This is a genomic window from Cryobacterium sp. SO1, assembly GCF_004210215.2.
Taxonomy (GTDB): domain Bacteria; phylum Actinomycetota; class Actinomycetes; order Actinomycetales; family Microbacteriaceae; genus Cryobacterium.
In genome coordinates this window covers 3,686,283-3,742,024 of the sequence record NZ_CP067394.1, presented here as the reverse complement: position 1 = coordinate 3,742,024, position 55,742 = coordinate 3,686,283, and the positions used below count along the sequence as shown (strand labels likewise).

54 protein-coding genes and 1 pseudogene (1 of these 55 only partly in view) are annotated in these 55,742 nt (G+C 69.6%); 33 read left to right on the top strand and 22 right to left on the bottom strand.

What is annotated here, in order from left to right; all coding sequences use genetic code 11:
• Window positions 1-103 precede the first annotated feature (103 nt).
• Window positions 104-1,453, top strand: coding sequence for a hemolysin family protein (locus BJQ95_RS17815; RefSeq protein ID WP_256041453.1), 1,350 nt, complete (start codon window positions 104-106; stop codon window positions 1,451-1,453).
• The gene (locus BJQ95_RS17810; protein WP_130178140.1) at window positions 1,446-2,486 is read left to right on the top strand and encodes a hemolysin family protein; all 1,041 of its coding nucleotides are present in this window, start codon (window positions 1,446-1,448) and stop codon (window positions 2,484-2,486) included. The genes BJQ95_RS17815 and BJQ95_RS17810 overlap by 8 nt, the downstream gene beginning before the upstream one ends.
• A gap of 157 nt (window positions 2,487-2,643) precedes the next feature.
• Here BJQ95_RS17810 and BJQ95_RS17805 read toward each other — a convergent pair whose 3' ends face one another.
• Window positions 2,644-3,909: an MFS transporter gene (locus BJQ95_RS17805; RefSeq protein ID WP_130178139.1), complete on the bottom strand. Its 1,266-nt coding sequence runs from the start codon at window positions 3,907-3,909 to the stop codon at window positions 2,644-2,646.
• A 109-nt stretch (window positions 3,910-4,018) separates the two neighbouring features.
• Here BJQ95_RS17805 and BJQ95_RS17800 point away from each other — a divergent pair, with 109 nt between their 5' ends.
• From BJQ95_RS17800 to BJQ95_RS17780, 5 genes and pseudogenes are all read left to right on the top strand, one after another.
• Complete coding sequence (locus tag BJQ95_RS17800) at window positions 4,019-4,588, top strand: hypothetical protein (RefSeq protein WP_205750141.1); 570 nt, start codon at window positions 4,019-4,021, stop codon at window positions 4,586-4,588.
• Window positions 4,578-5,153: a hypothetical protein gene (locus tag BJQ95_RS17795; RefSeq protein ID WP_256041452.1), complete on the top strand. Its 576-nt coding sequence runs from the start codon at window positions 4,578-4,580 to the stop codon at window positions 5,151-5,153. Before BJQ95_RS17800 ends, BJQ95_RS17795 begins: the two co-directional genes overlap by 11 nt.
• On the top strand, window positions 5,150-5,572 hold the full coding sequence (locus tag BJQ95_RS17790; protein WP_130179273.1) for a rhodanese-like domain-containing protein: 423 nt from the start codon (window positions 5,150-5,152) through the stop codon (window positions 5,570-5,572). Before BJQ95_RS17795 ends, BJQ95_RS17790 begins: the two co-directional genes overlap by 4 nt.
• Window positions 5,573-5,764: 192 nt before the next feature.
• Window positions 5,765-7,022, top strand: a pseudogene (locus BJQ95_RS17785) (IS110 family transposase).
• 132 nt (window positions 7,023-7,154) lie between these two features.
• Window positions 7,155-7,535: a DUF1622 domain-containing protein gene (locus tag BJQ95_RS17780; protein WP_130177060.1), complete on the top strand. Its 381-nt coding sequence runs from the start codon at window positions 7,155-7,157 to the stop codon at window positions 7,533-7,535.
• Between the two features lie 167 nt (window positions 7,536-7,702).
• Here the strand turns inward: BJQ95_RS17780 and BJQ95_RS17775 are convergent, their stop codons facing one another.
• The 3 genes from BJQ95_RS17775 to BJQ95_RS17765 form a co-directional block, all read right to left on the bottom strand.
• Window positions 7,703-8,848 carry a methyltransferase gene (locus BJQ95_RS17775; protein WP_130177059.1) on the bottom strand — a complete coding sequence of 382 codons (1,146 nt, stop codon included), beginning with the start codon at window positions 8,846-8,848 and terminating at the stop codon, window positions 7,703-7,705.
• A 289-nt stretch (window positions 8,849-9,137) separates the two neighbouring features.
• Window positions 9,138-10,130, bottom strand: coding sequence for an LLM class F420-dependent oxidoreductase (locus BJQ95_RS17770; RefSeq protein ID WP_130177058.1), 993 nt, complete (start codon window positions 10,128-10,130; stop codon window positions 9,138-9,140).
• A gap of 54 nt (window positions 10,131-10,184) precedes the next feature.
• Entirely contained in the window at window positions 10,185-10,808 is a 624-nt protein-coding gene (locus tag BJQ95_RS17765; protein ID WP_240694667.1) for a signal peptidase II, read from the bottom strand.
• Window positions 10,809-11,068: 260 nt separating this feature from the next.
• Here BJQ95_RS17765 and BJQ95_RS17760 point away from each other — a divergent pair, with 260 nt between their 5' ends.
• The 9 genes from BJQ95_RS17760 to BJQ95_RS17720 all read left to right on the top strand — a co-directional run bounded on the left by BJQ95_RS17760 (window position 11,069) and on the right by BJQ95_RS17720 (window position 18,583).
• Window positions 11,069-12,073 (top strand): diacylglycerol kinase family protein, encoded by a 1,005-nt coding sequence (locus BJQ95_RS17760; RefSeq protein ID WP_130177057.1) that lies wholly within the window; start codon window positions 11,069-11,071, stop codon window positions 12,071-12,073.
• Window positions 12,070-12,924 carry an alpha/beta fold hydrolase gene (locus BJQ95_RS17755; RefSeq protein WP_130177056.1) on the top strand — a complete coding sequence of 285 codons (855 nt, stop codon included), beginning with the start codon at window positions 12,070-12,072 and terminating at the stop codon, window positions 12,922-12,924. Before BJQ95_RS17760 ends, BJQ95_RS17755 begins: the two co-directional genes overlap by 4 nt.
• Window positions 12,921-13,631 carry a triacylglycerol lipase gene (locus BJQ95_RS17750; protein ID WP_240694666.1) on the top strand — a complete coding sequence of 237 codons (711 nt, stop codon included), beginning with the start codon at window positions 12,921-12,923 and terminating at the stop codon, window positions 13,629-13,631. Before BJQ95_RS17755 ends, BJQ95_RS17750 begins: the two co-directional genes overlap by 4 nt.
• Window positions 13,632-13,756: 125 nt before the next feature.
• Window positions 13,757-14,161: a hypothetical protein gene (locus BJQ95_RS17745; protein WP_130177055.1), complete on the top strand. Its 405-nt coding sequence runs from the start codon at window positions 13,757-13,759 to the stop codon at window positions 14,159-14,161.
• 17 nt (window positions 14,162-14,178) lie between these two features.
• Window positions 14,179-14,661, top strand: a complete 483-nt coding sequence (locus BJQ95_RS17740; RefSeq protein ID WP_256041451.1) for a hypothetical protein — start codon at window positions 14,179-14,181, stop codon at window positions 14,659-14,661.
• Between the two features lie 56 nt (window positions 14,662-14,717).
• Window positions 14,718-15,938 carry a tyrosine-type recombinase/integrase gene (locus BJQ95_RS17735; protein ID WP_130178294.1) on the top strand — a complete coding sequence of 407 codons (1,221 nt, stop codon included), beginning with the start codon at window positions 14,718-14,720 and terminating at the stop codon, window positions 15,936-15,938.
• Entirely contained in the window at window positions 15,935-16,882 is a 948-nt protein-coding gene (locus BJQ95_RS17730) for a tyrosine-type recombinase/integrase (protein WP_130178295.1), read from the top strand. The genes BJQ95_RS17735 and BJQ95_RS17730 overlap by 4 nt, the downstream gene beginning before the upstream one ends.
• Window positions 16,879-17,871 carry a tyrosine-type recombinase/integrase gene (locus BJQ95_RS17725; protein WP_130178296.1) on the top strand — a complete coding sequence of 331 codons (993 nt, stop codon included), beginning with the start codon at window positions 16,879-16,881 and terminating at the stop codon, window positions 17,869-17,871. Before BJQ95_RS17730 ends, BJQ95_RS17725 begins: the two co-directional genes overlap by 4 nt.
• A gap of 118 nt (window positions 17,872-17,989) precedes the next feature.
• On the top strand, window positions 17,990-18,583 hold the full coding sequence (locus BJQ95_RS17720; RefSeq protein WP_370688400.1) for a transposase: 594 nt from the start codon (window positions 17,990-17,992) through the stop codon (window positions 18,581-18,583).
• A 135-nt stretch (window positions 18,584-18,718) separates the two neighbouring features.
• Here the strand turns inward: BJQ95_RS17720 and acs are convergent, their stop codons facing one another.
• The 4 genes from acs to BJQ95_RS17700 all read right to left on the bottom strand — a co-directional run bounded on the left by acs (window position 18,719) and on the right by BJQ95_RS17700 (window position 24,149).
• Entirely contained in the window at window positions 18,719-20,896 is a 2,178-nt protein-coding gene (gene acs, locus BJQ95_RS17715; RefSeq protein WP_256041450.1) for an acetate--CoA ligase, read from the bottom strand.
• Window positions 20,897-21,161: 265 nt separating this feature from the next.
• Window positions 21,162-21,968: an ABC transporter permease gene (locus tag BJQ95_RS17710; protein ID WP_130176778.1), complete on the bottom strand. Its 807-nt coding sequence runs from the start codon at window positions 21,966-21,968 to the stop codon at window positions 21,162-21,164.
• Between the two features lie 97 nt (window positions 21,969-22,065).
• Window positions 22,066-23,112: an aliphatic sulfonate ABC transporter substrate-binding protein gene (locus BJQ95_RS17705; RefSeq protein WP_130176777.1), complete on the bottom strand. Its 1,047-nt coding sequence runs from the start codon at window positions 23,110-23,112 to the stop codon at window positions 22,066-22,068.
• A 107-nt stretch (window positions 23,113-23,219) separates the two neighbouring features.
• Window positions 23,220-24,149 carry an ABC transporter ATP-binding protein gene (locus tag BJQ95_RS17700; protein ID WP_130176776.1) on the bottom strand — a complete coding sequence of 310 codons (930 nt, stop codon included), beginning with the start codon at window positions 24,147-24,149 and terminating at the stop codon, window positions 23,220-23,222.
• A 225-nt stretch (window positions 24,150-24,374) separates the two neighbouring features.
• Between BJQ95_RS17700 and BJQ95_RS17695 the strand changes: the two genes are divergently transcribed.
• From BJQ95_RS17695 to BJQ95_RS17660, 8 genes are all read left to right on the top strand, one after another.
• Window positions 24,375-25,211, top strand: a complete 837-nt coding sequence (locus tag BJQ95_RS17695; RefSeq protein WP_130176775.1) for an SDR family NAD(P)-dependent oxidoreductase — start codon at window positions 24,375-24,377, stop codon at window positions 25,209-25,211.
• 263 nt (window positions 25,212-25,474) lie between these two features.
• Complete coding sequence (locus BJQ95_RS17690; RefSeq protein ID WP_130176774.1) at window positions 25,475-26,521, top strand: LacI family DNA-binding transcriptional regulator; 1,047 nt, start codon at window positions 25,475-25,477, stop codon at window positions 26,519-26,521.
• A complete protein-coding gene (locus BJQ95_RS17685) occupies window positions 26,518-28,023 on the top strand; it encodes a sugar ABC transporter ATP-binding protein (RefSeq protein WP_130176773.1) in 1,506 nt (501 codons plus the stop codon). Before BJQ95_RS17690 ends, BJQ95_RS17685 begins: the two co-directional genes overlap by 4 nt.
• A 20-nt stretch (window positions 28,024-28,043) precedes the next feature.
• Complete coding sequence (locus BJQ95_RS17680; RefSeq protein ID WP_130176772.1) at window positions 28,044-29,030, top strand: ABC transporter permease; 987 nt, start codon at window positions 28,044-28,046, stop codon at window positions 29,028-29,030.
• Window positions 29,031-29,088: 58 nt separating this feature from the next.
• Complete coding sequence (locus BJQ95_RS17675; protein ID WP_130176771.1) at window positions 29,089-30,033, top strand: substrate-binding domain-containing protein; 945 nt, start codon at window positions 29,089-29,091, stop codon at window positions 30,031-30,033.
• A complete protein-coding gene (locus BJQ95_RS17670) occupies window positions 30,030-31,040 on the top strand; it encodes a ribokinase (protein ID WP_240694641.1) in 1,011 nt (336 codons plus the stop codon). Before BJQ95_RS17675 ends, BJQ95_RS17670 begins: the two co-directional genes overlap by 4 nt.
• A complete protein-coding gene (rbsD, locus tag BJQ95_RS17665) occupies window positions 31,037-31,420 on the top strand; it encodes a D-ribose pyranase (protein ID WP_130176770.1) in 384 nt (127 codons plus the stop codon). Before BJQ95_RS17670 ends, rbsD begins: the two co-directional genes overlap by 4 nt.
• A 244-nt stretch (window positions 31,421-31,664) precedes the next feature.
• The gene (locus tag BJQ95_RS17660; protein WP_130179332.1) at window positions 31,665-32,432 is read left to right on the top strand and encodes a VIT1/CCC1 transporter family protein; all 768 of its coding nucleotides are present in this window, start codon (window positions 31,665-31,667) and stop codon (window positions 32,430-32,432) included.
• A 245-nt stretch (window positions 32,433-32,677) separates the two neighbouring features.
• On the opposite strand, the gene BJQ95_RS17655 is transcribed toward BJQ95_RS17660, so the two are convergent.
• Complete coding sequence (locus tag BJQ95_RS17655) at window positions 32,678-33,385, bottom strand: M50 family metallopeptidase (RefSeq protein ID WP_130176196.1); 708 nt, start codon at window positions 33,383-33,385, stop codon at window positions 32,678-32,680.
• Between the two features lies 1 nt (window position 33,386).
• Entirely contained in the window at window positions 33,387-33,965 is a 579-nt protein-coding gene (locus BJQ95_RS17650) for a GNAT family N-acetyltransferase (RefSeq protein ID WP_130176195.1), read from the bottom strand.
• Window positions 33,966-34,094: 129 nt separating this feature from the next.
• Between BJQ95_RS17650 and BJQ95_RS17645 the strand changes: the two genes are divergently transcribed.
• Window positions 34,095-34,988, top strand: a complete 894-nt coding sequence (locus BJQ95_RS17645) for a hypothetical protein (RefSeq protein WP_130176194.1) — start codon at window positions 34,095-34,097, stop codon at window positions 34,986-34,988.
• A gap of 83 nt (window positions 34,989-35,071) precedes the next feature.
• Here the strand turns inward: BJQ95_RS17645 and BJQ95_RS17640 are convergent, their stop codons facing one another.
• The 4 genes from BJQ95_RS17640 to BJQ95_RS17625 all read right to left on the bottom strand — a co-directional run bounded on the left by BJQ95_RS17640 (window position 35,072) and on the right by BJQ95_RS17625 (window position 40,016).
• The gene (locus tag BJQ95_RS17640; RefSeq protein WP_130176193.1) at window positions 35,072-36,553 is read right to left on the bottom strand and encodes a multicopper oxidase family protein; all 1,482 of its coding nucleotides are present in this window, start codon (window positions 36,551-36,553) and stop codon (window positions 35,072-35,074) included.
• Between the two features lie 5 nt (window positions 36,554-36,558).
• Window positions 36,559-37,143 carry a DUF305 domain-containing protein gene (locus BJQ95_RS17635; RefSeq protein ID WP_130176192.1) on the bottom strand — a complete coding sequence of 195 codons (585 nt, stop codon included), beginning with the start codon at window positions 37,141-37,143 and terminating at the stop codon, window positions 36,559-36,561.
• 70 nt (window positions 37,144-37,213) lie between these two features.
• On the bottom strand, window positions 37,214-37,738 hold the full coding sequence (locus tag BJQ95_RS17630) for a hypothetical protein (protein ID WP_130176191.1): 525 nt from the start codon (window positions 37,736-37,738) through the stop codon (window positions 37,214-37,216).
• Between the two features lie 100 nt (window positions 37,739-37,838).
• Window positions 37,839-40,016, bottom strand: a complete 2,178-nt coding sequence (locus BJQ95_RS17625; protein WP_205750017.1) for a heavy metal translocating P-type ATPase — start codon at window positions 40,014-40,016, stop codon at window positions 37,839-37,841.
• A 98-nt stretch (window positions 40,017-40,114) separates the two neighbouring features.
• Between BJQ95_RS17625 and BJQ95_RS17620 the strand changes: the two genes are divergently transcribed.
• Window positions 40,115-40,351, top strand: a complete 237-nt coding sequence (locus tag BJQ95_RS17620; protein ID WP_130176190.1) for an SHOCT domain-containing protein — start codon at window positions 40,115-40,117, stop codon at window positions 40,349-40,351.
• A 144-nt stretch (window positions 40,352-40,495) separates the two neighbouring features.
• On the opposite strand, the gene BJQ95_RS17615 is transcribed toward BJQ95_RS17620, so the two are convergent.
• Window positions 40,496-41,164 (bottom strand): GNAT family N-acetyltransferase, encoded by a 669-nt coding sequence (locus tag BJQ95_RS17615; RefSeq protein ID WP_165384837.1) that lies wholly within the window; start codon window positions 41,162-41,164, stop codon window positions 40,496-40,498.
• A 207-nt stretch (window positions 41,165-41,371) separates the two neighbouring features.
• Here BJQ95_RS17615 and BJQ95_RS17610 point away from each other — a divergent pair, with 207 nt between their 5' ends.
• Together BJQ95_RS17610 and BJQ95_RS17605 are read left to right on the top strand one after the other, a co-directional pair.
• Complete coding sequence (locus BJQ95_RS17610; RefSeq protein WP_130176188.1) at window positions 41,372-41,986, top strand: TetR/AcrR family transcriptional regulator; 615 nt, start codon at window positions 41,372-41,374, stop codon at window positions 41,984-41,986.
• Between the two features lie 59 nt (window positions 41,987-42,045).
• Window positions 42,046-43,017 (top strand): DUF5692 family protein, encoded by a 972-nt coding sequence (locus BJQ95_RS17605; RefSeq protein ID WP_130176187.1) that lies wholly within the window; start codon window positions 42,046-42,048, stop codon window positions 43,015-43,017.
• Between the two features lie 9 nt (window positions 43,018-43,026).
• Here BJQ95_RS17605 and BJQ95_RS17600 read toward each other — a convergent pair whose 3' ends face one another.
• Complete coding sequence (locus BJQ95_RS17600; protein WP_130176186.1) at window positions 43,027-43,842, bottom strand: alpha/beta fold hydrolase; 816 nt, start codon at window positions 43,840-43,842, stop codon at window positions 43,027-43,029.
• Window positions 43,843-43,926: 84 nt separating this feature from the next.
• On the opposite strand from BJQ95_RS17600, the gene BJQ95_RS17595 reads away from it, so the two are divergent.
• Window positions 43,927-44,847 (top strand): AEC family transporter, encoded by a 921-nt coding sequence (locus tag BJQ95_RS17595; protein ID WP_130176185.1) that lies wholly within the window; start codon window positions 43,927-43,929, stop codon window positions 44,845-44,847.
• 43 nt (window positions 44,848-44,890) lie between these two features.
• Here the strand turns inward: BJQ95_RS17595 and BJQ95_RS17590 are convergent, their stop codons facing one another.
• Window positions 44,891-45,508, bottom strand: coding sequence for an antibiotic biosynthesis monooxygenase (locus BJQ95_RS17590; RefSeq protein ID WP_130176184.1), 618 nt, complete (start codon window positions 45,506-45,508; stop codon window positions 44,891-44,893).
• 102 nt (window positions 45,509-45,610) lie between these two features.
• Complete coding sequence (locus BJQ95_RS17585; protein WP_130176183.1) at window positions 45,611-46,447, bottom strand: exodeoxyribonuclease III; 837 nt, start codon at window positions 46,445-46,447, stop codon at window positions 45,611-45,613.
• Between the two features lie 146 nt (window positions 46,448-46,593).
• On the opposite strand from BJQ95_RS17585, the gene BJQ95_RS17580 reads away from it, so the two are divergent.
• From BJQ95_RS17580 to BJQ95_RS17565, 4 genes are all read left to right on the top strand, one after another.
• Complete coding sequence (locus BJQ95_RS17580; RefSeq protein WP_130176182.1) at window positions 46,594-47,595, top strand: TIGR03557 family F420-dependent LLM class oxidoreductase; 1,002 nt, start codon at window positions 46,594-46,596, stop codon at window positions 47,593-47,595.
• A gap of 2 nt (window positions 47,596-47,597) precedes the next feature.
• Window positions 47,598-48,704: a coenzyme F420-0:L-glutamate ligase gene (cofE, locus tag BJQ95_RS17575; RefSeq protein WP_130176181.1), complete on the top strand. Its 1,107-nt coding sequence runs from the start codon at window positions 47,598-47,600 to the stop codon at window positions 48,702-48,704.
• 11 nt (window positions 48,705-48,715) lie between these two features.
• The gene (gene cofC / locus BJQ95_RS17570; protein WP_240694574.1) at window positions 48,716-49,375 is read left to right on the top strand and encodes a 2-phospho-L-lactate guanylyltransferase; all 660 of its coding nucleotides are present in this window, start codon (window positions 48,716-48,718) and stop codon (window positions 49,373-49,375) included.
• Between the two features lie 153 nt (window positions 49,376-49,528).
• Window positions 49,529-50,395 (top strand): hypothetical protein, encoded by an 867-nt coding sequence (locus BJQ95_RS17565; protein WP_130176179.1) that lies wholly within the window; start codon window positions 49,529-49,531, stop codon window positions 50,393-50,395.
• 120 nt (window positions 50,396-50,515) lie between these two features.
• Here the strand turns inward: BJQ95_RS17565 and BJQ95_RS17560 are convergent, their stop codons facing one another.
• The 4 genes from BJQ95_RS17560 to BJQ95_RS17545 form a co-directional block, all read right to left on the bottom strand.
• Window positions 50,516-51,148: a PTS sugar transporter subunit IIA gene (locus tag BJQ95_RS17560; RefSeq protein ID WP_130176178.1), complete on the bottom strand. Its 633-nt coding sequence runs from the start codon at window positions 51,146-51,148 to the stop codon at window positions 50,516-50,518.
• 216 nt (window positions 51,149-51,364) lie between these two features.
• Complete coding sequence (locus BJQ95_RS17555) at window positions 51,365-53,719, bottom strand: arylsulfatase (RefSeq protein ID WP_130176177.1); 2,355 nt, start codon at window positions 53,717-53,719, stop codon at window positions 51,365-51,367.
• A 133-nt stretch (window positions 53,720-53,852) separates the two neighbouring features.
• Window positions 53,853-54,914, bottom strand: coding sequence for a formylglycine-generating enzyme family protein (locus BJQ95_RS17550; RefSeq protein WP_370688347.1), 1,062 nt, complete (start codon window positions 54,912-54,914; stop codon window positions 53,853-53,855).
• A 146-nt stretch (window positions 54,915-55,060) separates the two neighbouring features.
• Window positions 55,061-55,742: the 3' portion of an HNH endonuclease signature motif containing protein gene (locus BJQ95_RS17545; RefSeq protein WP_256041449.1), read on the bottom strand. The gene runs 1,046 nt beyond the window's last position; only the last 682 of its 1,728 coding nucleotides appear in the window; its start codon lies off the right edge, out of view — the gene reads right to left on this strand; it ends in the stop codon at window positions 55,061-55,063.

The window sequence follows — 55,742 nt, the reverse complement described above, 5'->3', positions numbered from 1 at the left end:
ACAGGATGGCTCGGTAAGCTCGATGCACTATGGATGACCCTCCCACGCATAAACCCATGCTCCCTGCCCGCCCCGAATGCTTCCGGGCGCAGGGAGCCACCTCGTGAACGAATGGATCATGGTGGGCCTCGGGCTCATTCTGACCTTCGGTACCGGTGTGTTCGTAGCCGCCGAGTTCGCCCTCGTCACCCTTGACCGCAATGAGCTCGAGGCCCGCCGCGATCGCGGCGAGAATCGCCTCGGCCCCACCATCAAGGCGCTGCGGATCACCTCGACGCACCTGTCCAGCGCGCAGCTGGGCATCACGCTGACCACGCTGCTCACCGGCTACACCTTCGAGCCGGCCATCAGTTCGCTGTTGCGCGGCCCGATGCTCGACCTCGGCGTGCCTGACGGCGTCGTGCCGGTGCTCGGCACCGTGATCGGCATTTCGCTGGCCACCCTGTTCTCCATGGTGATCGGCGAACTGGTGCCCAAGAACTTCGCGCTCGCGGTGCCGTTGGCCACCGCCAAGTTCGTGGTGCCGATGCAGGCAGCGTTCACGGCCGTGTTCAAGCCGGTGATCCTGCTGTTCAACAACACCGCCAACGCCATCATCCGTCTTTTCGGCATCGAGCCCAAGGAAGAATTGTCCGGCGCGCGCAGTGCCGAAGAACTCGGCTTCCTGGTGCGCCGCTCCGCTCTGGAGGGGCTGCTGGACGCCGACCACGCCGAGATGCTCAACCGCACCCTGCGGTTCTCCGAGCACTCGGCCGCCGACGTGATGACCCCGCGCGTGCAGATGGCCTCGGTGCACGCCGCAGATACCGCCGAGAGCATCGTGACCCTGGCCAGCGCCACCGGCTACTCGCGTTTTCCGGTGATCGGCCGGGACACCGACGACATCCTGGGCGTGCTGCACGTCAAGCAGGCCTTCGCCGTGGCGCTCGGTCGCCGCGCCCTGGTGCGTGCCGACGAACTGATGCTGCCCGCCCTGCGGGTGCCGGAGTCGATGGGCGTGGACAGGCTGCTCGGCGCGCTCCGTCAGCAGGGGCTGCAGATCGCCGTGGTCTCCGATGAGTACGGCGGCACGGCCGGCATCGTCACCCTCGAGGACCTTGTGGAGGAACTCGTCGGCGAGCTGGAGGATGAGCACGACCGCGCCAAGGCCGGCATCGTGCGCAGCGGCCGCTCGATCGTGTTCGACGCGGGCCTCCGCCCCGACGAGCTGCTCGAGCGGATCGGCGTCACAGTGCCCGACGACGGCGACTACGGCACCATCGCCGGTTTCGTGACCGACCGGCTCGACCGGATGCCCGAGCTGGGCGACACCGTGCCCATCGACGAGGGCACCCTGCGGATCGAGCGGATGGACGGCACTCGCGTGTCGCGCATCCGGCTGACCCCCACCGTAACCACGGCCGACCGCGACCCGGTCAGTGCTGTCATTGAAGGGAGACTGACCCATGAGTGAGTACCTTCCCGGGCTGCTCTGGCTCGTTGTGCTGTTGGCGGTCAACGCCTTCTTCGTCGGCGCGGAGTTCGCCGTGATCTCGGCCCGCCGCTCGCAGATCGAACCTCTCGCCGCGCAGGGCAACAAGGCCGCCAAGACCACCCTGTGGGCCATGGAGCACGCCACCCTGATGCTGGCCACCTCGCAGCTGGGCATCACGGTGTGCTCACTGGTGATCCTGAACGTCTCCGAGCCGGCGATCCACCACCTGCTCGAGATCCCGCTGGGCCTGACGGCGCTCTCCGCGGAGACCATCAGCGTGATCGCGTTCGCGGTGGCGCTGGGCCTGGTCACCTTCCTGCACGTGGTGCTGGGCGAGATGGTGCCCAAGAACATCTCGTTCTCGGTGCCCGATCGCGCCGCGCTGATCCTCGCGCCGCCGCTGGTGTTCGTGGCCCGGGTATTCAAGCCGGTGATCTTCAGCCTCAACTGGCTGGCGAACGGCGTGCTGCGGCTGTTCAGGGTGACGCCAAAGGACGAGGCGACCAGCGCCTTCACCCTCGACGAGGTGGCCGGCATCGTGCGCCAGTCCACCCGCGAGGGCATGCTGATGGATGCCTCCGGAACGCTGTCGGCGGCGTTCGAGTTCACCACGAAGCGGGTGTCCGACGTTGAGGTGCCGTTGTCCGGCATCGTATTCCTGCCCGAGCATGCATCGCCGGCCGACCTGCAGCGGGCCGTGGCCGAGCACGGGTTCTCCAGGTACATCCTCACCGATGCGGCCGGGGCGCCCGGCGGCTACCTGCACCTCAAGGACGTGATGGACCTCACCGGACCCGAAGCCTTCGCGCAGCCGGTGCCGGCCAAGCGGGTGCGAAAGCTCGCAACCGTGCTGCGCGACAGCGACCTCGAAGACGCCCTCGCGGCGATGCGCCGCACGGGCTCGCACGTGGCGTGTTCCTTCGACGCTGACGGCGTGGCCACCGGAGTGCTGTTCCTCGAGGACATCATCGAGGAGCTCGTCGGCGAGGTGGAGGACGTCACCAGCGTGTAGCCGCGCCCGCCGCCCGCCCCGGGCGAACACACGCTCCTCGTTATGAGGAGGAAGTGAGATAGGAAGGACGGAAATCGGCAGAACGTCCTGATAAACGGCCGTATTCCTGATAAACGTGCGGTGCCAGGCCGCCTCCGCCTCCGCCTCCGCCTCCGCCTCAGCTGAGGGCGGGGGCGGCCGGGCGGCCGAGCAGCGACCAGACCGTGACCACGGCAACCAGGGCCATCGCGGCCAGGCCGAGGCCGGAGTAGCCGACCAGCAGCAGCACGGGACCGGCCAGGGCGCCGCCGAGGGCGCCGGCGGCGTTCATGGACAGGTCGGAGAAGCCCTGCAGGGCCGACCTGTCGTGCACGTCGACGGCCTCGGCGATGAGGGCAGAGCCGGCCACGACGGATGCCGACCAGCCCAAGCCCAGCAGGACCAGCCCGGTGGTCATCGCCGCCGCATTCTCACCGGCGAGCCAGAACAGCACGAGCGAAGCCAACAGCAGTGCCTGGCCGGCCAGTATCACCGGCATCCGCCCCACCCGGTCGGCCAGGGCGCCGAACACCGGCGACAGGGCATACATGCCGGCCACGTGCAGGCTGATGGTCAGGCCCACGATGGTGAGGGATGCGCCGTGTTCGGTGAGGTGCACCGGTGCCATCGACATGAGCGCCACCATGGTGGCGTGGCTGAGGGCGACGACCATGACGGCGTAGCGCGCCAGCGGGTTGCCGCGCACGATGGCCAGGCCGCCGCGCTGCCGGCTGGTCGTCGGCCGCGCCTCCCGCGCCGACAACGCGGTGAGCAGCGGGTCGGGCCGCAGCCCGACCGTGTAAACCAGCGCGGCTCCCACCTGCGCGGCCAGCGAGAACGCGAACGCGCCGGTGAGCGGGGGCAGGCCGAGTTGCGCGCCGACGACCTCGCCCGGGCCGAACAGGTTGGGGCCGAGCACGGCACCGATTGTGGTGGACCAGACCACGATCGAGAGGTCCCGGGCGCGGGAGGTGGAGCCGGCCAGGTCGGTCGCGGCGAACCGGGCCTGCAGATTGGTGGCCGACCCGGCACCCAGCAGCATCAGGGCGAGCAGCAGCAGCGGGAAGACGTCGATCGCGACCGACGTGATGGCCAGAATCGCGCCGATCCCGGCGATACCCGCGCCGGTGGCGAGCGACCGACGGCGCCCTCTGGCCTGGGCCAGTCGGGCCAGCGGCACGGCCACCAGGGCGGCACCCAGGGTGCTCATCGTGGCGGCCATGCCCGACCAGGCATTCGAGCCGGAGAGCTGGGCGGCCAGCAGGGCGCCGAGCGAGAGCGTGGCGCCCATGCCGATGCCGCCGAGGACCTGGCCGACGATGAGCACCCGCACCACCTTCCGCTGAAGGTGAGCGTGCGCGGGTACGGTCGACTCCGTCGCGGCGGGCGGGCGGTGTTCGGTCATGGTCTGGTCCCTATCAAACGAGTGTGCGTAAGTGGCCGACGTCGATCAGCCTACGGTACTGTGGACTGATACCCCTAGGGGTATCACTGTTCGTCGAGAGGGACCCCCAATGCAGACCGAATCGAACTCGGTGCCGCGGCAGCCGGCCGGCGGCCGCCTGAGCCAGCTCGGCGCCGAACTGCTCCGCTGGCCGGCCCGGCGCTGGTGGGTCGCCGTGGCCACGGCCGTGAGTACGTATCTCGTCATCGCCATTCCCACCGACCTGATTGACACGCCGTTCTTCGGCCGAGAGGTGCCACCCACGCCGTGGTCGTGGCCGGTTCTCGCCGTCAGCGCCGTGCTGGCCGGCCTGGTCACGGCCACCTACGTGGCCTACCCGGATGGCGCGGCGCCGAGACCGGCCGAGTCGCGGGTGGGGATGGCCGGCTGGTTCGTCACCTTCTTCGCCGTCGGCTGCCCGGTGTGCAACAAGATCGTGCTGCTGGCGCTCGGCTCCTCCGGGGCGATGCAGTTCTTCGAGCCGGTGCAGCCCTATCTGGCCGCCGCATCGATCGGGCTGCTCGGTTGGGCGTTCTACACCCGGGTGACGCGGGAGAACAGCTGCCGGCTGCCGCGGGGCGGGGCGCGCGCCACCGGGGACGTATCTCGCACAGTCATGGAGGCCGACCGTGCTCGCTGACCTGCGCCTGTGGTCGCGGCGGCGCCGGCTGGTCGCCACAGCGGTGGCGGTGTCCGCGAGCGGGGGGCTGATCCTGGCGGCATCGATGGTGTCGAGTGCGCCAGGGCTGGGGGCGCCGTGGTGGGCGTTCGTGGGCGTCGCCGGTGGTGGAATCCTGCTCGGGCTCATCGTGGCCGGCTACCTCGAGGCGCCGATCGGCGCCGAGGCCACCGTGTGCGACCTGCGCTGGCCGCTGCTCGGGCTCCTCGGCCTCTACCTGGCCAGCGACGCCAGGGCGCTCGTGCCCACCCTCTCCGCCGAGGCGCGCCCGGTGCTGGCCCTGGCCTCGGTGGCCGTGCTGGTCTGGGCGCTGGCCGAGCGGATGCGCGGTGAGCGGCACGCCCTCGCCGCCGGCCGGCAGCGCGAGACGGTGCCGCACGGTGAGACCGATGCCGGCCGGAACGCTCTCCGCACAGACGGCGCTCTGAGCACCGACCACGCTCTCAGCACCGACGGCGAGACGTGCGGCACCTGCCGACCACTGTTCCCCACCCGCCCCCACTCCCTTGGAGGACCCACCCCATGAAGACCCCCCGCCTCGCCCTCGTGCTGACCCTGGCCGGTGCCCTCGGCCTCGCCGGCTGCTCCGCCGGCACGTCCTCGCCGGGCACCTCGCCGAGCACCGAGACCATCGGCCCGCAGACAACGCCGGACTCCACCACCGCTCCGTTGCTCCTGAGCACGATCATCGACGTGCGCACGCCCGCCGAGTACGCCGAGGGCCACCTCGACGGCGCGATGAACATTGACGTGCAGGCGGCGGATTTCACCGACCGCATCGCCGCCCTGCCCACCGATGCCGAGTACATCGTGTACTGCCGAACCGGCTCGCGCGCCGAGGCGGCCCTTGCACAGATGACCGCGCTGGGCTTCACCGACGTGACCAATGCGGGCAGCCTGGCCGACGCATCCGCCAGCACCGGAATCGCCGTCGTGAGCGACTAGCGTCCCCCCCCCGTTACCTTGTAAGTAGCCCTTGAAGCTTGCTTCTGAAGGGTGTTGGCCTGTTAGGCCCGGCATGGTTGTTGCCCCCAGTCGTTAATGATCCGGGGGGTGTTGTCACCGGGCCTGACTGGCATTGGGTGATCGCTAATAGGGGCTCGACTGGAACTCGTTTCTGGGTCGAACGTAACGTGGATGCCGAGACTTGATGCCGTGGACAGGCCAACTAATCCGCATGGCTGACGGGAAACTCATGATTGAGAATTACGACAGCGTCGACGTGTTCATCGGTGTTGACGTTGGAAAAAGCGAACATCACGCGGTCGCTCTGGACCGCTCTGGGAAACGCCTCTATGACAAAGCGCTCCCCAATGACGAGGCAAGACTGCGCGCCGTGATCCAGAAACTCAAGGTCCGCGGGCAGGTCCTCCTAGTCGTCGACCAGCCCGAAACAGTCGGCGCTCTGCCCGTCGCCGTCGCTTATGCCGAAGGCATCCTCGTGGCCTATTTGCCCGGGCTGGCTATGCGTCGAATCGCCGACTTGCACCCCGGTGAGGCAAAGACGGATGCCCGCGACGCGGCCATCATCGCCGAAGCTGCCCGCACCCTCCCGCACGCTCTGCGCCCGCTGCGCCTTGAAGACGAGCAGATCGCTGAACTATCGATGCTGTGCGGATTCGACGATGACATCGTCGGCCAGATGACCGCCACCAGCAACCGGATCCGGGGGCTGCTGATGCAGATCCACCCAGCGTTGGAGCGGGTACTGGGCCCGCACCTCGACCACCCGGCCGTCCTGGATCTCCTCCAGAAATACCCGACACCGACAGCACTGACGGCCGCCGGGAGGGTCCGGGTCGGCAACCGCCTCATCAAGCTCGCGCCACGGATGGGCCGCCGCTTAGCAGAGGAAATCTTCCAGGCGCTCTCCGAGCAGACCGTCATCGTTGGTGGCACCCACGCCACACGCGCCGTGCTGCCGCGCCTCGCCGAGCAGCTCAGCACGCTCCACCGCCAACGCACCGAAATTGCCGTCGAGGTCGCCGAGCTCGTCGACGCCAACCCACTGGAACCGATCATCACGAGCATGCCCGGGGTCGGTGTGAGGACCGCCGCCCGTGTCATCACCGAGATCTCCGGCAAGGAGTTCGCCACCGCCGGCCACCTCGCTTCCTACGCCGGCCTGGCGCCGGTCACCAGACGCTCCGGATCATCCATCCGAGGCGAGCACCCCTCACGGCGTGGCAACAAAGTCCTCAAACGCACGCTGTTCCTCTCCGCCTTCGCGGCCCTCAGCGACCCCGTCTCACGCACCTACTACGACCGCAAGATCGCCCAAGGTAAACGCCATAACCAAGCCCTCATAGCCCTCGCCCGCCGACGCTGTGACGTGCTCTACGCCATGCTCCGCGATGGCACGCTCTACGAAAACAAAACCCCCATCAAGACTTGACGAAACACATAGGGGCACCCCCCGCGAACCGTGAGAAAAGCCCCAAAACCCGCGCGTTTTCGGGGCTTAAGTCACGGTTCGCGAGCCGGGGAGCGGGTGGGGGAGTATCTTCGCGCCAGAGAGGGGGCGCGGATGACGTTCGAGGCAGTGGTCGAAGCGGCCGTGCGGGTGGTCGAGGTGGTCGGCGCGGCGATCATGGTGTTCGGCGGGCTGGCGGCCCTGCTGGCCGGCATCCCGAAAATGCTGCGGACCGACACTCGGCCGACGGCGTACCAGGTCATGCGGCGGGAGCTCGGCCGGGCCATCCTGCTGGGCCTTGAGGTGCTGATCGTGGCCGACATCATCCGCACCATCGTGGTGGAACCCACGGTGGAGAGCGTGCTGGTGCTCGGCGCGATCGTGATCATCCGGGTGCTGTTGAGCTTCTCGCTCGAGGTGGAGATGGACGGCGTCTGGCCGTGGGCCCGGTGGCGCACGGCGGGCAAGACGGGGTCCTCGCCGTCGCCGGAGTGACGGCTCACCGGGTGAGTCGATGGGTGAGTTGCCAGTTGGGGCCCTCGTCGGCATCCTCACTGGGCGTCACGTGGCAAGTCGCCGTGGGCCGCGCCGCCGACATGCCAGTTGAAGCTCCGTCAGCGAGACGTCGAGGGCCTCAAGTGCCAACTGACGCGACCTGATGATCAGGCCCGGCGCAGCCGCCAGAGCGAGGTGACCTCGGCTGTGCGCGCCGCGTGCAGCGGGTCGGCAGTGTCGGCCAGCTTGCGATGGGTGGGGCGGATGTCCAGGCGTGCGATCACCGCGAGGCCCGCGTCGTCGATCAGGTCGAGCAGTGCGCCGCGGGAGCGCAGCCCGAGCAGCTCGGCCAGGTTGGAGAGGATCAACCAGCCCTCGCCGTTGTCGGTGAGGTGCCCGGCGAGCCCGGCCAGGAAGCCGCGCAGCATGCGGCTCTCCGGGTCGTAGACGGCGGCGTCGGTGCTGGTGGCGGCCGAGGCCGGCAGCCAGGGCGGGTTGCACACCACGAGGTCGGCGCGTCCGGCCGGAAACAGGTCGGCGTGCATGATCTCGACCCGGTCGGCGTAGCCCAGACGTTGCAGGTTCTCGCGGGCGCAGGCCAGCGCGCGGTGTTCCATGTCGGTGGCCACGACGCGGTCGAAGCCGCGCTGGGCGAGCATCGCGGCGATCACCCCGGAGCCGGTGCCGATGTCGAACGCCAGCCCGGTCGCCGGTAGCGGCGCTGTGGCGATGAGGTCGAGGTACTCGCCGCGCACCGGCGAGAAGACGCCGTAATGCGGATGGATGCTGGCGCCGAGCGCCGGGACCGGCACCCCCTTGGTGCGCCATTCGTGGGCGCCGATCACGCCGAGCAGTTCCCGTAGTGACAGCACCACCGGGGCAGTGCCGGGGCCGTAGGCCTCGTCGGCGGCCTGCCGCACGTCGGGCGCGCGGCGCAGGCTCAGGGTGTGGTCGGTGTCGAGCTGCACGAGCACCAGGCCCAGCAGTCGGGCGCGGCGGAGGGCCTCGGTACGGCCAGCCTCGAACGCGGCCCGCAGGTCGGTCGCGGGGGTGCGGCGGTGCCGGTCCACCCGCCGGGCCATCGCGGTGAGCAGCTGGCGGGCGTTCTGGAAGTCGCCCTGCCAGAGCAGGCCGGTGCCGGACTTGGCCATCCGGTACGCGGCATCCGCGGTGAGGGTGTCGTCAACGACGACCACGCGGCGGGGCGCGGGCCAACCACCCTCCGAGTGCCAGTGGGCGGTGTGCTCGGTCTCGCCGGTCTGCCAGCGGATGTCGGCCGTCGCGGTGCTGCCGGGGCTGTTCGTGATGGACATGGTGTCCGTTCTGTGCCGCTAGGTGTCGTATCCGCCCGGGTTCGTGCGCCGGGACGCTCGGTCGGCTCTGCGGGGCAGAAGGCTCCCGCGACCTGTTCGATTATCGCATCGCATCGCATCCGCATCCGCATCCGCATCCGCCGCCGCCGCCGCCGCATCCGCATCCGCATCCGCATCCGCCGCCGCCGCCGCATCCGCATCCGCCTCCGTGACTGGTCCCGAAGCGGACTTTTGCGCCCGGTGTGCCGGACCCATAAGTCCGCACGGGGAACAGGTGGGCGGTGCGGGACTACAGCAGCGCCGGCATGACCTCACGCTCGAACAATTCCAGGCCGGACCGGTCGTAGGCCGCCTCGGGGAAGTAGTGGATCGCGTAGCCGAGGCCGCGCTGCTTCATGCCGTTCAGGCGCTCCACGATCTGCTCGGGTGTGCCGACCCCCTGCGCCTGGCCGCTGCGGTACTCGGCCATGTAGTCAGCCGCGCCGTCCACGCCGAGGTACGCGGTGACCCGGGCCTGGATCGCCTCCAGCCGCTCGGCGACCTCGGCCTCGTCGCGGCCGATCACGGTGTTGTAATTTGCCGAGCGAACGATGGCGTCGAAATCGGTGCCGAGCGTGGCGCAGTGTTCGCGCAGCAGGTCGCTTTTGTGCGTGAAGCCTTCAGGGGAGCCGTCGAAGTTGGTGTAGTTCGCATACTGCGCGGCGATCCGCAGCGTGACCTTCTCGCCGCCGCCGGCGATCCAGATCGGGATGCCGCCCTCCTGCAGGGGGAGCGGCCGCACGATCGCGCCGTCCACCTGGTAGTGCTCGCCGTCCAGGGTGGCGGTTCCGGTGGTCCAGGCCTGTTGCATGATCTGCACCCCCTCGTCGAGGCGGGCGAGACGCTCCCCGGCGCGCGGGAACCCGTAGCCGTAGGCCCGCCACTCGTTTTCGTACCAGCCGGCGCCGATGCCCATCTCGACGCGGCCGCCGGAGATGATGTCGATCGTGGACGCGACCTTGGCCAGGTAGGCCGGGTTGCGGTAGCTCATGCAGGTGCACATCTGGCCCAGCCGCACCCGGCTGGTGGTCGCCGCGAAGGCGCTCATCAGGGTCCACGCCTCGTGGGTGGCCTGCTCGCTCGGCACCGGCACGGTGTGGAAGTGGTCGTACACCCAGATCGATTCCCAGGCACCGGCATCCGCGTGGGCGGCCAGGCCGCTCATGGTGGCCCACTGCTGGGCCGGGTCGATGCCGACGAGGTCATGACGCCAGCCCTGGGGAATGAAGAGTCCGAATCGCATGTAGACCAGCCTAAGGGTGGCGGCGCGGAGCGGGCGGCTGGTCGGGTCGTCGGCTCAGGCCCTGGTGTCGGGGTGCTCCGGTGCGGTGGCGGCGTCGGAAGGGCCGGGGTCGGGTGAAGCCGGTTCGGCCGACGGGTCGGCCTCCGGGCGACGCAGGTGCACGCCCATCACGGTGAGGATGGCCAGCATGATGGCCCCGGCGAAGATGGCGATGTCGGCGACGTTGCCGATGAACAGGTTGCCGTAGCCGATGAAGTCCACCACGTGGCCGCGGGCGAAGCCGGGATCGCGGAAGAGCCGGTCGCCCAGGTGCGTGGTGGCACCGCCGAGCAGCAGGCCGAGGGCCACCATCCAGCCCCGGGACTCGACCCGCCAGGTGAGCGTCGTGATCCACACCACGGCCGCGGCGGCGGCGACCGCGAACACCCAGGTGAAGTCGGAGCCGATCGAGAACGCGGCCCCCGGGTTGTAGACGAGCACGAACCGGATCAGGTCGCCGATCACGGGAATGGTCTGCCCGTCGCCGAGCGCCGCCTCAGCCCACCACTTGCTGGCCTGGTCGATGAGGATCACGACCAGGGCGATGGCGAAGGCCGGCCAGGCCAGCCGGGATGCCCGAAGGGACCGGGTCGGAGTCGACGGTGAGGTCGGCGGTGGGGTCGGGGTGGCAGAAGTCACCTGAATATCGTCTCAGGCTTTGGGCGACCGCCGCGCACGAATCCGTCTGGTTCGCTGTCAATCCGCCTGAAGGACACCTCCAGGCCGGGCCGCGCCTGCACCTGACCAATCCACGGTGCGGGTGGCCGCGACGAGAGCGTGCCTGTGTCTTACCCTGCCGGGCGGATGGGCCGTGTAGCGTAGGTGCACCCGTACGCTGCCGGCCGCAGCGGGACCGACCCGAGCGTGAACATCCGCTCACTTGCCTGAGGAGACCGCGCATGTCGTCACTGACAGACGTCGACGCCACCACGAGCAACACCGACGCCGGCACCGGCGTCGCCGCCGTGGTCTACAACCCGATCAAGGTGGACCTCGACGCGATCAAGCGCGCCGTGGCCGCAGAACAGGCCCAGGCCGGCTGGGGCGAGACGCTGTGGTTCGAGACCTCGAAGGAGGATCCGGGCCAGGGCGCAGCCCAGCAGGCCATCGATGCCGGCGCCACCGTCGTGATCGCCGCCGGCGGTGACGGCACCGTGCGTGCCGTGGCGGAGGTCGTGCACGGCAGCAGCGCTGCACTGGCCCTGCTGCCGTCCGGCACCGGCAACCTGCTCGCGCGCAACCTCAACCTCGCCCTCGACAACCTCGAGCACTCGATCCACACCGCCTTCACCGGGGTCGACCGGCCGATCGACATCGCCCGGATCGACATCCGTCATGAAGACAACAGAGTGAGCAAGCACGCGTTCCTGGTGATGGCCGGCCTGGGCCTGGACGCCAAGATGCTCGCCAGCACCAACGACGAGCTCAAGGCCCGGATTGGCTGGCTCGCCTACGTGGGCGCGATCATCACGGCCCTGCGCGACAAGAACCAGCTGCGCATGAAATACAGCCTCGACGGCGGCAGCACCAAGTCGGTGCGCGCGCACACCATGATCGTGGGCAACACCGGGCTGCTCACCGCGAACGTGCTGCTGCTGCCCGAAGCCGTGATCGACGACGGCCAATTCGAGATCGTAATGCTGCGCCCGGAGGGATTCCTCAGTTGGGTGCAGATCCTGGTGAAGGTGCTCTGGGAGAACGGGGTGCTGCGCCGCACCCCGCTCGGCCGCCGCATGATGTCCAAGGAGGTCGAAGCCCTCAACTATGTGAAGGGCACCGAGGTGGTCGTCAAGCTCAGCCACCCCGAGGAGATCGAGCTCGACGGCGACGGCTTCGGCACCGCGACGGCCTTCAAGGCCCGGGTGGATGCCGGCGGCCTGCGCGTGCGGGTGCCCCGGGAGTGAGCCGGGTTCCCACCAGTCCGGGCTATGCGCCGGCGGGTGCGCGACCACGCGGCCGCCGCCGCTTGAGTGAGGTGCTGCTGCCGGTCTCCGGCGCGATCGTGACCGTGGCCTCCACTCCCGGCCCGGGCACGACGGATGCGCCGGTGTTCGTGCTCGTGCACGGGATCGGCATGTCGCACCGATACCTCGAACGACTGCACCGGGAGCTCGCCGGCGCCGGTGCCGTGCACTCGGTGGACCTGCCCGGCTTCGGCCGATCGCCCAAGCCGGAGGACGGCGTCTCGATCGAGCAGTTCGCCGACTACCTTGCCGAACTGCTGCCGACGCTGAGCGCCGGCCCCGTCGTCTTGGTCGGTCATTCTATGGGCGCCCAGTTCGTGACCGAGACGACCGTGCGGCACCCGGCGCTGGTGTCGCACCTGGTGCTGATCGGCGGAGTCACCGACCCGGCCCGTGGGTCGGTGCCGCTCCAGGCCCTCGACCTGGCCAGGGACACCCTCAAGGAACCCGCTACCGGTACGTTCATCGTGCTGGGTGACTACCTACGCTGTGGTCCGCGCTGGTACCTGGCCACGTTGCGGCCGATGCTCGCCTATCGCACCGACCTGCGGCTGCGCGAGGTTCTGGCACCCACCCTGGTGATCCGCGGAAAGGATGACCCGGTGTCCCGGCACGACTGGGGTGTGCACCTGGCTGCCCAGGCGCCGCGGGGCCGGCTGCTCGAGCTGCCCGGCCGGCACCTCGTGCAGTTCAGCGCCGCCACCGCCACGGCGGCTGCCATCCGTCTGCACGCGCACACGCCGGCGGCACCGATCGGCGAGGACGCTGCGAACGGAGCGGTCGCGCCGTGACTGGCTCGCCGGGGAGAGCGGACCGGCGTGGGCTGCGGGAGGGCCTGTGGAAGGCCGGCTCCTGGCTGCTGGACTACAGGTACGCGGTGAGCGCTCAGCTGCGTGGCGCCGTCTCGCGCACATCACCCGAGAGGTACGCCTCTGGCGATCAGGCGCCGGTGCTGATCATCCCGGGGATCTACGAAGACTGGCACTTCATGCGGCCGCTCATCGAGGCGCTGCACGAGGCGGGGCATCCGGTGCACGTGGTGACAGTGTTGAACACCAACCGTCGGCCGGTTGTGCCGTCGGCCGAGATCGTGGCCGAGTACCTGCGTGATCGCCACCTGCACGGCCTGGTGATCGTGGCGCACAGCAAGGGCGGTCTGATCGGCAAATATCTGATGTCGCAGCTCGATCCCGACCACCGCGTCGAGCGGATGGTGGCGGTCAGCACGCCATTCTCCGGTTCGCGCTACGCCCGGTACATGGTCACCCCCAGCCTTCGCGATTTCAGGGTGAAGCATCCGGCGCTGCTGGCCCTGTCGGGGGATGAGCGCGTGAACGGGCGCGTCGTGTCGCTGTTCGGCCGGTTCGATCCGCATATCCCCGAGGGCAGCATCCTGCCCGGCGCCGAGAACGTGCGGATCGACACCGGCGGCCACTTCCGCATCCTCAGCCACCCCGACGCCATCCGCCGCGTGCTCGCCGCCGCCGCCCGCCCGTGACTCGCGCGTCCGTCTAACTGGTGCCCGTGCGGACATCTGCGTCCGGCATACCGGGCACTTTTGTCCGCTTCCCCTCTGCGTCAGGCTGTTTGTGAGTCAGTTCACGATCAGTAGGAGGCAAGAGCATGTCGATAACCCCAGGGTTCACCGCGGTAGAGATCCGCAGGTTCGTTCACGAGTATGACGGGTTGGCGTATGGGCACAAGAGCCCGTGGTTGGCGGAGCGCAAGCTATCCAGGCACCGGCTGGCCCGGTGGCGTGACGCGGTCTATGAGGGTGACCTCGAACGCGGGCTGATTCCGCGAGAGGGTAGTTACATGACTATTCCACCGGGTAAGCGCAGTGCGCTGGAGAAAGCGCGTGCGGCTGAGCAAGCCAGGCACGAGGCTGAAGTTGCCGAGCTGACCGCGCGGGTGCGCGAGTTGGAGGGCAGCAACTACGCGTTGGGAAAAGCTATCGGGCTCTTGCACTCGCTGAACGAGGCAGAGCCCGCAGATACCCCGACGACGACCGATCCCTCCAATTCCTGACCCGGGAGAACGAGCTCGTGGCCGAGCTGACGCGCACGACAGGCTCGCAGCGCAGCGCGTTGGCAATGACCGGCGTCGCCCGCTCGACCTGGCAATACCGGCTCAAACCCCGCGCCCGGGTTCCTGAGCCGGTATTGCAACAGGACCGCGCCTACCTCTCTCGCATCGCCACCACGGATCGGTCGACGATCGCGAAGAAGATCACGGCCGGCTGGAAGGCCGGGCATTCGGTCGATCACTCGTTCGCGACCACCTGGGACGAGGGCGTGATGCTTGCCGGGCGCCGGTCGTGGTGGCGGATCGCCGCCGAGATCGAAGACCAGAGCGCCCGCCCCGTGGTGCCCACCAAGCGCGGGTCAAAGACACCGCGGGAGACTCCGGTCCTGATCGCGACCGGGCCCTTGCAAGTGTGGTCGTGTTATGCCGACATTGTGATTATGCCGATGTTCGCCTCCGATCTCAGGTTCCCGGCGGTGAGTGGGCGAAAAAGGTCGGCATAATCACTGCCGGGTGATCGGCTTGTCTTCTCAACGATTGAGCAGGCAGGGAGAATCTGATGGCGGTTACAGGTGCGGCGGCGCGAGTGCAGGTCCAGGGCCAATTGGTAGAACATCGGGAGGGATTCGAGGTCGAGCTGCGGCGGCTGGGGTTTACGCCGGTGTCGATTGTGAACCAGTTCTATTTGCTGGCACATTTCAGCCACTGGCTCCAGGATGAGGGGATTGTCCTCGCGGATCTGAGCGTGGGGCAAGTTGATGCGTTTCTCGTCGAGCGCAAAGCGACCCACACGGCGTTATTCACCCGCAGAGCCCTACGAACTTTGCTGAGATGGCTTGCGCTGTCCGGATCGATCCCTGCGGAGGCGGCAGAAGCTGCGGCGCTGCCGGAGGATCCGGTGGTACTGGTGCGGTTCGAGCGTTACCTGTTGCGGGAGCGTCGGATCGGGGCGCGAACCACGTCGGCGTATGTCGTGCGGATCCGGCGTTTTTTGGCCGCGTATGTTCCGCCTGACGGGTTCACCGCGCTTGGTGGCGCCGAGGTGACGAGGGCGTTGCTGGACGAGGGCGTGGGGCGGGCGCCGGCGTCGGTGAAGAAGTTCGGTTACGCGCTGCGGTCGTTTTTGCGCTTCTGTTTCGTCACCGGGGAACTGGACCGTGATCTGACTGGCGCGACGCTGGTGATCCGGAACCCGTTGCCGTCCTTGCTGCCGGTGGGCGCCAGCGCGGCAGAAATCGCGATCCTCCTGAACAGTTGCGACCGGAGCACCGCAGCGGGGCGGCGAGAATACGCGATCATCATGTTGCTAAGCAGGCTGGGCCTTCGCGCCGGGGAAGTCGCCGGGATGCAACTGGACGACATTCGCTGGCACGTCGGTGAAGTCCTCATCCGCGGCAAGGGAGCCAAAGACGAATACCTTCCATTGCCGGCGGAAGTCGGCGCTGCGGTGGTCGATTATCTGATGCACGCCCGCTCGGCGGACGCGTCCGTCCGGGAAGTGTTCTGCGGCCTGCGCGCGCCGAGAAACCGGCTGGGTTCTCCGGCAATTTGGGTGATCGTGACCCGCGCATGCACCCGCGCGCATTTGGAGCCGTTTGGGCCCCACCAGTTGCGGCATGGCCTGGCCGAAGCGATGGTCGCTGCTGAAGTGCCGTTGGCCGGCATCGGACAGGTGCTGCGCCATGAGGATCCGGCGACGACAGCAAACTACGCCCGGGTCGATGTGGTGCGGTTGCGACAACTAGCCCAGCCCTGGCCGGCCGGCGGTGAACTCGCATGACCTGGGCGGAGAACGTCGACGACTACATCCGCCTGCGCCGCCAGTTCGGAGCCCGCCTGCACTGGCCCGAGCACCTGCTCCACCAGTTCGCCGCTCACCTTGTGAACGACGACATCACGGTGATCACGATCGTCGACGCGATCGCCTTCTCCAGTGTCCTGCCTGCCGGGGTGACGACGCCGCCGGCGACGCGAGCATCCACGCGGATGACGGCGGTCCGCGGCTTCGCTGATTACATGCACGCGCTCGATTCGATCCACGAGGTCCCGCCCCGCGGGATCTTCTCCGATCCCCTCCATCGCAAAAACCCCTACATCTACTCTCCCGCGGAGATCACGGCGGTGATCCATGCCGCGACCGCTCTGGAGGGCGGCAGCCGAGCCCAGACCTACTCGGTGCTATTCGCCGCGCTGGCCGCGACTGGATTGCGCGTCGGGGAGGCGATCGATCTGGATCGCAGAAACGTGGATCTGGACGCTGGGGTGTTGCTGATCAGCCGGGGCAAGGGACGAGACCCGCGCCTGGTCCCGCTGCATCCGACCACGACCGCGGCCCTGGAACGCTACGGGCACTGGCGCAACGACCAGCAGCACGACCACACTGGGGTGCGCTCGGCCGCGTTCTTCACCGATCAGGCCGGTCAGCGGCTGAAATACGCGGCCGTTCGCGACAACTGGGTCCAGGCATCCACGGCGTCGGGGCTGCGCACCGCGGAACGACAACCACGGATGCACGACCTGAGACACACGTTCGCGGTCAACACGCTCCTGGGCTGGTATCGCAACGGCGCCGATGTCGCCGCGAAGATGCCGGCCCTGTCCATCTATTTGGGCCACTCCAGGCCCGCGGACACCTATTGGTATATCAGCGCCGTTCCCGAGCTGCTTGGCCTTGCCGCCGACCGGCTTCAGAGCGCGACCCTCCGGCTGCAGGTGCAGTCGTGACCACTCTCGCGCCACTGCTGCAGGCCTTCTTCACCGACCGGCTAATCACGCAACGCCGCTCCAGCAGCAACACCATCGCCTCCTACCGTGACACCATCACCCTGCTACTTGGCTATATCTGCGCCCAGACAGGCAAAAGGCCGTCGGACATCGACATCAGCGACCTAGACGCCGATGCCATCACCGGGTTCCTCCATTACCTGGAGGAAAGCCGCGGCAACAGCGTCCGCACCCGCAACACCCGCCTGGCCGCGATCCACTCCCTGTTCGCCTTCGCGGCGCTACGCCACCACGAGCATGCCGAGGTCATCCAACGCGTCCTCGCGATCCCCGCGGCACGGACGCACCGCACTACCGTCACCTGGCTGGAACTCGCTGAAGCCGACGCGCTACTGGGCGCCTGCAACCAGGACACCCGCACCGGCCGCCGTGACCATGCGATATTCACCCTCGCCATCCAGACGGGACTGCGCATCAGCGAGTTGCTCAACCTCACCATCGCCGACATTCACACCGGCACGGGTGCGCACGTCTATTGCCTCGGTAAAGGCCGCAAAGAACGCCGCACCCCACTGCTGACGGCAACCGTCACGGCTCTGACACGTTGGATCACCGAGAACGCAGGCCCGCCGAACGCCCCGCTGTTCACCAGCAGCACCGGACATTCCCTCAGCCGCGACGCGATCGAACACCGCATCCACCACAACATCACCATCGCGGCCTCGACATGCCCCTCGCTGGTTGGCAAACACGTCAGCATGCACACCCTTCGGCACACCGCCGCGATGCGACTGCTCAACGCCGGCGTTGACACTACCGTCATCGCCCTCTGGCTCGGCCACGAACAGATCGTCACCACGAACATCTACCTCCACGCCGACATGACTTTGAAGGAAGCCGCGATCGCGAAAGTCACCCCATCCAGCGTCACGATGTCGGGTCGTTACCAGCCCACGGACGCCGTTCTGACATTCCTCGCGGCACTGTGATTATGCCGACCTTTTTCGCCCGCTCACCGCCAGGAACCTGAGATCGGAGGCGAACATCGGCATAATCACAATGTCGGCATAACACGACTTATGCCGACGTCGGCATAACAGCTGGGACATTACCGATCTGCGCTGCCCGTGGCGGGGCAAAGCGTTCAAGGCCTATTCGATCATCGACATCTACTCGCGCAAGATCATGGGCTGGCGGGTCGAGGAACGCGAGAGCGACCAGCTCGCCGTGGAGATGTTCGAGGTCGCGTTTGCACTACACGGCACCCCAGATTTCGTCCACGCCGACAACGGCCCTGCCATGCGCTCAGATGCTCTGGCCGACCTCCTCGTCGCCAACGGCGTCACGAAGACCCACAACCGGCCCTACGTCTCCAACGACAACCCGTTCTCCGAGTCCGAGTTCCGCACCATGAAATACCGGCCCAACTACCCCGGCACGTTCGACGACCTCCAATCCGCACGCGACCACCTGGCCAGCTACGTGCCCTGGTACAACACGAACCACCGGCACTCCGGCATCGCGTTATTCTCCCCCCAGCAAGTCCACGACGGCACCTGGCGACACGTGCACCGCATCCGTGACCGCGCCCTGCAGCGCTACCACCGCAAGCACCCCGAACGATTCCGCGCCAGACCGACAACCCCGACACCAACAAACACCGTCGGCATCAACATTCGCAAAGAAACCGTCAATATCTAACCCAAGTGACTCCACACAGCTTGACATCGCGCGTTCGGGAACAGTTCGGCCGCCGGGGCCGCCGCGGGGGCCGCCGGGGCCAGCGGGTCCCGGCAGGTTCGAGCAGCGTGTGGTGCGTGCTCGTGCTCGTGCCCGCTAGGCGCGGTCGGCCCGCACGATGGCCTGGATGCGGGCGGGGACCGTGTCGTCCTGCAGGGAGGTGACGTCGCCGAGGGGGCGGCCGTCCACGATGTCGCCGAGCAGCCGGCGCATGATCTTGCCCGAGCGGGTCTTGGGCAGGTCGGGCACCAGGAACACATCCCGGGGTTTGGCCACCGCTCCGATCTCGTGGGTGATATGCGCCCGCAGCTGCGGGGCCAGCTCGGCGGCCAGCGCCAGCCAGGCGGCCGGGTCATCCGTTTTCGGGGCCACCGCGGGGATGACGAACGCGGCGATGCCCTCGCCGGTGGTCGCGTCGGCCACGCCCACCACGCCGGATTCGCCGACGGCCGGGTGTGAGACCAGCGCCGACTCGATCTCGATGGTGGAGAGCCGGTGGCCGGAGACGTTGATCACGTCGTCGACCCGGCCGAGCAGCCAGATGTCACCGTCGTCGTCGTACTTGGCGCCGTCACCGCTGAAGAAGTAGCCCTGCTCACTGAACCGCGCCCAGTAGGAGTCGCGGTAGCGCTCCGGGTTGCCCCACACCGTGCGGGCCATGCCCGGCCAGGTGCCGGCCAGCACCAGGTAACCGCCGGTGCCGTGCGCAACCGGCCGGCCCGCGTCATCCACCACCAGGGTGGTCAGCCCCGGCAGGGCGCGCAGGGCCGAGCCGGGCTTGAGGGTGCTCACCCCGGGCAGCGGCGCCATCACGGCCGCGCCGGTCTCGGACTGCCACCAGGTGTCCACGATCGGAGCCTGGCCCGCGCCGATGTGCTCCCGGAACCACACCCAGGCCTCGGGGTTGATCGCTTCGCCCACCGAGCCGAGCAGGCGGATGCTGGACAGGTCGTGCTCCGCCGGCAGGCCGTCGGGGAACCAGGTCATGAACGTGCGGATGAGCGTGGGCGCCGTGTAATACGTGGTCACCCCGTAGCGCTGGATGATCTCGAAGTGCCGGCCGGGGTGTGGGGTGTTCGGGGTGCCCTCGTAGATCACCGAGGTGGTGCCGTTGGAGAGCGGCCCGTAGTGCACGTAGCTGTGCGCGGTGACCCAGGCGAGGTCGGCGGTGCACCAGTGCACGTCGTCCTCCTTGGCGTCGAAGACCGCCCAGTGGCTCCAGGAGGCGTGGGTGAGGTAGCCGCCGCTGGTGTGCACCAGGCCCTTGGGCTTACCGGTGGTGCCCGAGGTGTAGATGATGAACAGCGGCGTCTCGGCATCGAAGAACTCCGGCTCGTGGCTGTCGGATGCCGTGTCGACGGTGTCCTGCCACCACACGTCGCGCCCGGTCGTCCAGGGGATGCCCGGAGTGAGGTCGCCCGTGCGGCGCACCACGAGCACGTGCTCGATCGAGTCCACGCCCTCGACCGCCTCGTCGGCGGCCTCCTTCACCGGAACGGCCTTGCCGCGGCGGAACTGTCCGTCGGTGGTGACGAGCAGCTTCGCGCCGGTGTCCTCCACCCGGAAGCGCAGCGCCTCGGCGGAGAAGCCGCCGAAGACGAGCGAGTGGATGGCGCCGATACGGGCGACCGCGAGGGTGATGATGATCGTCTCGGGGATCACCGGGAGGTAGATGACCACCCGGTCGCCCTTGTTGATGCCGAGGTCGGTGAGCGCGTTCGCGGCGCGGGCGACCTCCTTCTCGAGGTCGGCGTAGGTGAGGGTGCGCCGGTCGCCGGGTTCGCCCTCGAAGTGGAACGCGACCTTGTCACCGCGGCCGGCGGCCACGTGCCGGTCGACGCAGTTCACGGCCACGTTGAGCGTGCCGCCGGCGAACCACTCCGCGCGCGGCACGCTCAGCACGCCGTCGGCATCCGGTTCGGTGGGCTGCCAGGTGTGGTCGGTGTGCCAGGGCTCGGCCCAGTCGAGCCGGTTGGCCTGCTCGGTCCAGAAGGCGACCGGGTCGGCCGCGGCGGTGTCGTACCAGGAGGCGTCGACGTTGGCCTGGGCGGCGAAGGCGGCGGGGGCCGGGTAGCGGCGGTGCTCGGTGGAGAGGTTGCGGATCGTGGCGCTGGTGTCGGTCCAGTCGGCGGTCGCGGCGTGGGTGGCCGGGGGGTGTGTGTCGGTGGTGGGGGCGCCGATGCTGGTGGCAGTGCTGGTGCTGGTGCTGGTGCTGGTGCTGGTGTTGGTGTTGGTGTTGGTGTTGGTGTGAGTGCTGGTGTCGGGGTTCGGCATGGGCACACTCCGGCGGTCGGTTCTGCGGGCGGAACTAGCGGGCACGTTCGACGCTACGCAGCGCGGGCATCCGTCGCAGAGAGGGGTGCAACGCGGCGTAACGTGCGGCGCCCCGCATTCGTCGCGGCACTAGTTGCGCCCGGCGGCCCGTGTTGCACCAGGTGCCGCGGGGACTAACACGTGCCGCGGGGACTAACACGTGCCGGGGGGACTAACACGTGCCGCGGGGACTAACACGTGCCGGGGGGACTACCGCGAGCCACGGTCACGCCCACTTGGCGGTGGCCCACTTCTCGAACACACCCAGGATGGTGTCGGTGAGCTTGCCGAGCAGGGCGAGCAGGATGATGGCGACCAGGATGCGGTCGATCCGGCCGTTGGTGCCCGAGATCGAGAGGAGATAGCCCAGTCCCATCGAGGCGCCGAGCAACTCCGCGGCCACCAGGAACAGCCAGGCCTGCGCGAGCGCGAGGCGCAGCCCGGAGATGACCGAGGGGACCACGGCGGGCAACTGCACGGCGGTGAAGAGTTTCACACCACGCAGCCCGAAGGCGCGGCCGGCTTCGACGAGGTGGCGGTCCACGTGCCGCAGCGCAAGGGCCACTGTCGTGTAGACCGGGAAGAAGGCACCGATGGCGACCAGGACGATCTTGGATTCCTCGCCGTACTTGAGCCAGATGATCAACAGGGGAACCCAGGCCAACGACGGCACGGCGCGGATGGCGCCGAGGGTCGGGGCGAAGAGCACGTCGGCGGCGCGGGAGAGCCCCACCAGCGCACCCGCGACGAGGCCGAGCACGGCGCCGGCGACAAAGCCGATGAGCACCCGCTGGGTGGAGATCGCCACGTACAGGGTGAGTTCGCCGCGGTCGAACAGGTCGACGGTGGCGATCCAGACCATGGCCGGTGACGGCAGCTGGGAGACGGTGACCAGGCCGAGGACGCTGCTGAGTTGCCAGGCGATGAGGATCAGCACCGGCAGCAGCAGCCCGCCGAGGATGCGGACGCCGCGCCGCGAGGTCAGCGGCCGGCGCACGGCAGGTGCCGTGTTCGGGGCGAGGGTCTCGGTCATCGGGGGCCTTCCGTGCGGGGTGGGATGCTGCGGTGCTGCAGGGGTGTGAGACGGATGCCGAGGCGGCCTGTGAGCGGCCGCCGCGGCATCCGCCCGGTTACTCGACGATCGTCGGGTCGGCCCTCGTGGCGAAGGTGTCGTTGACGATCGTGTCGAGAGCGTCGTCGACCTTGGCCTGATCGAGCACGTCGCCGGTCTCGACGAAGATCGGCCCGATGGTGGTGAGCACCTTCACCTGTGCGGCGCCGGGAACGTTGTCGACACCGAGGTTGGAGCGCTCGGTGATGACCTTGGTGGCGACCGCGAGGTCGAGTCCGGCCACGTCGGCGAGGATCTGGGCGGTCTCCTCCTCGTTCTCGAGGGCCCAGGCGCGGGCGTGCTCGTAGACGTCGACGACGGTCTGGGCCACATCCGGCTTCTCGGTGATGAAGGATTCGGTGGCGTTGAGGAAGCCGTAGCTGTTGAAGTCGACGTTGCGGTAGGCGAGCTCGGCTCCGGCAGCTTCGGCGCCGGCCATGATCGGGTCCAGTCCGGCCCAGGCGTCGACGGAGCCGTTCTGCAGGGCGGCCCATCCGTCGGCGTGCTGCAGGTTCTGCACGGTGACGTCGTCGAGGCTGAGGCCGGCCTCTTCGAGGGACTGCAGCAGGAAGAAGTACGGGTCGGTGCCCTGGGTGGCGGCGATCTGCTTGCCCTTGAGGTCGTCGACCGAGCCGATGTCGGAACCGGCCGGAACGACGAGGGCGGCCCACTCGGGCTGCGAGTAGATGTCGATCACCTGGATGGGCGAGCCGTTCGAGCGGGCCAGCAGCGCGGCGGAGCCGGCCGTGGAACCCACGTCGATGGCGTTGACGCGGAGAGCCTCGTTGGCCTTGTTCGAGCCCGCCGACTGCACCCAGTTGACGGTGATGTCCTGGTCGGCGAGGGCTTCTTCGAGCCAGCCCTTCTCCTTGATCACGAGGCTGAGTGGGTTGTAGGTGGCGAAGTCGATGTTGAGGGTGCCGCCCTGGGTGACGATGCCGGCGGCGTCGGCGCTGGAGGCGGGTTCGGCGGCAGGCTGGTTCTCGCCGGCGACGCAGCCGGTGAGCAGGAGGACGGCGGCCGCGGCTGACGCGATCAGGGCGGTGGCGGTGAAGCGATTCTTCATGGCTGGTCTCTCGTTGGGTGCGGGGCGCGGGACGGGCATCCGTGCTGTGGATGTGGGGCTGGGGAACGTTGCGGGACCGGCGGGCCGGGTCTGGACGGGCGGAACTCTCAGTACGGGAAGTGCGGGATGCCGGTGCTCGAGGCCACGCCCCGGGCGTCGCCGTGCCGGTCGATGCCCAGGCCCGCGAGCAGGCGACCGCGCAGCTCCGCGAGCTCTGCCGAGCCGCGATCGCGGGGGCGGTTGCCGGGCACCGTGAGTTCCTGCACGATGGTGGCGCCGGGGGCAGCGGCATCCGGTGCGACCGACTCCTGACCGAGCAGGATGATGCGGTCGGCCAGTTGCAGCGCCTCGTCGACGTCGTGGGTGACGAGCAGCACCGTGGTGGGGGCGGCCGCGTGCACGTCGAGCAGCAGGTCCTGCATCTTGAGCCGGGTGAGGGCGTCCAGGGCGCCGAATGGTTCGTCGAGCAGCAGCACGCCGGGGTTGCGCGCCAGGGCCCTGGCCAGCGAGGCGCGCTGGGCCATGCCGCCGGAGATCGCGGCGGGCCGGTGCCCGGCGAAGGCCGTCAGGCCCACCAGTTCGAGCAGCTCGGCGACGCGGGCGCGGCCGCCGTGGCGGGTGGTACCGCGGGGCAGGCCGAGGGCCACATTGGCGGCCACCGTGCGCCAGGGCAGCAGCCGGGGCTCCTGGAAACCCACGGCGCAGCGGGTGTCGAACGCGGTGACGGGGGAGCCGTCGATCTGCACCGAGCCGGCGCTGGGGGAGTCCAGCCCGCCAATGATGCGCAACAGCGTGGACTTGCCGCAGCCGCTGGTGCCGAGGATCGCGAGCACCTCGCCGGGGTGCACGGTGAGCGACACGTCCCGCAACACAGGCCGGGCGCCGGCGGGGGCGGTCACGGCGAAGGTGCGGCCCAGCCCGGCGAACTCCACGGCGAACGCGGCATCGATGCCGGTGACGGCCCGAGCGCGGCCCGGCGCGCCGCCGGCGCCCGCGGCGAGGCGGGCGGAGGGGGTCGTGGCGGTGCTGGCAGACATGGGCAGCCAATCGGATCGGGGGCGAGCGTGCCTTGACGCTACCCAGCCGGGCGCGGGCGCGCACGCCGCGGTGACACGCAACGTAGTAATTGGTGCGGCGCAATCGGTACGGCGTAATCGGGCCGGCGTAATCGGTGCGGCGTATTTGGGCCGGCGGATGCGCATCCGCTCGCAAGCGCGCCGCCCTTGTGTGTGCGCGACAGCGAACAAGGGGATGATTGGTCCATGACTCGAACCGTTTCCGGAGCCCGCGTTCTGATCACCGGCGCCGCCATGGGCATGGGCCGCCTCTACGCCGAGCGGGCCGTCGCCGAGGGCGCCAGGGCCGTGATCCTCTGGGACCGCGATGCCGCCGCCCTGTCGGCCACCGCCGCGATCCTCACCGAACGGGCGACCGGGGTCACCCAGATCGCGCCCTACGTCGTGGACATCGCCGATCTGGGCGCCATCGCGCAGACCGCCCAGCGGGTGCGCACCGAGGTGGGCAACCCCGACATCGTGATCAACAACGCCGGTATCGTGCGGGGTTCCTTCTTCTGGGAGCACGACAACGGCGACGACACCCGCGCCACCATGCAGGTGAACGCCCTGGCGCCGATGTACATCACGCGGGAGTTCCTGCCCTCGATGATGCGCAACCCGTTCCGCGAATTCCGGATCGTCAACATCGCCTCGGCCGCCGGGATGCTCTCCAACCCGCGGATGAGCGTGTACGCGGCCTCGAAGGCCGCCGTGATCACCTGGAGCGATTCGTTGCGCCTGGAGCTTGCCCAGCAGGGCTTCGACAACGTGCGGGTGAGCACCATCGCGCCCAGTTACATCTCCACCGGCATGTTCGACGGCGCCCGCGGGCCCCTGCTCACGCCCGTGATGAGCCCGGAGTACGTGGTCGACCGGGTCTGGCGGGCGATGCTCGCCGGCTCGCCGCAACTGCTGATGCCGTGGACCGTCGGGCTCTCCAAGATGCTGCGCGGGGTGCTGCCGCTGGCCGCCTGGGACGCCGTGGCCGGCCGGGTGTTCGGCGTGTACAGGTCGATGGACACCTTCGTCGGGCGCCGCTGACGCCTTACCTGACGCCGAGTTGCCCCGTTTGGGACGAGCTGCCCCGGTCGAGCGGAGCAACTCGTCCGCAGGTGGGCAACTCGGCGGATGACGTCGCCCCGATGAGCCGGACCGGTTGACATGGTCTTGGTGTTCGACGTACGATGGAAACGATTCCATGGAAACGATTCCACGAGGATCGCCGGAGTCCCCACAGCGCCAGCTCGCACGCCGGCGCCAGCACGAACACCAGCACCACCGCACGCACACACAAGGGAGTGGCTGTGGAAGCCATAACGATCAAGGACGTCGCCGCCCTCGCCGGCGTCTCGGTGGGCACCGCCTCCCGCGTGCTGTCCGGCAACCCGGCCACCTCGGCCGACACCCGCGAACGCGTCGCCGCCGCGGCCGCCGAGCTGGACTACCAGCCCAACGCCCAGGCTCAGGCCCTGCGGTCCACCCGGTCCAACGCCCTCGGCCTGCTGGTGCCGGATGTGCGCAACCCGTTCTTCGCCGACCTCGCGCACGCCGCGGAGCAGGCCGCTCTCTCGGCCGGCTACGTCACGCTGCTCGGCAACGCCAACGAGCGTAACGACCAGCAGGACCGCTACCTCGACACCCTCATCTCCCGCCGGGTCGACGGCGTGATCGTCGCTCCCGTCGGCGACGACAGCGGCCGGCTGCGCGCCCTGATCGAACGCAAGATTCCCACGGTGCTCGTCGACCGCACGGTTCCCGGCCTGAACCTGCCCAGCGTCACCACCGACAGCGACACCGGCATCCGCCAGGCCGTGCAGCACCTCGCCGACCTAGGCCACCGCCGCATCGGCTACATCTCCGGCCCGCAGGCCACCTCCACCGGCCGGGACCGCTTCGCCGCCTTCACCCGCGCCGTGGCCGAGGCCGGCCTCAGCCAGGACCCCGACCTGGTCTACTTCGGCGACTACCAGGCCGCCAGCGGCTCGGCCGGCGTGCACGCCCTGATGCAGCTGGCCAGCCCGCCCACCGCGCTGCTCGCCGCCGACAGCCTGATGGCCGTCGGCGCCATCAGCATCCTGCACAGACTCGGGATGCGCATCGGCACCGACATCGCCCTGGTCGCCTTCGACGACATCGAATGGTTCGCCCTGCTCAACCCCGCCCTCAGCGTGATCGCGCACAGCGTCGAAGACATGGGCCGGATCGCCATCGACCTGCTCCTGCAGGTGATCGCCGGACAGACGCCGGACTCGGTCGTGCTGCCCAGCGAACTGATCGTGCGGGCCTCCTCGGCCACCCCGATCATCCGCACCGAACCCACGACGCAGCCTCGGCAAAGGAGCCAGCAATGACCGTGAACCCCCTGATCACCCTGCAGAACGTGACAAAGACCTTCGGCCAGGTCACGGTCATCCAGGATGTCACCGTGACCGTGTACCCCGGCCAGGTGCAGGTGCTGCTCGGCGAGAACGGCGCGGGCAAGTCCACCCTGATCAAGATGGTCGCCGGCGTCTACCAGCCCGACGGCGGCCAGATCCTGGTCGACGGCGCCGTGACGACCCTGCCCACCACCAAGGCCGCCGAAGAACACGGCATCGCCACCATCCACCAGGAACTCAACCTCGTGGCCACCATGAGCGTGGCTGAGAACGTGATGCTCGGCCGGATGCCCACCAAGCTCGGCATGGTCGACCGCAAGGAACTCCGACGCCAGGCCCGCGCCGCCCTGGCCCTGATCGGCCTCGAGATCGACGTGGACACCCCGGTCGGACGGCTCGGCATCGCCCGGCAGCAGCTTGTCGAAATCGCCAAGGCGCTGAGCATCAACGCCCGGGTGCTGATCCTGGACGAACCCACCGCCGCACTCACCCGGCACGAAACCCAGGCCCTGTTCGCCGTGATGGCGGACCTCCGCCGGCGCGGCGTCGGCATGCTCTTCATCAGTCACCACCTCGACGAGATCGCCGAGGTCGGCGACACCGTCACCGTCATCCGCGACGGCCACTTCATCGCCGAGGTGCCTGCCTCCACCCCCGAAGACGAACTTGTCAAGCTGATGGTCGGCCGCAGCATCGAGGACCAGTTCCCGCGCCGCGCCGACGAGACCCCGGCGGTCACCGAGGTGCTCGCCGTGTCGAACCTCACCAGCGCCGGCCAGTTCGACGACATCAGCTTCACCGTGCGCGCCGGCGAGGTGCTCGGCATCGCCGGGCTCGTCGGGGCGGGCCGCACCGAACTGATCCGCGCCATCGCCGGCGCCGACAAGTACGACACCGGCTCCGTCACCGTGCGCGGCGCGAAGTTGCCCAAGGGCGACATCCAGGCGGCGATCCGGGCCGGCATCGGCCACGTGCCCGAAGACCGCAAGGGCCAGGGCCTGGTGCTGGATGCCTCGGTCAACGACAACCTGGGTTACGCCACCCTGGCCTCCAGCGCCAAGCTCGGCCTGGCCGACTTCACCGGCCAGCGCACCCGCGCCGAGGCCGTCGCTGCAAAGCTCCGCATCCGGATGCACACCATCGATCAGCCCATCCGCTCGCTCTCCGGCGGCAACCAGCAGAAGGCGGTCTTCGGCCGGTGGATCATCGCCGCGTCGACGGTGCTGCTGCTGGACGAACCGACCCGCGGCGTGGACGTCGGCGCCAAGGTCGAGATCTACGAGCTGATGAACTCGATCACTGCCGCCGGCGGAGCCATCGTGATGGTCTCCAGCGAGCTGCCCGAGATCCTGGGCATGAGCGACCGCATCCTTGTCATGCGCGACGGCCGGCTGGCCGGCGAACTGAGCGCAGCGGATGCCACCCAAGACACAGTCATGACCCTCGCCGCCCGCGATGTCGCAGCGCAGCGCTGAACCAGAAGGAACAAGAACCCATGTCAACGACGACCACCACCCCGTCCACCGAGACACCCACCCGACGCTCCTTCGACTACAAGACCTTCCTGGCCAACAACGGCGCCCTGGTCGGCCTGGTGGTGCTCTGCATCGCGCTGGTCATCGCCACGCCGGACTTCCTGACCGGGCAGAACCTGCTCAACATCGGCATCCAGGTGTCGACCGTGGCGGTACTCGCCTTCGGCATGACCTTCGTCATCGTCGCCGGCGGCATCGACCTCTCCGTCGGCGCAGTCGCCGCCCTCTCGGCCATGGCCTCCGGCTGGTTCTTCGTCAGCGCCGGCCTGCCCGGCTGGATGGCCCTGATCGCGGGTCTGGTCGTGGGCCTGGCCGCCGGCGTCATCAACGGCGCCGCCAACGCCTACGGCAAGCTGCCCTCCTTCATCGCCACCCTGGCGATGCTCAGTGTGGCCCGCGGCCTCACCCTGGTGATCTCGGACGGCCGGCCGATCAAGACCGCCCCCGAGGTGTCCTTCCTCGGCGGCAACATCGGCCCGGTGCCGATGCCCATCGTGATCCTGGTGCTGGCCGCCGTGGTCGCCTCGTTCATCCTCAACCGCACCGTGCTCGGCCGCTCCATGTACGCCGTCGGCGGCAACGCCGAGGCCGCCCGGCTCTCCGGACTGCCGGTCAAGCGCATCATCGTCACCGTGTTCGCCCTCGCCGGCCTCTTCGCGGCCCTGGCCGGACTGCTCCTGGCCGGCCGGCTGGACTCCGCCCAGCCGCAGGCCGCCGCCGGCTACGAACTGGATGCCATCGCCGCGGTCGTCATCGGCGGCGCCTCGCTCTCCGGCGGGCTCGGCAAGATCTCCGGCACCTTCATCGGCGCCCTGGTCCTCGTTGTGATCCGCAACGGCCTCAACCTGCTCAACGTGTCGTCGTTCTGGCAGCAGGTCGTCATCGGCCTGGTCATCGCCCTCGCCGTGGGCGCCGACGTGCTGCGCCGCAAGACCCGCAACAGCTGAGCCCCACTCTCCCCCTCCTAGCCCCACACCAACAACCCCACCCAACAAAGGAACCACAATGAAGTCATCCTCCTTTCGCCGCATCGCCGCCGTCACCGCCACGGCCGCACTGATCCTCGCCGGCACCACCGCCTGCGGCCGCGGCGGCGGCGACGAGGCCAGCGGGCCCAAGGTCGTGCTCGCGATCTCCACGCTGAACAACCCGTTCTTCGTCGAGCTGCGCGACGGCGCCCAGGCCGCCGCCGACGAGGCCGGTGTTGACCTCTACATCGTCGACGCCCAGAACGACTCGGCCACCCAGGCCAACCAGCTGGCCACCGCCGCCGCCGGCAGCACCAAGGCCGTCATCGTCAACCCGGTCGACTCGGATGCCGCCAGCGCCTCGGTCGGTGAACTCGCCGCCGCGAACATCCCGGTCATCGCCGTGGACCGCACGGTCAACGACGCGAAGCTCACCTCCCTGGTGGCCAGCGACAACGTGGCCGGCGGCAAGCAGGCCGCCGATGAGCTCGCCGCGGCGATGGGCGAGAAGGGCACCGTCATCTCCCTGCAGGGCGTGTCGGGCACCTCCGCCAGCCGCGACCGGGGCGCGGGCTTCGACGAGGGCATCGCCGCGTACCCCGAGATCACCGTCGTCGCCGAGCAGACCGCCAACTTCGACCGCGCCTCAGCCCTCGACGTCACCACCAACCTGCTGCAGGCCAACCCTGGCGTGACCGGCATCTTCGCCGAGAACGACGAAATGGCCCTCGGCGCGATCCAGGCCCTCGGCGCCCGTGCTGGTTCTGTGGTCTCCGTCGTGGGCTTCGACGGCACCGCGGACGGCCTGACCGCCATCTCGGACGGCTCGCTCTACGCCACCGTCGCTCAGCAGCCCGCCGAGCTCGGCCGCCTCGCCATCGAACTGGCCGTCAAGGCCATCGCCGGCGACGACGTCGAAGCCACCGTACCCGTCGAGGTCGTCGCCGTCACGAAGACGAACGTGGGCGACTTCTCCAAGTGACCCCGTCAACCCACGCCCCGGTCGCCCGGGCGACCCTGACCGGCGCGACCCTGGCCGGCGTCGTCGTGGTCGGCTCGATCAACGCCGACCAGGTCACCACCGTCCTCCGTCATCCGTTGCCCGGCGAGACCCTGATCGGCACGTCGATCACCGTCCTGCCCGGCGGCAAGGGCGCCAACCAGGCCGTCGCCGCGGCCCAGCTCGGCGCCCGGGTCAGCATGGTCGGCGCCATAGGCCAGGACGCCCTGGCCTCCTCGGCCACCGCCATCCTCGAATCCGCCAAGGTCGACCTGTCGGCCGTGCTGGCCGTGGCCGGACCGACCGGTCTGGCCGTGATCACCGTGGCCGACGACGGCGAGAACACCATCATCGTCATCCCCGGGGCCAACGCCGCGGTGGATGCCGACATCGTCGGCCAGAGCGCCGACCTCATCGCCGCGGCGGCCGTGCTGGTGCTGCAGGGCGAGATCCCCGCGGCGGCCAGCGCGGCGGCCGCCCGGCTGGCCCGCGGACGAGTCGTGCTCAACCTCGCCCCCGTGATCGAGCTCGACCCGGAGACGATCGCGGCTGCCGACCCCCTGATCGTCAACGAGCACGAGGCCGCGCTGCTCCTGGCGCAGCTCACGCCCGGCGCCCCGCCTCCCGTCTCGGATGCCGAGGCGGTGGCCCGGCTGCGCGACTGGGGTGTGACGTCGGTGGTGCTGACCCGCGGGGCGCTCGGCGCGATCGTCTCTGACGCCGACGGCACCGATGCCGTGGCCTCACCCGTCGTGGTGGCGGTCGACAGCTCCGGCGCCGGCGACGCCTTCGTGGGCGCGCTGAGCGCCCGGCTCGCCGCCGGTGACACGCTCCGGGAGGCGGCCCGGCTGGCCGTGCGGGTGGGGGCGTTCGCGGTGCAGTCCCGCGGGACGCAGCCGTCCTATCCGCACGCCGGCGACATCCTGCCCGAGGTGCGCGCCGAGGTGCGCACCGATTTCGCCACCGAGAAGAACGAGGCACACCCGTGAAACGCACCGGCATCCTGAACGCCGATCTGAACGCGGCACTCAGCCGTCTGGGCCACGGCGACATCGTGCTCGTCGCCGACTGCGGGATGCCCGCCCCCGCCGGCGTGCCGGTGATCGACCTGGCCCTCGTGCACGGCGTGCCCCGGTTCGAGCAGGTGCTCGACGCACTGCTGGGCGAACTCGTCGTGGAGCGCTGCGTGGCCGCGGCGGAGGCGAAGGGCACCGTGGCCGGCGACTGGCTGAGCGAGCGCTTCACCGACATCGAGTACATCGGACACGGCGAACTCAAGGCGCTCTCCGCCTCGGCGCGGGTGTTCGTGCGCACCGGGGAGGCCACGGCATTCGCCAACGCCGCGCTCGTGTGCGGGGTGCCGTTCTAGCCGTTCGCGCGCCCACCCGCCCCGCCGTGCGCGCCCACCCGCCCCGGCGCGCGCCGAGTTGCCCAGCTCCGAACGAGTCGCCCCAGTTCACCGGGGCACCTCGTCCGCGGCTGGGCAACACGCGAGTGCGCCGGGTCCACCGGGTGGCAGACGGATTAGGTTAGCCTTTCCATGCCCTGATCAGGGGGATTAGGCAAGGCTTTCCACGCTGGCGGTGCCGGCGCAAGGTGCCTATGGTGACTCTATGGCCATCCTCTCGCCCTCACTCTTCAGGCCCTCGCACGCCACTCTGGATGCCGCCCCACCCGCCGAGAAGGTCGGTGCGTCCACGCGCGGCAGCCTGGCCACCCGGCTCAACTGGCTGCGCGCCGGCGTACTCGGCGCCAACGACGGCATCGTCTCCGTCGCGGCCATCGTGGTCGGCGTCGCCGGTGCCGGCGGCAGCACCCCAGCCATCGTCGCCGCCGGCGCGGCCGGCCTCGTCGGGGGCGCCATTTCGATGGCGCTGGGCGAGTACGTCTCGGTGAGCAGCCAGAGCGACAGCCAGCGCGCGATGATCGACAAGCAGAAGCGCGAGCTGCGGGACGACCCGGCCGGGGAACTGGACGTGCTCGCCGGGCTGTATGAGGCACACGGCCTCGAGCCGGCCACCGCGCGCCAGGTGGCGATCGAACTCACCGCGAAGGATGCGCTCAAGGCGCACCTCTCCCTCGAACTCAACATCGTCGAAGAGGACGTGGCCAGCGCCTGGCACGCCGCCGGAGCCTCGGCGCTCGCGTTCACCCTCGGGGCGATCCTGCCGCTGCTGGCGATTCTGCTGCCGCCGGAGGGCATCCGCGTGCCCGTGACCTTCGCGGCCGTGCTGGTGGCGCTCGCGCTCACCGGCGCGCTCGGCGCCCGCCTGGGCGGCAGCCGACTCGCCCGCGCCACGGTGCGCGTGGTCACCGGCGGCGCCGCGGCCCTCTTCGTGACGTGGCTGGTGGGCACCCTGCTCGGTGTGACGGTCTTCTAGCCACCGCCTGCGGCCACCTAGCGCACCCCGCCAGCTCTGACCCCTCCCGGCGGAGGCCCCCTCCCGGCACTACCCCGCCGAGACCGTGCTGGTGCGCACAACTCCTGCAGAATCTTGCCGCGGCGGTGAACTTCCGCGGAACTCCGGGGCGTGGCGGTGACGCATCAGAGAATTGCAGGAGTTATGCACATCGGACGGGGGAGGGCGCCGGCCGAGGGAGGTGTGGGGAGGCGGAACAGCGGGTGCTAGACCAGGGCGAGCAGCCGCGCCGAACCGGCCAGGCAGGCCCCGGCCGCGGCGAAGAACACCAGCACCCAGAACAGGCCGGGCAGATGGCTCAGCCGGGCCAGCTGGTCGGCGTCCGAGGCTGAACCACCCCGGCGCGACCGGGTGGCCTGCAGCTCGATCACGGTGCGGAGCGCCCCGATCAGCAGGAACGCGGTGACCAGCAGCGCGAAGACGCTCTGCACCGCGGGGGAGCCGAACCAGGTGACGCCGAAGACCAGGGCGCCGGTCACGGCCACCGACCAGAGCCCGAACCAGTTGCGGATCTGCACCAGCAGCAGTGCCAACGCTGCGAGCAGCGCCCAGAGCAGGCCGGAAGCGAGCCCGTGGCCGAGCATCCACGCCGCCCCGAGCCCGAGCAGGGCCGGTGCCGTGTAGCCGGCGAGCAGGGTGAACACCATGCCCAGCCCGCGCGGTTTGCCACGGCTGACGGTGAGGCCCGAGGTGTCCGAGTGCAGCCGGATGCCCTGCAGTCGGCGGCCGCCGAGCGCGGCCACGAGCCCGTGACCGCCCTCGTGCACGATCGTGATGCCGTGCCGGGTCAACTTCCAGGCGGGCGGCACCAGCACCAGCAGCACCGCCACGGCGATGGTCAGCCACACGGTCAGGGTCGGCAGCGGGGCGTTCCGGGCCGAGACACGGGCCCAGAACTCGAGGAGCAGGTCCATCTCAGCAGGCCGCGGCCATGACCATTTCCAGGTGCCGTTCGGAGGAACGGCGGGGGTCGGCGATGTACTCGCCGGTGGGCCGGGCGCCGTTCTTCTCGTAGAACCGGATGGCGCGGTGATTGCTCTCGTGCACGTGTAGGTGCACCTTGTCGAGGTGTTGCTCGTCGATGACCCAGGTGCGTACCGCGCGCAGGAGTTGCGCGGCCACGCCGGTGCGACCGCGATAGCTGGGGTCGACCCAGACGCCCACGAGATTGGCGCGCGCCGGGCCGCCGACGGGTAGCTCGCCCGGCTGGTAGCTGGGCGGGCCGGAGGACACGAAGGCGGCCATGGTGCCGACCCACTGCTCGCCGGTGGTGCGGGCGACGACCTGGACGCTGCCGGGTTCGGCGTTCCGGGCGCCGCGCTGCCGCCAGTCGGTCTCGGTGAGCGCGAGCGCTGCGGCGAACGATTCGAAGAAGCCCAGCGGGAAATTCGCGATGGAGCGGAGGCGGATGTCGCGGAGCCCCGCCCAGTCGTCGGCCAACGGTCGATACAGCCCCACTTCGCGGGGCGCGGCGGGCGTGCGAATTTCGGCCATCCATGGAGGCTAGTCGTGTTGGCTGAAAGTCGGGTCCCTTTCTGGGGGTGCTCGGGGCGATCCCTGCCACCCGTCCACTCCGGCGTGCCCCGTCGGGCACGCCCTGCCGCCCGGCGATAGTGTCGGGGGATGAACCTCGTCGCGTTCCCCACCCGGGTCATGCTCATGGCCGAGTACGGCGGCAAGCTGCCGCTATGGGACGAGTCGCCGTCGCCCGATCTGTGGTTCGGCCCGTTCGAGCGTGGCGTGCTTGGACTCCCGGCGGAGCTGGAAACGCGGCTCGTGCGGTGGAACGAGAGATTCGAGATTCTCCTGGGTCCGAAGCTGGAATGGCCGAGCACCGAAGAACACCGTGAGTTCCAGGCCGACGGCCATCTGCTTGCCGCCGACGTGCAGCGGGCGTTCGGAGCGTCCGTTCCGGTTCTCTACCTCGAGGCCGACACCGAGCTCTCCCGCGTCGTCCGTGCCGGGCCGGAGGAGGCCGGCGGCTGGACCGCGGTAGGCCGGCCCGGAGCCGTCTTCTCAGCAGGCCGGCCCCGGGCGCGCACCATCGTGGAACAGATGAATGACCTGCCCGAGGCCGCGTTCGCCGCTCTCACGCGCACTGTCGACGTGGCGGCGCTGCTGTGGCATCCGGGACGGATGCCGACGCGCATCCTGCTTCGACCGCAGGATGATGCGCTGCCGCTCCTGGACCGGTCCGCGCTGGCCGGGCGCTCCGGCGACACGCTCGATCCGTCGGTCCTGGGCCTCAGCGACGACCTCGTCGCCAGGCTCCACGACTGGAACGACCGGTGGCGAGGTGCCGCGCACCGGCAGCCTGCCGGGACCGGGGCAGGGGCTCCGTGGCCGCTGGACTATCTCGTCGAGGGCCACCTCCTGGCCGCGGACGTTCAGCGAGAGCTGGGTCCGCAGGTGCCGGTCCTGTTTCCGGAGGTCGATGCGGCCCGGTCGAGGCCGTCGGTTGAGATGGCGCAGTTCGTGGAGCGGCTGCAAGCTCGGGGAGCTTCCTCAGCGGGGTGATGTGGCCGGCTCCCCCTCGAGTTCGGCTCGGCAGCGAGCGGCGAATTCGTCGAGCCGGTCCGGCTCGTGGTGCCGTCAGCCGCCTACCGCGCCAGGATCGTCCCCATCATGCCGGCGTCCTCGTGGTCGAGGATGTGGCAGTGGTACACGGTGCGCCCGGCGAAGTCGGCGAAGCCGATGCGCACGGCGACCTGCCCGCCGGCCGGCACGTTCACCACGTCCCGCCAGACGACATCCGTCTCGGCCGCGCCGCCCTGCGCGACGATCTGCATCGGCCAGACGTGCAGGTGAAACGGATGGTCCATCCCTGAGCCGTTGCGCAGCGTCCACTCCTCCACGCTGCCGGCCAGCACCGTCGTGTCGAGGCGGCCAGGGTCGAACTCCTGCCCGTTGATGGTGAAGCCCATCATCGACCCACCGTTCATGCCCATGCCCATGGCGAAATCGAGTTCGCGCCGGGCCGTCACGGTCGCGCCGCGCAGGTCGGCCGGGGCCGGCTGGCGCGGCACAGCCGCGAGCGCCGCGGCCGGGTCGCCGCCCACCATGACCGTGGCGAGAGTGACGTCCGAGCCGGTCGCACGCTGGCGGGAACCGCCCATCATGCCGCCTGAGGTGGCGGTGCCCCGGTCGTAGGCCAGGGTGCGCAGGACGGCGCTGCCTGAACCGGCGGTGACGAGAACGTCGGCCCGGTTGCCGGGCACAAGCACGATCTCGTCCACCTCCGCCGGTTTCTCGAGGCGCCCGGAGTCGATGCCGAGCAGCTGCAGCCGGTGGCCGTCCAGCCGCAGCCGGAGGTACCTGGACACGCAGGCGTTCACGATGCGCCAGCGTTCGCGCTCGCCGGGGCGGAGACTCAGCGTGGGCGCCAGCTGCCCGTTCACCAGCACGAGTTCCCCCTCCCTGCCCTGCATCCGCTGCGCGGCGGATGCGCCGGCGACCGTGCCGGCACCGTCGAGCGTGATATCGGAGATCACCAGAACCCGCTCCCGGCTGGTCTCGATGGGCGCCCGATCGTCGACGACGATGGCGCCGTAGAGTCCGCCGAAGACCTGGTCGGCGACCGTGCCGTGGTGGTGCGGGTGGTACCAGTACACGCCGGGCGGATGGTTCGCCGGCAGCCGGTACTCGTAGTCGAAGGACTCGCCGGCGGCCACCATGACGGCCATGTTGTCGCCGTTGTCCTCCGGGGAGACATGCAGCCCGTGCACGTGCAGGTTGGTCGGGCCGGCCAGGCCGTTCTTCAGGGCGACCCGCACCCGGTCACCGGCGCGGAGCCGCAGGGTGGGCCCGGGCAGGCCACCGTTGTAACCGAGCACGCTCGCGGCGCGCCCTCCGATCGTCGCGGCGGCCGGCGCGGCAGACAGGGCCACGTCGAGCAGCCCGCCGGTGCTTCGCAGTTCGGTGGGCTGGCTCAGGTCGTCGCCCGAGGTGAAGCCGTCGGGGATGCCGGTGCGCGGGCCGGCCGGGTTCAGCCCGGCCCACAGGAGGGCGCCGCCGCCGGCCACGGCGACCACGCCCAGCCCGCCGAGCACCAGCGTCGTGCGGCGGGTGATCGCGCGCGTCATCGTCGTCACATCCCTTCGAGAAGGTCCTGCATCATTGTGATCTCGGCGGTCTGGCTCGACGCGATCTGTTCGGCGAGGGCGACGGCGTCGGGGTGTCGTCCCTCGGTCACCTCGGTCTGCGCCATGGCGATCGCGCCCTGGTGGTGCACGATCATCTGTTCGAGGAACAGCCTGTCGGCGTCGGCGCCCGAGGCGTCGTCGAGCATCGACATGTCATCATCCGACATCATGCCGTCGGTGCCGTGGTCCATCCCGCCCATGCCCTCGTCGGCGCCCCAGGCGTCGAGCCAGCTGCGGAACCGGTCGATTTCGGGCTGTTGGGCGGCGGTGATGGCGGTCGCCAGTGCCCGGACCTCGGCGGTGCTGCCGGTTTTGGCGAGCAGGTTCTCGCTCATCTGCACCGCCTGCTCGTGGTGCGGAATCATCATCTGGGCGAACAGGATGTCGGCGTCGTTCGCGGTGCTCGTCGCCGGGCTGGCGGTGGCGGAACCGGCGCGGGAAGTGTCGGCAGCGCCCGCGGCGCATCCGGTCAGGGTGAGCGACACCGCGAGGGCGGCGCCGAGGGCCAGGGAAAGTCGGGTGGTGCGCATGGTGGTCCAATCGGGGGTCGAGGAAGGGTCGGTGTTCGAGGTGCCGCGGCGGGCGCGGCACGTCGCCGTCCTATCTGCGACTGATGGAGAGGACCGTGAGATCCGGCCGATGGATCCTCAGATGCAGAGTGTCCGCGCCAGGTCGGCGGCTCACTCCCCACCGGCGGTCACCGAAAACACCGACGGAACCGCGGTGATGACGCACCCGGCCGGCGAGGAGCAGCACCACCGACCCGGCCAGTGCCAACAGCAGCGCGCACGCGGCCAGGAGGTCGGCTCCCCAATCGTGATCGACGGCGGCGGCCGAAACTGTCTCCGCCAGGCCGGCCGCCACCGTCACGATGGCGCCGGCTGCGGGCTGCTGGGGGGTGTCGGCCACGGTCGTCGCTGGCCTGACGGTGGCATGGTGCTGCGGGGCTTCACCCGCGTCCGCCGCGGACGCGGCGGATGCGGCCGGCGGATGCGCCCCGTGGCCGCCGGAGGCCGTGTGCAGCGCGAGTCCGCCCACCAGGAGGGCGATGACCGCCAGACTCGCCACCAGGAACGAGCGCAGGGTGGAGCGCTCCAGTCGAACGGGAAGGCGAACGGCGCTCATGCTGTCTCCCTCGTTCGCCGGCGGGACCGCGGCCCCGCGCACTGACAGCCCCACGGTAGCCGGATCCGCTGGTGGACTCCTGCGAACTGCCAGGGCGCGGTCATCGTGGCCCCGTCACCGCAGCCAGGTCCTGGCGCGCGCCGAGCACCCGGGCCGTGCTCCGCTCGGGCCGCAGGTCGAGGCGACGCAGCAGTTGCGCGTTCACGGCCACTACCACCGTGGAGGCCGACATCAGCAGCGCGCCGATCTCCATGGGCAGCACGAAACCGATCGGGGCGAGCACCCCGGCGGCCAACGGCACGGCGAGCAGGTTGTAGCCGGCCGCCCACCACAGGTTCTGGGTCATCTTGCGGTAACTGGCCCGGGACAGTTCGATCACCGAGAGCACCGAACGGGGGTCATCGCTGGCCAGGATCACCCCGGCCGAGGCGATCGCGACATCCGTGCCGGCGCCGATGGCGATGCCCACGTCGGCCTGGGCCAGGGCCGGGGCGTCGTTGACGCCGTCGCCCACCATGGCCACCCGGTGGCCCTCGCGCTGCAGCGCAGACACCGCCTCGGCCTTATGGTCGGGGTGCACGCCGGCGAAGACCCGGTCGATGCCGAGCTCGGCGGCCACCGCGTGCGCCACGGCCTCGGCGTCTCCGGTGATCATCACCACGGTCACGCCCAGCGCGTGTAGGGCCTCGACAGCCTCCGTCGATTCCGGCCGCACCTCGTCGGCGAGGCCGATCGCTCCGATCACCCGGCCGGCGTGCAGCACGTGCAGGACGATGGCCCCGTCGGCGGCCCAGCCATCCGTGATGTCGAGCGGGCGGGCGTTGTGGCCGGTGAGCAGGCTGGGCCCGCCCACCGAGACCTCGTGGCCGTCGACGGTGGCCGTGACGCCCACCGCGGTGGACGCCTCGAACCCGGTGGCCGCCGGCACCGGGAGGGCGCGGGTGCGGGCCGCCGTGACGATGGCCTTGGCCAGCGGATGCTCACTGTCGGCCTCGACCGCCGCCGCCAGCGCGAGGACCTCGGCCTCGGTCTGGCCGGTGACCGCGTGCACCTGGCTCACGACGGGCTCACCCTTGGTGAGGGTGCCGGTCTTGTCGAACAGGACGGTGTCCACGGTGCGCATGCTCTCCAGCGCGAGCCGGTCGGTCACCAGAACACCGCCGCGGGCCGCGCGCTCGGTGGCGATCGACACCACCAGCGGGATGGCCAGGCCCAGCGCGTGCGGGCAGGCGATCACCAGAACGGTGATGGTGCGCATCACGGCGTCCTCCGGGCTGCCGAAAAGGGTCCAGGCGATCGCGGTGAGCACGCCGACGCCGAGCGCGAACCAGAACAACCAGCCGGCCGCCCGGTCGGCCAGGCGCTGCGCCCGCGACGACGAGCCTTCAGCCTCGGCGACGAGCCGGCGGATGCCCGCGAGCGCGGTGTCGTCGCCGACCGCCGTCACCCGCAGCCGCAGGGCGGTGTCGGTGGCGACGGTTCCGGCCACCACCGGGGAGCCGGGGCCCCGGCGCACCGGCCGGGACTCGCCGGTGATCATCGACTCGTCCACGTCGGCGGTGCCCTCGGTCACCTGGCCGTCGGCGGGGATCCGGCCGCCCGGCCGCACGATCACCAGGTCGCCCACCTCGAGGTCGGCGGGGGCGACGACGGTGACCTCGCCGGCATCCACCCGCTCGGCCGTGTCGGGCAGCAGCGCCGCCAAGGACTCCAGCGCGGAGGACGACTGCGCCAGGGAGCGCATCTCGATCCAGTGGCCGAGCAGCATGATCACGATCAGCAGGGCGAGCTCCCACCAGAAGTCCAGCTCCATCGCGAGGATGCCCAGGCTCGCGCCCCAGGAGGAGAGGAACGCCACGGTGATGGCCAGCGCGATCAGCAGCATCATGCCGGGGGAGCGCTGCTTCAGCTCGGCCACCGCGCCGGTGAGGAATGGGCGGCCGCCCCAGAGGTACATCACGGTGCCCAGCAGCGGGGAGATCCAGGCCGTCCACGCGGCGTCGGGCAGGTCGTAGCCGAGCAGCATGGCGAACATGGAGCTGAAGGCCACGACGGGCACGGCCAGCACCAACATCACCCAGAACAGCCGCCGGAACTGGCCGACGTGGTCGCCGTGCCCGCCGTGACCCATGGCGCCGTGGTCCATCGAGCTGTGGTCCATGGAGCTGTGATCCATCGAGCTGTGATCCGTCGAGCCGTGATCCATGGGCGCGTGGTCCATTGACGCGTCGGCCATCGAGCCGTGGTCCGTCGACCGGTGATCTGAGTGAGAAGCCATACCCCGACTGTATACCCCCTAGGGGTACGAGGCAAGGATGGGAAAGGAGGCTACCGTGGGAGCACGACCACTCGTGCTCGTCGACGAAAGGGACCCTGATGATGTGGGGATACGGAATGAACCCGGCCTGGCTGTGGCTCTACGGGGTGATCTCGCTGGTCGCCGTGGTGATACTCATCGTCTGGACCGTGCGGGTCTTCCGCGACGACGCATCCAGCCCGGTGGGTGCGCGCCGTAGCGACGCCCGGCGCATCCTGGACGAGCGCTATGCCCGCGGCGAGCTCACGACCGAGCAGTACCGCGAACAGGTGGCCGAGCTCGGCGAGAGGCCCTGAGCCGGTGCCGGCACACTCGGTCGGTTGAGTGCCGGGCGAGTACAGGCGGAGAAATTCACCACACGCCGTGTCGGCGGCCACGACACGCCGACCCTGCCGTGAGATTTCCGCCTTTACCGCACGGCCGAAGCGCTCGTCGGCGACTCAGCCGAGACGGATGATCGCGGCCAGCAGCTCCGGCGCCAGCGGGCGGTCTGCGAAGATGAGCCGTTCGAGCACCGTGGTGTCCGGCTGACCGGGCGCGGGCGCTGAGTCTCGCTCGACACCCCGTGGTGCGGTGCTACCCGGCGAGGCGCCGAGCGCGTCCCTACCGGCCGGCCCCTGGCCACGCCACACCAGAGTGAGGCCGATGCGCTCCAGCACCCGCACCGACGCCGGGTTGCCGGCCAACGCGCGGGCGGTCACCGGGTAGGTCGATGCTTGCGCCGCGGCGAGGGCGACCGCGGCGGCCTCGGTGGCCAGGCCGACTCCCCAGCTGGCCGGGGTCAGCCGGTAGCCGAGGTTGCGGGCGCCGCAGTCAAGCAGTGTCGCCGAGGCCACCCCGATGAGCGTCCCTGCCGCCAGGCCGGTGCCGGGCAGGTCCTTCCGCAGCCGAATCGCCCAGCGGCCCAGACCGGTCGCCGCCCAGCTCTGCTCACTCTCGTCGACCATCCGCTCGGCCTGCGCGATCGCCGTATGCCGGCCAGCTGGCAGGTGCAGCCAGGTGCCCAGGTCGGCGTAAATGGCGTGCACCTCTGCCACGTCGGCCGCGGCGAGGGGCTGCAACCGCAGTCGGGCCGTGGTCAGGACTTCGGGGGCGACGGATTCGGGCACCTTCCCATGCTTCCACGCCGGCGGCGATTCCCGCCCGTCCGGCGGCTGCGACACCGGCCATCATCCCGAGGTCGGCCGGGTGCAGAGCTCCTGCAATTCACCTGACCGACCGGGTCAGCCACCGGAATCACGCGAAAGGGACCCCACTTCGGGGCGATTGACGCACCGTCATTGACGCTGTGTCAACCGTGAGGGTATCGTGCGGATATGAGCGCCACGAAGACCTCCCCCCGCCTGAGCAAACAGCCGGACGAGCGCCATGAGGAGATCGTCGCCGCCACCCGTCAACTGTTCGCCGAACGGGGTGTGGCCAAGGTCTCGGTCACCGAGATCGCCAAGCGTGTCGGCGTCACGCGGGGCCTGATCTACCACTACTTCCCCGACCGCGACGCGCTGATCGACCTGATCTTCGAAGACCACATCGACGAGTTCGTCGAGGCCGTCTCCCGCTGGGACGCCGACCGGGAGCCCGGCAATGTGCCCAAGGCCCTGTTGGATTGTGTCGTGCTGTTCCGGCACCACCTGCGCGCCAAGGACATGTTCCGCCGGGACCTCGGCCACCCCGAGAACGCCGGCCTCTACAACAGGTTCGTGGATCGCGCGGTGCGCGCCATCGTCGAGCGCCTGCGGGTGACCACGGTCGAGGCCTACGCCCGGCAGCACCACATCGAGATCGATCACGTCGGCGAGGTGTTCTACGTGCTGGTCTACGGCCTGATCGGACTCGTGCGCTCCTCGCCCGACATCGACGATGCGGTTCTCGTTGCCATCGTGCGACAGACGCTGCACCTGGACATGGGCACGTCGAGCACCACCTTGTAAAACGCACCATCCCGTAAAACGCACCACCCATAGCGACAACCGAATAAGGAGAAACGAAGATGTTCCTGTACGAGTCAATCCCCTGGTACTCCACACTGATGTGGGTCGCGGTGGTGGCGGGCCTCATGCTTGCCAACGAGATAGCCCGCGCCAGCAAGTGGGCCGCGCTCGTACTGTTCATCGGGTTGCCGGTGGTGCTCACCATCTTCGTCTGGCCGCACACCGCCGGGGCCGACTCCAGCACCGGCACCTGGTTCCACTGGGTCAAGGTCTACTCCGCGCTCGCCGGCTGCCTGGGCTTCATGGCCATCCGGTTCATCCCGAGACTGCAGAAGAACAAGTACTGGCTGATGTTCCCGGCGGCGATCCTCGCGCTGAACATCTTCGAGGCGGTCATCCGCGACTTCCAGGTCTACGGCATGCAGGGCATGGTCGACGGCGTCTTCATGGTCGGCGGCCCGTGGAACATCATGAACGGCATCGCCGGTCTCCTCAACCTGCTCACCATCTGCGGCTGGGCGGGCATCATCATCAGCCGCGGCAAGCAGAAGGACATGATCTGGCCGGACATGCTCTGGTTCTGGATCATCGCGTACGACCTGTGGAACTTCGCCTACGTCTACAACGCCGTCGGCGACCACTCGTTCTACGCCGGAGCAGCCCTGCTGATCTCCTGCACCATCCCCGCCTTTTTCATCAAGCGCGGCGCCTGGCTGCAGCACCGGGCGCAGACCCTGGCGTTCTGGATGATGTTCACGATGGCCGTGCCCACGTTCGTGACCAGTTCGATGTTCGCGGTCCAGTCCTCACACAACCCCACCGCGCTGTTCATCGTCAGCGCGATCTCGCTGGCCGCCAACATCACCGTGGTCGTCTACCAGGTGCGGGTCATCGTGCGCACCAATCGCAACCCGCTGAAGGACGAGCTGTTCGTGGAGCTGCCCGCCTACCAGAAGGTGCTCGCCGACAACCGGCCCCTGGATGCCGCGCCCGGCACCGCGGGACCGGCCCGGGCCACCACCCGCGTCTAGTTCCGGGCGCTACAGGTTGTTCTCGGCCAGCCAGCCGAGCAGCACCCGCTGCACATCGGCCGGACGTTCCACGTTCGGCAGGTGTGCGGTGTCGCGGAACACGCATCCGCTCGCGTCGGGCACCGTGGACACCAGGTACTCGTAGGCCGCGAGCACCTCCGACATGTCGTATTCGCCCACCGTCACCAGGGTGGGCACGTCGATGTCGACCACCCTGTCGTAGGCGGGCGGTTCGAGCGGGATCGACACCGGGTTCTCCTCGGCGTGAATGACGTTCACCCGGTTGAGCGCGTAGGCGGTGGCGACGAACTCGGGGTCCAGGTCCTCTTCGCGGCGTAGCGGACCGAAATCCCAGATCGCCGCCTCGAGCCGGGCCAGCTTGTGCCAGTCCTGGGCCTCGAAGACCCGGTCGATCTCATCGAACCGGGCATCCTCCAGCTCGGTCAGCTCGGTGTCGGGGAACCCGCTCGGGCCCGACCCGATCACGATCAGTCCGGCCACCCGGTCCGGGCGTTCCACGGCGAGGTCGATGGCGATGGTGCCGCCGCGGGAGCAGCCGATCAACGTCGCGCGGGCCACGCCGAGGTGGTCGAGCACCGCCAGGGCATCCGCCCGGTTGGAGAACTCGAGATCCTCGGTGCTGGTCTGGCCGAAGCCGCGGGTGTCGAAACGAATCACGAAATGCTCCGCCGCCAACGCCTCGATCTGCGGATCCCACATCCGCAGGTTCGCGATGCCCGCGTGGATCAACAACAGCGCCGGCTTGGAGACGTGTCCGTCGGTTTCGTAGTACAGGCTCGCGCCCGGCACGGAGAGGTGAGGCATGAGTCGAGCGTACGACGGCCGCGCCGCCGGCGGAGGACTTTTTTGCGGCCCGGCGGCACATTGGCGACCCCGTAGGCTCGAAACGTGGGCGGTGTACTGGTCGGGTTCTCGATCATCGGGTTTGTGATCCTGGTGGGGTACGTCGTCGAGCGCACCGGTGTGGCCGGCGAGAGCGCCGGCCGGGTGCTCAACCGCATCGCGTTCTTCGTAGCCACCCCGGCGCTGCTGTTCACCGTGCTCTCGCACGCGGATGTGCACGTGCTGTTCTCCGCGTTCCTCGCCACGGTGCTCTGCAGCGTGATCGTCGGCATGCTGCTGTATGTCGTTCTGGCCAGGTTCTTCTTTCGACACCCGCTGCCGGAGACCGTACTCGGCGCCACCAGCGCCACCTACGTGAACGCCAACAACATCGGACTGCCGGTGGCCATCTACGTGCTGGGCAGCGCCCAATATGTGGCGCCGGTGTTGCTACTGCAGCTGCTGGTGCTCGCGCCGATCACCCTGAGCATCCTCGACGCCTCCACCCGCGGCCGGGTGTCGGTGCGCGGCATCCTCACCCAGCCGCTGCGGAACCCGATGATCATCGCCTCGGTGCTCGGCGTGCTCGTGGCCGCCCTCGGCATCCCGGTGCCCGCCGCGGTGATCGCGCCGCTGGACATCATCGGCGGCGCCGCGATCCCGCTGGTGCTGATGTCGTTCGGCATGTCCCTGCACGGCCAGCGGCTGCTGCAGGCCGGCACCGGCCGCAAGCAGGTATTCACGGCATCGGCGATCAAGGTGGTGCTGATGCCCGTGATCGCGTACCTGTTCGGCCGGTTCGTCTTCGCCCTCGACGGCGCTGAGCTGTTCGCCGTGGTCACCGTGAGCGCGCTGCCGACCGCGCAGAACATTTTCAACTTCGCGTCCCGCTACGACCGTGGCGTGGTGGTGGCCAGGGACACCGTGCTGGTCACCACGATCGGTGCGATCCCGGCGCTGGTGATCGTGGCGGCGCTGCTCGCCTGAACCTGCCGGTGTCTCTTGACCGGCCGGTGTCGATACTGCCGGATCAGGACTTCTCCTTCGGCGCCTTCTGCAGCCACGGCCGCAGCCGCCGGGTGATGAAGGGCATCACCAGGTAGGTCATCGTGGGCGCCATCACGAGGGTGGTCAGTAGGATCCGCAGCACCATGGGGATGTCGTTCCAGTGCGGATCCACCCCGGTGACCAGGTAGGTGAAGAGCACGTTCAGCGGGAAGAAGCCCAGCCCGATCGCCACGGCCTGCTTCCAACGCGGCGGCTGGATCGGCGAGGACGGGCCGGCGTTCTCCTGCGACTCGTCGAACCAGCCCTCGATGCCGGTGCGCTTGACCACGTGGGCCTCCAGAACCAGGCCCTCGCCCTCGAGCAACCAGCTGGTGCGGGCGATCGAGGTCTCCCAGGCCTCCAGCGACGCCGCATCCTGGAACTTGTAGAGCATGTGCCAGTGGCCGCTGCCGGCGTGCGCACGCACCCAACCGGAGCCGAGGAACCCCGGGTACTCGTTGGCGAGGTCCATCCCGGTCTGCACCCAGTGGGTGGCCTCGTCGAATCGGGCGGGGTCGACCTTGCGGCGGATGGACACGGTGACGGGTACGCCGGCGGCTGCTGGTGGCGCCGCGTCGTTCCCGGATGCGGCAGGAGACATGCGTCAAGTATGGGTGACGCCAGGTTTCGACAGGCTCAACCAGCGCGACAGGCTCAACCAGCGCGACAGGCTCAACCAGCGCGAATGGCTCAACCAGCGCGGCTAGAAGATCATCGGGCGGTCGTCGTCCTCGTCGTCGGACTGGACGTCCACGAGAACGGGCACGTGGTCGCTCGGGGCGTCACCCTTGCGCTCGTCGCGGTGGATGCTCGCATCCGTCACCAGCTCGCCGAACGCGGGGGAGCCGAGGATGAAGTCGATGCGCAGGCCCTCGTTGCGCGGGAACTTGAGCGCTTTGTAGTCCCAGTAGGTGAAGCCCTCCGGCACGATCGGGCGCACCACGTCGGTGAAACCGGCGGCCTCGAACGCCTCGAAGGCGCTGCGCTCGGCCGGCGAGATGTGCGTGGAGACGCCCGGCACCAGGCTGGGGTCGCCCACGTCGGAGTCCAGCGGGGCCACGTTCCAGTCGCCCATCAGCGCCATCGCCAGCCGGGGGTTCTTGGCCAGCTCGTCGGCGGCGTGGGTCTTCAGCCGGGTCAGCCAGTCCAGCTTGTAGACGTAGTGCGGGTCGTCGAGCGAGCGGCCGTTGGGCACGTAGAGGCTCCACAGTCGCATGTCGTTCACGGTCACACCGAGCGCACGGGCCTCCAGCGGCAGGCCGGGGCCCTCGTCGCCCTTGAGGAAACCGGGCATCTCGGGGAAGGCGGTGGCCACCTCCGTCATCTCGTGGCGGCTGGCGAACGCGACGCCGTTCCACTGGCTGAGGCCGTGCACGGCCAGCTCGTAGCCGGCGTCCTCGAACAGCTGCGCCGGGAACTGCTCGGGCTTGCACTTGATCTCCTGCATGGCGAGCACGTCGATGTCCTCTCGCACCATCCAGTCGACCACCCGGTCGACGCGGGCACGGATGGAGTTGACGTTCCAGGTGGCGATGAGCATGCGCCTAAGCCTATTTGCTCTCGCCGAGGTGCCCACCTGCGGACGAGTTGCCCCGCTGTGCAGGGGCAACTGGTCCGCAACGGGGCATCCCGGCGGGTTCGGCGGCGAGAAACCTCGCCGACACACGTGAGTGGCAGGATGGGTGCATGTCGGAATTGCAGATCGGTTACGCGGCCATGTTGGAGCAGTTCGCCCCCGCCGAGGCGGTGGCCCTGTCGGTCTATGCGGAGGAACACGGGTTCTCCGGCGTGATGGCGGCCGACCACTTCCAACCGTGGGTGCCAGCCCAGGGCGAATCCTCGTTCGTGTGGAGCGTGCTCGCCGCGATCGGCGAGCGGACCAAGGGGGATATGGGCCCCGGCGTCACCGCGCCCACCTTCCGTTGGCACCCGGCCATGGTGGCGCAGGCCTCCGCCACGCTCGCCTCGATGTACCCGGGCCGGCACTGGCTGGGCCTGGGCTCCGGTGAGGCGCTCAACGAGCACATCGTCGGCGGCTACTGGCCGGAGGCGCCCGAGCGGATCAACCGCATGTTCGAGGCCATCGAGATCATCTCGAAGCTCTTCACAGCGTCCATCGCGGGCAAGGACGTCAAGCACTCCGGTCAGTTCTTCAAGCTCGAGTCCACCCGGCTGTGGACCATGCCGGAGGTCGCGCCCGAGATCCTCGTCGCCACCGCCGGCCCGGTCACCGCCAAGCGCGCCGGCCGGCACGCCGACGGTCTCATCACCGTGGGCGCTCCGCTGGAAAAGATCTCGATGCTGTTCGGCAAGTTCGACGACGGTGCCCGCGAGGCCGGCAAAGACCCGTCGACGATGCCCAAGGTGCTGCAGCTGCACATGAGCTGGGCCGAGACCGACGAGGAGGCCATGAAAAATGCGCTGCACGAGTGGCCCAACGGCGGCATGAAGTTCCCCAAGGGCGACATCCGCTCGCCGTTCGAGTTCGAGCAGATGGCCAAGCTGGTGCGCCCCGAGGACTTCGAGGGCCGGATGATCATCTCCGCCGACCCCGACGACCACCGCGCCTACATCCAGAAGTTCGTCGACCTCGGCTTCGACAAGATCTACCTGCACAACGTGGGCCGCAACCAGCGCCAGTGGATCGACGTCTTCGGCCGCGACGTGCTGCCGAAGCTCGCCCGGTAGCGATGCCGTTCACGGCGGACGGAGCACGCCCCCGGCTGGAGGTGTTCGTGCTGCCCGGGATCGGCGAGATCCGGGCTGGCGACGACCTCGCGGCGATCATCCTGGCCGTCGCCGGACCGGCGGCGTCCCGCCTGGCCGGCGGCGACATTCTCGCCGTGACCAGCAAGATCGTGTCCAAGGCCGAGGGTAGGCAGGTGGCCGCCAGCGACCGGGAGCAGGCGATCACCGACGAGACCGTGCGGGTCGTCGCGACCCGCGCGCATTCGGGCGGGGTCACCCGCATCGTGGAGAACCGGCAGGGCCTGGTGATGGCCGCGGCCGGCGTCGACGCCAGCAACGTGGCCGAGGGCACCGTGCTGCTCCTGCCGGTCGATCCGGATGAGTCCGCCCGCGCCCTCTGCGCCGCCCTGCGAGCCGCCACCGGGCTGGCGCTCGGCGTGCTGATCACCGACACCGTGGGCCGCCCGTGGCGCGACGGCCAGACCGACATTGCCATCGGTGCCGCGGGTGTGGCCGTGCTCGACGACCTGCGCGGCACGACGGATGCGCTCGGACGGCGCCTCGACGTCACCGTCGCCGCGGTCGCGGACGAGATCGCCGGCGCCGCGGACCTGATCAAGGGCAAGACCAGCGGCAACCCGGTGGCCGTGATTCGCGGTCTCGGCCACTTGGTCGCCGCGGTCGACGCCGGGGACCGGGGTGCGCGCCGGTTGCTGCGCGACAGCGCGAGTGACATGTTTCGGATCGGCAGCGCGGAGGCCTATGCGGAGGGGTATGCGGCCGGTCTGGCTGCGGCCGCCGGCGGCGGCGGGGCACCCGCATCCGCACCTGCACCCGTATCCGCATCCGCACCCGCATCCGCTGCGACGGCAGCTGAAGCTGCCGCGGAGTCGCGTGAAAGCGCCCCGTCAACGTTCCCCAAGGGGCAGGATGCGGCAACTCGCGAGATTCCGTCCGACGAGTTGCGGCAGACTCCCCCTTCAGAGCTGCCCAAGGGGCACGTCGCGGCAACTCGCGAGACGCCCGTGCGTGACGTGCCAGGTGGAGCCCCTTCCGCAGGCGCGAACGGGCCCGAAGTGGCAACTCACTCCGGATCCGCATCCCTGTGAGCTGGGTGTGCGTGGTGCCCGTCAAGGGCAGCGCGGGAGCCAAGAGCCGCCTGGGTGACCTGCCGGAGACATTTCCGGCGCGCGGCGCGCTCGCCGAGGCCTTTGCGCTCGACACGGTGGCCGCGCTGCTGGCCGCGGAGAAGGTGCAGCAGGTGCTTGTGGTGACGGCCGATCCTGCCGCAGCTGCGCCACTCGCCGCCCTGGGCGCGCGAATAGTGCCGGAGCCGCCCCACACCTCAGTGCCCGAAGTCACCGCGCCGGATGCTTCATCGCGCGACCCGCTGAACGCGGCCATTGCCAGGGGCATTCGCGTAGCGCAGCAGGAGTATCCGCTCTGCAACGTGGCCGTGCTCACCGGGGACCTGCCCGCCCTGACGGTGCCCGACATTGAGACCGCCCTCACGGCCGCATCCGCCCACGACCTGGCGATGATCGCCGACGAGGAGGGCACTGGCACGACCACCCTGCTCGCCCAAGCCGGGATCGCCATGGTGCCCAGGTTCGGCCGTGGCTCCCGCGCCGCCCACGAAGCGGCCGGACATGTGCCGCTCGATCTGCCCGCCACAGCGTCGATCCGCCGGGACGTCGACACCGTCGACAATCTCGCCGAGGTGCTGCGCCGCGGCGTCGGTGCGCACACCAGCGCTCTCATCGCCCGCTCGCAGCAGTAGCCCGGTCCGTCGTACGGCGCAGCGCAACCACCCGCACCCCTCACCCTGCTCGCCGTGCGGCGCCCCGCAGCGCAGCGACAGCATCGGCGATGGCTCCGGGCCGGTCCGGGGCGGCCGGAGCTGAGGCAATCGCCGTTGCGCTAGCGTGCAGTCATGGGGAACAGCGAACGCCTGATCAGCCCGTTCATCGCTGCACGGTTCGCCGTGGCGCTCATGCTCACGGCGGTCGCGACGGCGGCGGCGGCCGTCCTGATGCTCGCCCTCAGCAGGGGCGCGACGCTGGGGGAGGCCTTGGAGGCGGTCACCGGTGCCAATCCCGGCCATGCTGCGGTCGCCGTTCTCGTAGGCACCGCCACGCTAGCGCTGCTCCTAGTGCTCTCGCCACCGTTCGGTCGCTGGGGTCTCGGGGTGCGCAGCGCGCTCGCCGGATACGCCGGCCTGATCGCCGGGACGCTGTCACTACTCCTCGTGGCCGAGTGGATTCCCGGTCAACCGGGTGCCGTTGGCGGGGTCGCGGTCCTCGCAGCCGCGATCCTCGGATTCACCGTGGCCGGCGGCCCGCTCTGGATCGGCCTGATCGCCGCGCTCCTTGGCCGCACACTGCTCCTCCCCGTGGGCCTCGGGACGCAGCCCTTCTCCACCTCCGAACGCTCACGATTCGGCACTGTCCTCATCGTGGCCGGGCTCGGCGTGGCCGTGCTCACCACCGCCGGGGCGTTCCTCGTGGCGATGCACGGCGGCCTCGATTACGCCTGCGCCGTGGAGGGCCCGTTCTCTTCTCTCGCCCAGGTGTCCGAGCGGTCCGGAGTCGTCACCGGCAGCTTCTCCTGGTGGCCGCTCGGCCGCAGCTGCAGCTGGGCGGCAGCCAGCAGCGGAGGCACGGTTCTCGCCACCTCGGGCTGGGGCAACACCGTGTTCGTCGCGGCAATGCTCGCGGTCGCCGTGATGGGCGTCGTGCTGCGAACCACCCGCACGCGTCAGGCGGATGTGGCGGCGCCGGCAACCCACAGCCCGCTGTAGCGGGGCAGCCGCTCACGTGACCGACCCATGTGGCCGAGGCCGCCATCGGTCCGTCGGGCGGGGGTGGAACGTGGAGCTGGGCACCGCGCCTCTGCCGACCTGCCGGTCCGGTGTCAACGTCTACTGCGCGGGCCCCGCCGGCCCCACCGATGCGGCCAGCGCCGCAAGCACGTCGGCCGGGGTGGCGGCCATCTCGATCTCTGCGCGGAAGGACGGCGTCATCAGGCTGCGGGAGAGATAGGCCAGCACCTTGAGGTGCTCGGTGCCCACCCCCGTCTCCGGCACGGCGATCATGAAGATCAGCGTGGCCGGAGCGCCGTCGAGGGACTTCCAGTCCACCCCGGCGCGGCTGCGGGCAAACCCGAGCAAGGGCGCGGTGCAACTGGCGGTCGCCGCGTGGGGGATCGCTATGCCCTCGCCGATGCCCGTGGTGCTGATCGCCTCGCGCTCCAAGGCCGCTTCCACCACGGCATCCACATCAAGAACGATGCCGGTGGCCGCCATCAGGGTGGCCAGTCGACGGATGACGGCGTTCCGGTCGGTGTCGTCGACGTCCAGTGCGATCGTGCGTTCGTCGATGTAGTCGAGCACGGTCTTGGGCGCCGGCGAGCTCGGCAGCGACGGTGGTGCGACCCGCGTGGGCGGCAGCGTGGGGGAAGGGGCAGGCGTCCGACCGGGGAACATCCGGCTTACCCAGCGCTTGGCCCGCTGCGACGGTGTCGGCGAGCTGTCTGCGGCAGGAGTGGCGGGCATGGCTGGGGTCCTTCCAGGACGGCGCCGGAGGCCGGGGCCTGCCGAATAGGGTCTCGCGCGCACCGTGGGGACGGACAGTGCAGGCTGCCCAGCGTACCCTCCGCCCACGACGGTGCCGAGGGGCCTTGGACCCTGTCCGTGCTCACGCCCGGCTTAGCCCGCCGCGTTTCTGGCCGCACACGGCTACTCCCGCGCCCGGCACTGTCGGCCCCACGGTCACTCGCGCATCAGCATCGCCTGGGCCTCCCGCTCCAGGTCCACATACGGTTCGCCGCTCACGTCCACGGCCACCCGATGGATCGTGCCGCCCGTGAAGCTCCACGGCGCGGTGCCGGTGTACTCGGTGACGGCCTCGCCGCTGTCCCGGCCGATGCTGAGCCCCTCGCCGGCGATCGAGAACTTGCCCGGCTGGGTCTTGATGCGGCCCTCACCCACCTTCGTCTCGCCGTGGTAGAGGCTCAGGATGCCGGTGGAGACGTGCTGCGGATCCTCGCCGTCTTTGTCGAACGAGGCTGAGAGGATCAGGTTCTCGCCGGCCGGCAGGTCGGTGTCGGCGTCGATCTTCTGCTCGAACAGCCCGACGAAGTTGTTCACGTAGTGCAGCCGGTTGTTCTGCAGGTAGAGCGCGTGCCCGCCGAACCGGGAGCCCTGCGCGAACAGCACCCCCAGGGCGCCCGGCGCGGGGAGGTCGACCAGCGCCCCGATCACGAACGACCGGTTCCGCAGGTTCACCGCTTGAGACTCGGGCACCTCGGAGGTGTCCGGGTAGTAGACATACCGGTTGCGCGGGGGCGACAGCACCGGCCGGGGGGTGACGACGATCTCGAACGCCGACCTGTCGTCCAGCGGGAACGCCTGATTCGCGCCGGCCTCGGCGAACCACAGGTTCACCAGTTCCCGCACCTTCTCCGGATGCTCGGCCGCCAGGTTGTGCAACTCGCCCCGGTCCACATCGGTGTGGTACAGCTCCCACTCGTCGTCGTTGAAGTGGCTCCAGCCGCTCAGCGTGGGGTGCGTGGTGATGGCTTTCCAGCCGTCGTGCCAGATCGCCCGGGAGCCCAGCATCGAGTAGAACTGGGTGCGGCGGGTGGTCGGCGCGTCGGCATCCGCGAAGCCGTACCGCATGCTTACCCCGTCGAATCGGCTCTGCACGTGCCCCTTGATGCGCTCGGGCGGTTGCACGCCCAGCACGTCGAGGATGGTCGGGGCGATGTCCACCGCGTGATGGTACTGCTCACGCAACTCGCCGCGGGCGTTCATGCCGGCCGGCCACGACATGATGCAGGGGTCGCAGGTGCCGCCGTTGAACTCGTAACGCTTCCACATCTTGAACGGGGTGTTGAACGCCATCGCCCAGCCGTTCGGGTAGTGGTTGTAGGTGGACGGACCACCGAGTTCGTCGAGCATCTTGAGGTTGTCGGCCATCTCGTCCGGCACGCCGTTGACGAACTTCATCTCGTTGACCGACCCGTTGGGGCCGCCCTCGCCGCTGGCGCCGTTGTCGGAGACCACCACGACCAGGGTGTTCTCGCGCTCGCCGAGCTCGTCGAGGTAGTCCAACAGCCGACCGATCTGGTGATCGGCGTGCGAGAGGAACCCCGCGTAGACCTCGGCCATGCGACTGAACAGGTGCTGCTCGTCCGCCGAGAGCGATGCCCAGGGCCGGGTCAGGTCCATCAGCGGGAACGGCTGGCCGTCGGGACCTGAACGGGTCTCCGGGGTGCCCAGCGGGTTCAGCGGCGGCAGCTCGGTGTCGGCCGGCACGATGCCCATCTGTTTCTGCCTGGCCAGGGTCTCCTCCCGCATCGCCTCGTAGCCCATGTCGAACCGGCCCGCGTACTTGTCGGCCCACTCCTTCGGGGCGTGATGCGGGGCATGCGCGGCGCCGGGCGCGTAGTACAGGAAGAACGGTTTCTCCGGCGCGATGACCTTGGAATCCTTGATGAACTCGATGGCCTTGTCGGTGATGTCCACCGAGAAGTGATAGCCGTCCTCTGGGAGAGCGGGCTGGTCGACCGGGTGGTTGTCGTAGACCAGCTCGGGATACCACTGGTTGGTCTCGGCGCCGAGGAAGCCGTACCAGCGTTCGAAGCCGCGGCCTGTCGGCCAGTTGCGCCGGGTGGATGCCACGTTCATCTCGTCGTCGGGGCAGAGGTGCCACTTGCCGACCATGTAGGTGTTCCAGCCCAGTTCACCGAGAATTTCCGACAGCATCCCGTTCTCCGGCGGGATGGTTCCGCTCGCGTTGGGGAATCCGATCGCGGCCTCGGTGATGCAGGCCATGCTGTTGCGGGTGTGGTTACGCCCGGTGAGCAGACACGAGCGGGTCGGCGAGCACAGCGCCGTCGTGTGCCACTGGGTGTAGCGCACCCCGGCATCCGCCACCCGGTCGATATTGGGGGTCTGGATCGGACCGCCGTAGCTCGACATGGCCGAGAAGCCCACGTCGTCGAGCACGATACAGACCACATTGGGCGAGCCGGCGGGGGCCTTGGGCGGTTCGAAAGGCGCCCAGTCCGGCTCCGAATCGCGGATGTCGACGTTGACGGTGCCTGTGAACGGTGCGGGCATGGGGTTCTCCGTTTCACAGCGGATGTTCATGATTGAGGGAGCCGCCCCACGAAGGGCCCACACGCCGGCGGATGCCGACGCGACTGACTGTATATCCGCTCCCGCCCCTCTTCAAGGCGCGGGCGGCGGATGCTCAGGCCAGCGCGACGGTGCGGAAGCCCACGTTGCCCGCGGCGGAGTCGGGGGTGTTGGAGGCCCTGGCCGAATTGCGGTACCGGTTGCAGTACGAGTCGTGACAGAGGTACGAGCCGCCCCGCATCGAGCGTTGCTCCCCGGTCGCGGGTCCGGCCGGGTTCCGGGCGGGCGAGGCGGCGTAGTAGCCCTCGGCCCACCAGTCGGCGCACCACTCCCAGACGTTGCCGACGCTCTGCCAGAGCCCGTATCCGTTCGGCTGGAACTCCCGCACCGGGGCCGTACTGAGCCAGCCGTCGGCCAGGGTGTTCACCGCGGGAAACCGGCCCTGCCAGATGTTGCAGCGCTTCCCCGCCTGCCACTCGTCGCCCCATGGATACCGGGCGCCCGCCAGGCCGCCCCGGGCGGCGCACTCCCACTCAGCCTCGGTGGGCAGCCGCCGGCCCGCCCAGGCGCAGTAGGCCAGCGCATCGTTCCAGCTCACCTGCACCACGGGATGCTCGGCCAGTCCGGTCAGTGACGACCGCGGGCCGGCCGGATGTGCCCAGTCGGCGCCGCGCACCCCCAACCACCACGGCGTCTGCGGTGGCTGCCCGACAACGTCGTCGACGTCAGCCTCGAGCGCCAGGTGGAACACCGCGGAATAGCCGAACAGCTCAGACTCGGTGTGGTAGCCGGTCTCCGCCACGAACCGGGCGAACGCGGCATTGGTGACAGTTGTCGCATCGATCGAGAAGGCATCCAGCCACACCTCGTGCACGGGCGTCTCGCCGTCGCCGGGATTGCCCGCGCCGTCGGCGTCGCCCATCCGGAACAGCTGTCGGGGCACCGTCGCCTGCTCGATGCCGTGCCGGCCGGCAGGGCCGGTGGTCGGGGTGCCGCCATCGTTCTCACCGGACTCAAGGGACGAACCGGTCAAGGACGCCGGCGTGTTTGCGCGGCGGCGGCCCTGCGCCGGGCGCTCCACCGGGCGCTCCGCCGGGCCCGGTGCGGGTTCGGGCCGTAGGGCGCCGGTCATCACCTCGTGCGGGGGAGTGCAGCAACTGTGTTCGTCTGTCGTCACGCGCAGACTGTACCGCGTGGGGCAACGGGTGACGACCCCTCCTCGGCCGAGCACTCGTCAGGGGCCTCTGGATGCCCCTCGTTGGTCGAGCTTGTCGACGTCGTGCTGAGCGTACCGAAGTAGACCCGCTCGATCAGCGGATGGGGTTAGCCGAGCCGTGGTCGGGTGCGGCTGGGCATCTCGATCAGGCGTTGGCCGGGGTCGATGGTGGCGGGTGGTCTGAGCCAGTACCGGCCGGTGTTTTCGAAGATCTGCCAGCCCCGATTGTGCAGCAGCATGTGGTGGGAGTGGCAGAGCAGGATGCCCTGGTCGATGTCGGTTCGGCCGTGGTCGCGTTTCCAGTGTTGGATGTGGTGGGCTTCGGTGAAGGCGGGTGGCCGGTCGCAGCCGGGCCAGCGGCAGCCGCCGTCGCGGGCGGCGAGGGCTCGGCGTTGGGCCCGGTTGAACAGGCGTTGTTCGTGGCCGACGTCGAGGGGCCGGTTGAGGTCGTCGACGGTGATCTCGATGGTGGCCGAGTCGCAGATGAGCCGTTCGATCGTCTCCCGGGAGATGGGTGCGGTGTTGCCTTCGAGGTAGCCGTGGCCGGGTTGTCCGGGTTCGCAGATCAGGATGTCGTCGGCGTCGCGGAGGAACCCCGGCGGGAACGCACCGTTTGGCGGGCAATGCCCGGTGGGTGTAGCCGCATCGTTGGCTGGGGGCGGGTCGGTCGGGGCCGGTTCAGCTGCGGGGCGGCCGGCCGGGCTGCGGGTGGTGAGGATCTGCACGGTGGGGCGGCGGCCGCCGAGCATCTCGTTGGGGTTGACGGTGGTGCCGGCGGTGAGCAGGTCG

Excerpts from the sequence above, each read along its gene's own strand:
- BJQ95_RS17625 (WP_205750017.1), bottom strand. The coding sequence starts at position 40,016 with ATGGCTTCTCACTCAGATCACCGGTCGACGGACCACGGCTCGATGGCC.
- BJQ95_RS17650 (WP_130176195.1), bottom strand. The coding sequence starts at position 33,965 with ATGGCCGAAATTCGCACGCCCGCCGCGCCCCGCGAAGTGGGGCTGTAT.
- BJQ95_RS17555 (WP_130176177.1), bottom strand. The coding sequence starts at position 53,719 with ATGCCCGCACCGTTCACAGGCACCGTCAACGTCGACATCCGCGATTCG.
- BJQ95_RS17590 (WP_130176184.1), bottom strand. The coding sequence starts at position 45,508 with ATGTCTCCTGCCGCATCCGGGAACGACGCGGCGCCACCAGCAGCCGCC.
- BJQ95_RS17620 (WP_130176190.1), top strand. The coding sequence starts at position 40,115 with ATGATGTGGGGATACGGAATGAACCCGGCCTGGCTGTGGCTCTACGGG.
- BJQ95_RS17745 (WP_130177055.1), top strand. The coding sequence starts at position 13,757 with ATGTCGATAACCCCAGGGTTCACCGCGGTAGAGATCCGCAGGTTCGTT.
- BJQ95_RS17760 (WP_130177057.1), top strand. The coding sequence starts at position 11,069 with ATGTCGTCACTGACAGACGTCGACGCCACCACGAGCAACACCGACGCC.
- BJQ95_RS17630 (WP_130176191.1), bottom strand. The coding sequence starts at position 37,738 with ATGAGCGCCGTTCGCCTTCCCGTTCGACTGGAGCGCTCCACCCTGCGC.
- BJQ95_RS17790 (WP_130179273.1), top strand. The coding sequence starts at position 5,150 with ATGAAGACCCCCCGCCTCGCCCTCGTGCTGACCCTGGCCGGTGCCCTC.
- BJQ95_RS17810 (WP_130178140.1), top strand. The coding sequence starts at position 1,446 with ATGAGTGAGTACCTTCCCGGGCTGCTCTGGCTCGTTGTGCTGTTGGCG.
- BJQ95_RS17705 (WP_130176777.1), bottom strand. The coding sequence starts at position 23,112 with ATGAAGAATCGCTTCACCGCCACCGCCCTGATCGCGTCAGCCGCGGCC.
- cofE (WP_130176181.1), top strand. The coding sequence starts at position 47,598 with ATGCCGTTCACGGCGGACGGAGCACGCCCCCGGCTGGAGGTGTTCGTG.
- BJQ95_RS17800 (WP_205750141.1), top strand. The coding sequence starts at position 4,019 with ATGCAGACCGAATCGAACTCGGTGCCGCGGCAGCCGGCCGGCGGCCGC.
- BJQ95_RS17710 (WP_130176778.1), bottom strand. The coding sequence starts at position 21,968 with ATGACCGAGACCCTCGCCCCGAACACGGCACCTGCCGTGCGCCGGCCG.
- BJQ95_RS17600 (WP_130176186.1), bottom strand. The coding sequence starts at position 43,842 with ATGCCTCACCTCTCCGTGCCGGGCGCGAGCCTGTACTACGAAACCGAC.
- BJQ95_RS17685 (WP_130176773.1), top strand. The coding sequence starts at position 26,518 with ATGACCGTGAACCCCCTGATCACCCTGCAGAACGTGACAAAGACCTTC.
- BJQ95_RS17640 (WP_130176193.1), bottom strand. The coding sequence starts at position 36,553 with ATGACGCGCGCGATCACCCGCCGCACGACGCTGGTGCTCGGCGGGCTG.
- BJQ95_RS17770 (WP_130177058.1), bottom strand. The coding sequence starts at position 10,130 with ATGCGATTCGGACTCTTCATTCCCCAGGGCTGGCGTCATGACCTCGTC.
- BJQ95_RS17735 (WP_130178294.1), top strand. The coding sequence starts at position 14,718 with ATGGCGGTTACAGGTGCGGCGGCGCGAGTGCAGGTCCAGGGCCAATTG.
- BJQ95_RS17695 (WP_130176775.1), top strand. The coding sequence starts at position 24,375 with ATGACTCGAACCGTTTCCGGAGCCCGCGTTCTGATCACCGGCGCCGCC.
- BJQ95_RS17805 (WP_130178139.1), bottom strand. The coding sequence starts at position 3,909 with ATGACCGAACACCGCCCGCCCGCCGCGACGGAGTCGACCGTACCCGCG.
- BJQ95_RS17730 (WP_130178295.1), top strand. The coding sequence starts at position 15,935 with ATGACCTGGGCGGAGAACGTCGACGACTACATCCGCCTGCGCCGCCAG.
- BJQ95_RS17635 (WP_130176192.1), bottom strand. The coding sequence starts at position 37,143 with ATGCGCACCACCCGACTTTCCCTGGCCCTCGGCGCCGCCCTCGCGGTG.
- BJQ95_RS17560 (WP_130176178.1), bottom strand. The coding sequence starts at position 51,148 with ATGCCCGCCACTCCTGCCGCAGACAGCTCGCCGACACCGTCGCAGCGG.
- acs (WP_256041450.1), bottom strand. The coding sequence starts at position 20,896 with ATGCCGAACCCCGACACCAGCACTCACACCAACACCAACACCAACACC.
- BJQ95_RS17565 (WP_130176179.1), top strand. The coding sequence starts at position 49,529 with ATGGGGAACAGCGAACGCCTGATCAGCCCGTTCATCGCTGCACGGTTC.
- BJQ95_RS17580 (WP_130176182.1), top strand. The coding sequence starts at position 46,594 with ATGTCGGAATTGCAGATCGGTTACGCGGCCATGTTGGAGCAGTTCGCC.
- BJQ95_RS17645 (WP_130176194.1), top strand. The coding sequence starts at position 34,095 with ATGAACCTCGTCGCGTTCCCCACCCGGGTCATGCTCATGGCCGAGTAC.
- BJQ95_RS17660 (WP_130179332.1), top strand. The coding sequence starts at position 31,665 with ATGGCCATCCTCTCGCCCTCACTCTTCAGGCCCTCGCACGCCACTCTG.
- BJQ95_RS17675 (WP_130176771.1), top strand. The coding sequence starts at position 29,089 with ATGAAGTCATCCTCCTTTCGCCGCATCGCCGCCGTCACCGCCACGGCC.
- BJQ95_RS17700 (WP_130176776.1), bottom strand. The coding sequence starts at position 24,149 with ATGTCTGCCAGCACCGCCACGACCCCCTCCGCCCGCCTCGCCGCGGGC.
- BJQ95_RS17655 (WP_130176196.1), bottom strand. The coding sequence starts at position 33,385 with ATGGACCTGCTCCTCGAGTTCTGGGCCCGTGTCTCGGCCCGGAACGCC.
- BJQ95_RS17605 (WP_130176187.1), top strand. The coding sequence starts at position 42,046 with ATGTTCCTGTACGAGTCAATCCCCTGGTACTCCACACTGATGTGGGTC.
- BJQ95_RS17610 (WP_130176188.1), top strand. The coding sequence starts at position 41,372 with ATGAGCGCCACGAAGACCTCCCCCCGCCTGAGCAAACAGCCGGACGAG.
- BJQ95_RS17680 (WP_130176772.1), top strand. The coding sequence starts at position 28,044 with ATGTCAACGACGACCACCACCCCGTCCACCGAGACACCCACCCGACGC.
- BJQ95_RS17585 (WP_130176183.1), bottom strand. The coding sequence starts at position 46,447 with ATGCTCATCGCCACCTGGAACGTCAACTCCATCCGTGCCCGCGTCGAC.
- BJQ95_RS17780 (WP_130177060.1), top strand. The coding sequence starts at position 7,155 with ATGACGTTCGAGGCAGTGGTCGAAGCGGCCGTGCGGGTGGTCGAGGTG.
- BJQ95_RS17775 (WP_130177059.1), bottom strand. The coding sequence starts at position 8,848 with ATGTCCATCACGAACAGCCCCGGCAGCACCGCGACGGCCGACATCCGC.